Annotated in this window: 53 protein-coding genes and 6 pseudogenes (1 of these 59 only partly in view); 36 read left to right on the forward strand and 23 right to left on the reverse strand. The window is 68.9% G+C overall.

Going from position 1 to position 55,863, the window contains the following annotated elements; translation table 11 throughout:
- Window positions 1-915: the 3' portion of a helix-turn-helix transcriptional regulator gene (locus QQY66_RS28305; protein WP_301983092.1), read on the forward strand. 420 nt of this gene lie to the left of the window's left edge; 915 of the gene's 1,335 nt are visible here — the last part of the coding sequence; the start codon falls outside the window, past its left edge; the stop codon is at window positions 913-915.
- Window positions 916-925: 10 nt separating this feature from the next.
- Here the strand turns inward: QQY66_RS28305 and QQY66_RS28310 are convergent, their stop codons facing one another.
- Window positions 926-1,108: a hypothetical protein gene (locus tag QQY66_RS28310; protein WP_301983093.1), complete on the reverse strand. Its 183-nt coding sequence runs from the start codon at window positions 1,106-1,108 to the stop codon at window positions 926-928.
- A 197-nt stretch (window positions 1,109-1,305) separates the two neighbouring features.
- On the opposite strand from QQY66_RS28310, the pseudogene QQY66_RS28315 reads away from it, so the two are divergent.
- From QQY66_RS28315 to QQY66_RS28325, 3 genes and pseudogenes are all read left to right on the forward strand, one after another.
- Window positions 1,306-1,807: pseudogene (locus tag QQY66_RS28315) on the forward strand (aminotransferase class I/II-fold pyridoxal phosphate-dependent enzyme); the annotation flags it as partial.
- 66 nt (window positions 1,808-1,873) lie between these two features.
- Entirely contained in the window at window positions 1,874-2,704 is an 831-nt protein-coding gene (locus tag QQY66_RS28320) for an AraC family transcriptional regulator (RefSeq protein ID WP_301987523.1), read from the forward strand.
- Between the two features lie 149 nt (window positions 2,705-2,853).
- Complete coding sequence (locus QQY66_RS28325) at window positions 2,854-3,921, forward strand: methyltransferase (protein WP_301983094.1); 1,068 nt, start codon at window positions 2,854-2,856, stop codon at window positions 3,919-3,921.
- 45 nt (window positions 3,922-3,966) lie between these two features.
- Here the strand turns inward: QQY66_RS28325 and QQY66_RS28330 are convergent, their stop codons facing one another.
- Window positions 3,967-4,788 (reverse strand): DUF4253 domain-containing protein, encoded by an 822-nt coding sequence (locus tag QQY66_RS28330; protein ID WP_301983095.1) that lies wholly within the window; start codon window positions 4,786-4,788, stop codon window positions 3,967-3,969.
- Between the two features lie 278 nt (window positions 4,789-5,066).
- Between QQY66_RS28330 and QQY66_RS28335 the strand changes: the two genes are divergently transcribed.
- Window positions 5,067-5,423 carry a DUF805 domain-containing protein gene (locus QQY66_RS28335; protein ID WP_301983096.1) on the forward strand — a complete coding sequence of 119 codons (357 nt, stop codon included), beginning with the start codon at window positions 5,067-5,069 and terminating at the stop codon, window positions 5,421-5,423.
- Between the two features lie 9 nt (window positions 5,424-5,432).
- Here the strand turns inward: QQY66_RS28335 and QQY66_RS28340 are convergent, their stop codons facing one another.
- Window positions 5,433-5,621 (reverse strand): DUF397 domain-containing protein, encoded by a 189-nt coding sequence (locus QQY66_RS28340; RefSeq protein WP_301983097.1) that lies wholly within the window; start codon window positions 5,619-5,621, stop codon window positions 5,433-5,435.
- Complete coding sequence (locus tag QQY66_RS28345) at window positions 5,618-6,445, reverse strand: helix-turn-helix transcriptional regulator (RefSeq protein WP_301983098.1); 828 nt, start codon at window positions 6,443-6,445, stop codon at window positions 5,618-5,620. Before QQY66_RS28345 ends, QQY66_RS28340 begins: the two co-directional genes overlap by 4 nt.
- A 113-nt stretch (window positions 6,446-6,558) precedes the next feature.
- Between QQY66_RS28345 and QQY66_RS28350 the strand changes: the two genes are divergently transcribed.
- From QQY66_RS28350 to QQY66_RS28360, 3 genes are all read left to right on the forward strand, one after another.
- On the forward strand, window positions 6,559-7,080 hold the full coding sequence (locus tag QQY66_RS28350) for an ATP-binding protein (protein WP_301983099.1): 522 nt from the start codon (window positions 6,559-6,561) through the stop codon (window positions 7,078-7,080).
- Window positions 7,017-8,927: a hypothetical protein gene (locus tag QQY66_RS28355; protein ID WP_301983100.1), complete on the forward strand. Its 1,911-nt coding sequence runs from the start codon at window positions 7,017-7,019 to the stop codon at window positions 8,925-8,927. The genes QQY66_RS28350 and QQY66_RS28355 overlap by 64 nt, the downstream gene beginning before the upstream one ends.
- Window positions 8,928-9,004: 77 nt before the next feature.
- Window positions 9,005-10,297: a serine/threonine-protein kinase gene (locus QQY66_RS28360; protein WP_301983101.1), complete on the forward strand. Its 1,293-nt coding sequence runs from the start codon at window positions 9,005-9,007 to the stop codon at window positions 10,295-10,297.
- Window positions 10,298-10,344: 47 nt separating this feature from the next.
- Here the strand turns inward: QQY66_RS28360 and argS are convergent, their stop codons facing one another.
- Window positions 10,345-12,099 carry an arginine--tRNA ligase gene (gene argS / locus QQY66_RS28365; protein ID WP_301983102.1) on the reverse strand — a complete coding sequence of 585 codons (1,755 nt, stop codon included), beginning with the start codon at window positions 12,097-12,099 and terminating at the stop codon, window positions 10,345-10,347.
- 221 nt (window positions 12,100-12,320) lie between these two features.
- Here argS and lysS point away from each other — a divergent pair, with 221 nt between their 5' ends.
- A complete protein-coding gene (lysS, locus tag QQY66_RS28370) occupies window positions 12,321-14,066 on the forward strand; it encodes a lysine--tRNA ligase (protein WP_301983103.1) in 1,746 nt (581 codons plus the stop codon).
- A 48-nt stretch (window positions 14,067-14,114) separates the two neighbouring features.
- Here lysS and QQY66_RS28375 read toward each other — a convergent pair whose 3' ends face one another.
- From QQY66_RS28375 to QQY66_RS28385, 3 genes are all read right to left on the reverse strand, one after another.
- Window positions 14,115-15,413 (reverse strand): DUF2637 domain-containing protein, encoded by a 1,299-nt coding sequence (locus QQY66_RS28375; protein WP_301983104.1) that lies wholly within the window; start codon window positions 15,411-15,413, stop codon window positions 14,115-14,117.
- Window positions 15,414-15,566: 153 nt separating this feature from the next.
- Window positions 15,567-16,463, reverse strand: coding sequence for a DUF3558 domain-containing protein (locus QQY66_RS28380; protein ID WP_301983105.1), 897 nt, complete (start codon window positions 16,461-16,463; stop codon window positions 15,567-15,569).
- A 141-nt stretch (window positions 16,464-16,604) separates the two neighbouring features.
- A complete protein-coding gene (locus QQY66_RS28385) occupies window positions 16,605-17,501 on the reverse strand; it encodes a DUF3558 domain-containing protein (protein WP_301983106.1) in 897 nt (298 codons plus the stop codon).
- Between the two features lie 215 nt (window positions 17,502-17,716).
- On the opposite strand from QQY66_RS28385, the gene QQY66_RS28390 reads away from it, so the two are divergent.
- Window positions 17,717-18,910 carry an RtcB family protein gene (locus QQY66_RS28390; protein ID WP_301987524.1) on the forward strand — a complete coding sequence of 398 codons (1,194 nt, stop codon included), beginning with the start codon at window positions 17,717-17,719 and terminating at the stop codon, window positions 18,908-18,910.
- A 43-nt stretch (window positions 18,911-18,953) separates the two neighbouring features.
- Here QQY66_RS28390 and QQY66_RS50490 read toward each other — a convergent pair whose 3' ends face one another.
- From QQY66_RS50490 to QQY66_RS28405, 4 genes and pseudogenes are all read right to left on the reverse strand, one after another.
- Window positions 18,954-19,235 carry a hypothetical protein gene (locus QQY66_RS50490; RefSeq protein ID WP_367667000.1) on the reverse strand — a complete coding sequence of 94 codons (282 nt, stop codon included), beginning with the start codon at window positions 19,233-19,235 and terminating at the stop codon, window positions 18,954-18,956.
- A 93-nt stretch (window positions 19,236-19,328) separates the two neighbouring features.
- A pseudogene (locus QQY66_RS50495) lies at window positions 19,329-19,529 on the reverse strand (LAGLIDADG family homing endonuclease); the annotation flags it as partial.
- Window positions 19,530-19,938: 409 nt separating this feature from the next.
- Window positions 19,939-20,100, reverse strand: a complete 162-nt coding sequence (locus QQY66_RS28400; RefSeq protein WP_301983107.1) for a hypothetical protein — start codon at window positions 20,098-20,100, stop codon at window positions 19,939-19,941.
- A complete protein-coding gene (locus QQY66_RS28405) occupies window positions 20,100-20,867 on the reverse strand; it encodes an SDR family NAD(P)-dependent oxidoreductase (protein WP_301983108.1) in 768 nt (255 codons plus the stop codon). Before QQY66_RS28405 ends, QQY66_RS28400 begins: the two co-directional genes overlap by 1 nt.
- Window positions 20,868-21,032: 165 nt before the next feature.
- On the opposite strand from QQY66_RS28405, the gene QQY66_RS28410 reads away from it, so the two are divergent.
- A complete protein-coding gene (locus QQY66_RS28410; protein ID WP_301983109.1) occupies window positions 21,033-21,470 on the forward strand; it encodes an ester cyclase in 438 nt (145 codons plus the stop codon).
- Between the two features lie 51 nt (window positions 21,471-21,521).
- Here QQY66_RS28410 and QQY66_RS28415 read toward each other — a convergent pair whose 3' ends face one another.
- Window positions 21,522-21,857 (reverse strand): YnfA family protein, encoded by a 336-nt coding sequence (locus QQY66_RS28415; protein ID WP_301983110.1) that lies wholly within the window; start codon window positions 21,855-21,857, stop codon window positions 21,522-21,524.
- Window positions 21,858-21,972: 115 nt separating this feature from the next.
- Here QQY66_RS28415 and QQY66_RS28420 point away from each other — a divergent pair, with 115 nt between their 5' ends.
- Together QQY66_RS28420 and QQY66_RS28425 are read left to right on the forward strand one after the other, a co-directional pair.
- A complete protein-coding gene (locus tag QQY66_RS28420; protein WP_301983111.1) occupies window positions 21,973-22,449 on the forward strand; it encodes a hypothetical protein in 477 nt (158 codons plus the stop codon).
- Window positions 22,450-22,508: 59 nt separating this feature from the next.
- Window positions 22,509-22,982, forward strand: a complete 474-nt coding sequence (locus QQY66_RS28425; RefSeq protein WP_301983112.1) for a MarR family winged helix-turn-helix transcriptional regulator — start codon at window positions 22,509-22,511, stop codon at window positions 22,980-22,982.
- On the opposite strand, the pseudogene QQY66_RS28430 reads toward QQY66_RS28425, so the two are convergent.
- Window positions 22,979-23,235, reverse strand: a pseudogene (locus QQY66_RS28430) (winged helix-turn-helix transcriptional regulator). The gene QQY66_RS28425 and the pseudogene QQY66_RS28430 overlap by 4 nt on opposite strands.
- 55 nt (window positions 23,236-23,290) lie before the next feature.
- On the opposite strand from QQY66_RS28430, the pseudogene QQY66_RS28435 reads away from it, so the two are divergent.
- Window positions 23,291-24,110 (forward strand): annotated as a pseudogene (locus QQY66_RS28435) (NADP-dependent oxidoreductase).
- 133 nt (window positions 24,111-24,243) lie between these two features.
- On the opposite strand, the gene QQY66_RS28440 reads toward QQY66_RS28435, so the two are convergent.
- Entirely contained in the window at window positions 24,244-24,786 is a 543-nt protein-coding gene (locus tag QQY66_RS28440) for a GNAT family N-acetyltransferase (protein WP_301983113.1), read from the reverse strand.
- Between the two features lie 66 nt (window positions 24,787-24,852).
- Window positions 24,853-25,131 (reverse strand): hypothetical protein, encoded by a 279-nt coding sequence (locus QQY66_RS28445; RefSeq protein ID WP_301983114.1) that lies wholly within the window; start codon window positions 25,129-25,131, stop codon window positions 24,853-24,855.
- Between the two features lie 315 nt (window positions 25,132-25,446).
- Between QQY66_RS28445 and QQY66_RS28450 the strand changes: the two genes are divergently transcribed.
- From QQY66_RS28450 to QQY66_RS28495, 10 genes are all read left to right on the forward strand, one after another.
- Window positions 25,447-26,532, forward strand: a complete 1,086-nt coding sequence (locus tag QQY66_RS28450) for an LLM class flavin-dependent oxidoreductase (RefSeq protein WP_301983115.1) — start codon at window positions 25,447-25,449, stop codon at window positions 26,530-26,532.
- A gap of 193 nt (window positions 26,533-26,725) precedes the next feature.
- The gene (locus tag QQY66_RS28455) at window positions 26,726-27,442 is read left to right on the forward strand and encodes a response regulator transcription factor (RefSeq protein WP_301983116.1); all 717 of its coding nucleotides are present in this window, start codon (window positions 26,726-26,728) and stop codon (window positions 27,440-27,442) included.
- Window positions 27,443-28,840, forward strand: coding sequence for a HAMP domain-containing sensor histidine kinase (locus QQY66_RS28460; RefSeq protein WP_301983117.1), 1,398 nt, complete (start codon window positions 27,443-27,445; stop codon window positions 28,838-28,840).
- A gap of 131 nt (window positions 28,841-28,971) precedes the next feature.
- Window positions 28,972-30,240 carry an ArgE/DapE family deacylase gene (locus tag QQY66_RS28465; protein ID WP_301983118.1) on the forward strand — a complete coding sequence of 423 codons (1,269 nt, stop codon included), beginning with the start codon at window positions 28,972-28,974 and terminating at the stop codon, window positions 30,238-30,240.
- A 233-nt stretch (window positions 30,241-30,473) separates the two neighbouring features.
- On the forward strand, window positions 30,474-31,718 hold the full coding sequence (locus QQY66_RS28470) for a phytase (RefSeq protein ID WP_301987526.1): 1,245 nt from the start codon (window positions 30,474-30,476) through the stop codon (window positions 31,716-31,718).
- A gap of 138 nt (window positions 31,719-31,856) precedes the next feature.
- Complete coding sequence (locus QQY66_RS28475) at window positions 31,857-32,450, forward strand: DinB family protein (RefSeq protein WP_301983119.1); 594 nt, start codon at window positions 31,857-31,859, stop codon at window positions 32,448-32,450.
- Window positions 32,451-32,566: 116 nt separating this feature from the next.
- Window positions 32,567-33,283: a hypothetical protein gene (locus QQY66_RS28480; RefSeq protein WP_301983120.1), complete on the forward strand. Its 717-nt coding sequence runs from the start codon at window positions 32,567-32,569 to the stop codon at window positions 33,281-33,283.
- Window positions 33,284-34,168: 885 nt separating this feature from the next.
- Entirely contained in the window at window positions 34,169-34,726 is a 558-nt protein-coding gene (locus tag QQY66_RS28485; protein ID WP_301983121.1) for a hypothetical protein, read from the forward strand.
- A 34-nt stretch (window positions 34,727-34,760) separates the two neighbouring features.
- Complete coding sequence (locus QQY66_RS28490) at window positions 34,761-35,021, forward strand: hypothetical protein (RefSeq protein ID WP_301983122.1); 261 nt, start codon at window positions 34,761-34,763, stop codon at window positions 35,019-35,021.
- 54 nt (window positions 35,022-35,075) lie between these two features.
- Entirely contained in the window at window positions 35,076-35,378 is a 303-nt protein-coding gene (locus QQY66_RS28495; RefSeq protein WP_301987781.1) for a hypothetical protein, read from the forward strand.
- Here QQY66_RS28495 and QQY66_RS28500 read toward each other — a convergent pair.
- A pseudogene (locus QQY66_RS28500) lies at window positions 35,363-35,692 on the reverse strand (hypothetical protein); the annotation flags it as partial. The gene QQY66_RS28495 and the pseudogene QQY66_RS28500 sit on opposite strands and share 16 nt — an antisense overlap.
- Window positions 35,693-35,811: 119 nt before the next feature.
- Here QQY66_RS28500 and QQY66_RS28505 point away from each other — a divergent pair.
- The 3 genes from QQY66_RS28505 (at window position 35,812) to QQY66_RS28515 (ending at window position 37,200) form a co-directional block, all read left to right on the forward strand.
- Window positions 35,812-35,979, forward strand: a complete 168-nt coding sequence (locus QQY66_RS28505; protein ID WP_301983123.1) for a hypothetical protein — start codon at window positions 35,812-35,814, stop codon at window positions 35,977-35,979.
- Window positions 35,980-36,046: 67 nt separating this feature from the next.
- The gene (locus tag QQY66_RS28510; RefSeq protein ID WP_301983124.1) at window positions 36,047-36,676 is read left to right on the forward strand and encodes a maleylpyruvate isomerase family mycothiol-dependent enzyme; all 630 of its coding nucleotides are present in this window, start codon (window positions 36,047-36,049) and stop codon (window positions 36,674-36,676) included.
- Between the two features lie 38 nt (window positions 36,677-36,714).
- Window positions 36,715-37,200 carry a GNAT family N-acetyltransferase gene (locus tag QQY66_RS28515; protein ID WP_301983125.1) on the forward strand — a complete coding sequence of 162 codons (486 nt, stop codon included), beginning with the start codon at window positions 36,715-36,717 and terminating at the stop codon, window positions 37,198-37,200.
- A gap of 293 nt (window positions 37,201-37,493) precedes the next feature.
- Here the strand turns inward: QQY66_RS28515 and QQY66_RS28520 are convergent, their stop codons facing one another.
- The 4 genes from QQY66_RS28520 to QQY66_RS28535 all read right to left on the reverse strand — a co-directional run bounded on the left by QQY66_RS28520 (window position 37,494) and on the right by QQY66_RS28535 (window position 41,587).
- The gene (locus QQY66_RS28520) at window positions 37,494-38,516 is read right to left on the reverse strand and encodes a LacI family DNA-binding transcriptional regulator (protein ID WP_301983126.1); all 1,023 of its coding nucleotides are present in this window, start codon (window positions 38,514-38,516) and stop codon (window positions 37,494-37,496) included.
- Window positions 38,517-38,592: 76 nt separating this feature from the next.
- A complete protein-coding gene (locus QQY66_RS28525) occupies window positions 38,593-39,426 on the reverse strand; it encodes an ATP-binding cassette domain-containing protein (protein ID WP_301983127.1) in 834 nt (277 codons plus the stop codon).
- Complete coding sequence (locus QQY66_RS28530) at window positions 39,423-40,436, reverse strand: ABC transporter permease (protein ID WP_301983128.1); 1,014 nt, start codon at window positions 40,434-40,436, stop codon at window positions 39,423-39,425. Before QQY66_RS28530 ends, QQY66_RS28525 begins: the two co-directional genes overlap by 4 nt.
- A gap of 134 nt (window positions 40,437-40,570) precedes the next feature.
- The gene (locus QQY66_RS28535; RefSeq protein ID WP_301983129.1) at window positions 40,571-41,587 is read right to left on the reverse strand and encodes a sugar ABC transporter substrate-binding protein; all 1,017 of its coding nucleotides are present in this window, start codon (window positions 41,585-41,587) and stop codon (window positions 40,571-40,573) included.
- Between the two features lie 246 nt (window positions 41,588-41,833).
- Here QQY66_RS28535 and QQY66_RS28540 point away from each other — a divergent pair, with 246 nt between their 5' ends.
- The 3 genes from QQY66_RS28540 to QQY66_RS28550 are packed head-to-tail and all read left to right on the forward strand — an operon-like array spanning window position 41,834 to window position 43,893.
- Entirely contained in the window at window positions 41,834-43,036 is a 1,203-nt protein-coding gene (locus tag QQY66_RS28540; protein WP_301983130.1) for a carbohydrate kinase, read from the forward strand.
- 15 nt (window positions 43,037-43,051) lie between these two features.
- Window positions 43,052-43,378 (forward strand): putative quinol monooxygenase, encoded by a 327-nt coding sequence (locus tag QQY66_RS28545; RefSeq protein WP_301983131.1) that lies wholly within the window; start codon window positions 43,052-43,054, stop codon window positions 43,376-43,378.
- 23 nt (window positions 43,379-43,401) lie between these two features.
- Window positions 43,402-43,893: an amino acid transporter gene (locus QQY66_RS28550; protein WP_301987527.1), complete on the forward strand. Its 492-nt coding sequence runs from the start codon at window positions 43,402-43,404 to the stop codon at window positions 43,891-43,893.
- A gap of 110 nt (window positions 43,894-44,003) precedes the next feature.
- Here QQY66_RS28550 and QQY66_RS28555 read toward each other — a convergent pair whose 3' ends face one another.
- Both QQY66_RS28555 and QQY66_RS28560 read right to left on the reverse strand, forming a co-directional pair.
- Entirely contained in the window at window positions 44,004-46,562 is a 2,559-nt protein-coding gene (locus QQY66_RS28555) for a GH32 C-terminal domain-containing protein (protein ID WP_301983132.1), read from the reverse strand.
- A gap of 222 nt (window positions 46,563-46,784) precedes the next feature.
- A pseudogene (locus QQY66_RS28560) lies at window positions 46,785-46,916 on the reverse strand (carbohydrate kinase); the annotation flags it as partial.
- A 162-nt stretch (window positions 46,917-47,078) separates the two neighbouring features.
- On the opposite strand from QQY66_RS28560, the gene QQY66_RS28565 reads away from it, so the two are divergent.
- The 6 genes from QQY66_RS28565 (at window position 47,079) to QQY66_RS28590 (ending at window position 55,776) form a co-directional block, all read left to right on the forward strand.
- On the forward strand, window positions 47,079-48,110 hold the full coding sequence (locus QQY66_RS28565) for a LacI family DNA-binding transcriptional regulator (protein WP_301987528.1): 1,032 nt from the start codon (window positions 47,079-47,081) through the stop codon (window positions 48,108-48,110).
- A 393-nt stretch (window positions 48,111-48,503) separates the two neighbouring features.
- Window positions 48,504-49,802 carry an extracellular solute-binding protein gene (locus QQY66_RS28570; protein ID WP_301983133.1) on the forward strand — a complete coding sequence of 433 codons (1,299 nt, stop codon included), beginning with the start codon at window positions 48,504-48,506 and terminating at the stop codon, window positions 49,800-49,802.
- 42 nt (window positions 49,803-49,844) lie between these two features.
- Window positions 49,845-50,822, forward strand: a complete 978-nt coding sequence (locus QQY66_RS28575; RefSeq protein ID WP_301983134.1) for a carbohydrate ABC transporter permease — start codon at window positions 49,845-49,847, stop codon at window positions 50,820-50,822.
- A gap of 6 nt (window positions 50,823-50,828) precedes the next feature.
- Window positions 50,829-51,716 (forward strand): carbohydrate ABC transporter permease, encoded by an 888-nt coding sequence (locus QQY66_RS28580; RefSeq protein WP_301983135.1) that lies wholly within the window; start codon window positions 50,829-50,831, stop codon window positions 51,714-51,716.
- A 248-nt stretch (window positions 51,717-51,964) separates the two neighbouring features.
- A complete protein-coding gene (locus QQY66_RS28585) occupies window positions 51,965-54,181 on the forward strand; it encodes a glycoside hydrolase family 3 N-terminal domain-containing protein (RefSeq protein WP_301987529.1) in 2,217 nt (738 codons plus the stop codon).
- Between the two features lie 122 nt (window positions 54,182-54,303).
- The gene (locus QQY66_RS28590; protein ID WP_301983136.1) at window positions 54,304-55,776 is read left to right on the forward strand and encodes a glycoside hydrolase family 32 protein; all 1,473 of its coding nucleotides are present in this window, start codon (window positions 54,304-54,306) and stop codon (window positions 55,774-55,776) included.
- The last annotated feature ends 87 nt before the right edge of the window (window positions 55,777-55,863 follow it).

Genomic DNA, 55,863 nt, shown 5'->3' on the forward strand with positions numbered 1-55,863 from the left:
CAGAGCCGTCGTCTGCGTCGTCGTACCGCTCTCCTCGCCGGTGTCGCCGTGGCCGCCGTCCTCGGCGCCGTCGCGTTCGCCGTGCAGCCCTTCTCCGGTGACCAGGGCGATGTCGGGCGGCGCAGTCCGGTCGGTGCGGCGGCGTCCTCCGGAGGTGTGTCCGCGACCCCGACGAAGGCCTCGCCCGCGCCGACCGCGAAGGAGACCGAGTCCGGCGGGAAGAGCACGCCGTCCGTTTCGCCCTCGGTGAGCCGTACGAGCGGCGGGGCCGGCGGCGCACCGGTCGGTGAGGATCCCGGGAACGACGCCGGGCCGCTGCTGACGGTGACCACGCGGCCGTACACCTGGGAAGGGCCCTGTTCGCAGCACTATCTGATCGACCGGCCCGCGGCGGAGGTCCATCCACCGCCCTTCGAGCAGGGCGCGCCGGCGTGGGTGTCGGCGGAAGGGGCGGTGTCGGCGGGGCAGCAGTTGGTGACGCTGACCGTGCAGGGGACCGGGGAGCGGACGGTGGTCCTGGAGAGTCTGGCGGTCCATGTGGTCGGCAGGGGTATGCCGCTCGCCTGGAACGACTACGTGATGGGTGTCGGCTGCGGTGGCGATGTGCCGACGCACCCCTTCACCGTCGCCCTCGACGCGGCCCGCCCGGTCGTTCAGCCCGCGGCCGGGCAGCGGGACTTCCCGTTCTCGGTGAGCGAGTCGGACCCGGAGGTCTTCCGCGTCATGGCCGATGCCTCGGCGTACGACGTGCGCTGGTATCTGGAACTGAAGTGGTCCAGCGGCACACGGCAGGGCACGGTGGTCGTCGACGACGGCGGTGAGCCGTTCCGCACGAGCGGTAACAACGGCCGTCCCTCGTACGAGTTCCCGCTCGGCGGCGAGAAGTGGGTCGAGTCGGCGGGGGACGGGGCCTAGGGGACGGGGCCTAGCGGTTCTGGTCGGGCGTCGGTGAGGGGGAGGCCGTCGAGCTGATCGTGGCTGATGGGCCCTCGTCGCGCAGGCCTTCGCCGTCCTCGCACCCTGTGAGCGCACCCGCGAGCACGAGTGCGGCGAGTACGGCCGTCGTCGTGGCGAGCAGCCGGGTTCGGTCGGCGGGGCGTGCGGACATGGTGGCCCTTTCGGTGCTGGATTTCCAGGGAGGGCTTCAGCTTGCGTGGTGATCGGCCACGACCGCCAGGGCCGTCGGGGGATTCGGGACGTGGGATGGGTGGGATGGCGTCTGAGCTGGGCGGATGGTGTTTCCCTCGGAGGCGGGACGGGACGGGAATCGGGGGCTGATCCGCTGTCCCGGCCGGGCTGTATCCCGGGCTCGCCACGGACGCCGACGACGTGCTCGTCACGACGGGTTCGCAGCAGGCGCTGTCCCTGCTGTCGACGGCGCTGCTGGAACCCGGGGACACGGTTGTCGTCGAGAACCCCTGTTATCTGGCGGCGCTTCAGGCCTTCGGATTCGCGGGCGCGCGGGTGGTGGCGGTGGTGGTGCGGGAGCGGCCGAAGCTCTTCTGCACCGTGCCTACGTTCCAGAATCCCACCGGTTGCACCATGCCCGTTGAACGCCGGGCCGCCGAGGACGACCCGTACGGCGAGCTGCGCTTCGAGGGTGAGCGGGTGCCGTGGATCGCCGCGCGCGGGGCCGGCCGACGCCCTGCCGCCCGGCTCGACCTGGCACCGGCCCGGGGGCGGGATGTCCTCTGGGCCCGGCTGCCGGAGTCGTACGACACCACCGCACTGCTGGCGAAGGTGGTGCGGGACGCAGACGCCGGCGGAGATCGGGGAGGGGGTTGCAGGGCTAGGACGGGGCCTGCGGGAACGGGGCGGGGACTGCGGAATTTTCGTCCAAGACAGGGCCGCCGAAGTCGGCGATGTTAGAGGCATGCGCAGTTACGAGGTGAGGATCTACCCCATCGACCGCGATGTTGACGAGGACGGCTGGGAAGTCGCCCGTCCCCTCGGGGGGACGTCCGTCGACGGTGTCGGGATGGCCGGGTTCCGCGACCGTGTCGCTACCGGGCTGGACCTGCAGGTGCTTCCTCAGCCTGCTGTGATCGTCGTCATCGGACTCGGGCACGATCCGCTCACGGTCGAGGGCGGCAAGGGGCACCAGCCGTTGAGGAGCTTCGTCGCCGCGTTGGCGCCGGGGCCGGCCCGGGTGCGCGGTGAGCGTGTCGAGTGCATCGAGATGCGCTTGTCGCCTCGGGCCGCCTATGCGCTGCTGGGCGTCTCCCCGCGGGAACTGGACGGGGCCGTCACCAGTCTCGAAGACCTGTGGGGTCGGCACGAGCGACGCTTGCGCGAGCGGCTGAGCGAGGCCCCGACATGGCACGAACGCCTTGCGCTGATGGACGAGTTCCTCACGACGCGGGCTGCGCAGGCGCCGTCGATGACGCCCGAGGTCGCCGCCGTGTGGGATCACATCGTGGCCCAAAGAGGCCGGGTACGGGTCGATGACCTGGCCGCTTCCTGCGGCTGGAGCCGCAAGCGGCTGTGGTCCAGGTTCAGTGCCCAGATCGGCCTCACTCCCAAGCGGGCCGCCATGCTGGTCCGCTTCGACCAGGCCGCGCGAGCACTCTGCGCGGGTGAGAACGCCGCCGAGGTCGCCCTGGCGTGCGGATACGTCGACCAGCCCCATCTCCATCGCGACGTGCTGGCATTCGCCGGCTGCACGCCGGGTGCCCTGGCCGGCAGGACGACGTCCGCCGGCTAAGCGCTCTGCGCTCCGCGCTCCGCGGGAATTGCCGCGGTCGGCCGTCGATCGTCCGCGGGACCGTTGTGGCTGGTCACGCAGTTCCCCGCGCCCCTTCGGGGCGCTGCCGAACCGCAGACGAACAAACGAGGGAATGAAGGAGTACACCTGTGGCGAACACCGATGTCCAAGCACCGGACATGGCCGACGTCGACCGGATCGTTCGGCTCGCCTTCGGGACCATGGCCGCGCAAACCCTGCGCACGGCAGTCAGGTTGAGGGTGGTCGAGCTGATCGGAGACCAACAACGCCCGGCCGCCGAGGTGGCGGCCGACGCCGGAGCCGAACCCCAGCCCATGACCCGGCTGCTGCGCGCGCTCGCAAGCCTGGGCCTGCTGAACGAACACACACCCGACTCCTTCTCGGTGGCCCCCGCGGGCGCCCTCCTCGACTCCCGGCGCCCCGACTCGCTCACCTCTCTGGTGCGGTTGTTCACCGAGCCGGTGATCGCGCGCGCCTGGGAGCACCTGGACGACAGCGTCCGCACCGGTGACATCGCGTTCGACGCCGTCTACGGCACGGACTTCTTCAGTCACCTCGCCCAGCACCCCGAGCTGTCCGCCGAGTTCAACGCGGCGATGAGCCAAGCCGCCGGGGCGAGTGCCGCCGTGCTGCCGGGCGCCTACGACTTCGGACGGTTCACCAAGGTCACAGACGTCGGGGGCGGAGACGGAACCCTTCTGGCCGCCGTACTCGACGCGCATCCGCGTCTCACAGGCGTCCTCTACGACACGGCGGAAGGCCTGGGCCAGGCGCGGAAGACGCTGCAGCAGCACGGGCTCATGGAACGCTGCTCCCTGATCGCCGGGGACTTCTTCCGTTCGGTTCCCGAGGGCTCGGACCTCTACCTGATCAAGAGCGTCCTGCACGACTGGACGGACGAACAGGCGGTGACGATCCTGAGCCGCTGCCGCGAGGTGCTGCCGCCGGGCGGCCGTGTCCTGATCGTGGAGCCGGTGCTTCCCGAGGTCGTCGACACGGACGCCGAAGCCCATGCCGCCGACGGCGGGATCACCTATCTCAGCGACCTGAACATGCTGGTGAACCTGGGTGGCAGGGAGCGCACCCGCAAGGACTTCGAGGAGGTGTGCCGGCGTGCGGGCCTGTCCCTGACGTCGGTCACTCCGCTCACGGAGGCCGCACCGTTCTCCCTCCTGGAGGCCTCTGCGCTGACATGAATCAGTCCCTACTCAGTCCCTACTCAGTCCCCACCCAGTCCCCACTCAGTCCCACCAGAAGTGCCAGGCCGGCTGGTTGAGGAGGCGGCGCTCGGCGTAGGTCCGCAGGGTGGTGTCGCTGCTCTGCCAGAGGTTGTCCGGGCAGAACGCGAAGTGCTCGGCGGCGAGTGCCTCGGCGTCGGCCTGGGTCGAGGGCGGGGCCGCGACGGACACCAGCAGGTGGTCGAAGCCGAGCGCCACGACCCGTATGCCGAAGCGGTCCTCCCAGGAGCGGAGTACGGCGCACAGCCGGGCCACGTCGCTCTCATGGTTCGCCGGGCCCGACCAGCCGATCGCCGCCGGTATGTCCGCGCTGCGGCGCGCGGGGACGAGGGCGAGGTGTGGGTCCTTGAAGGGCCCGCCGCCCGCGAGGAGGAGCGAGTCCGCGATCTCGGCGGCGGCGGAGTCGGGAGCGGCGGGTTCGGTGGAGTCGGTGGAGTCGACTGAGGGCTCGGGGACTTCGGCGAGGCCGGGCCACTCCTCGCCGTCCTCGCCCTCGCAGTCCTCCCAGAGTTCCTCCAGCACCTCGTCCGCGTCGTGATCGCCCGGATACGACACCTCTCCCGGCATCAAGTCCCAGACCTCCGGGCCGCCTTGACTCCCACCGGTCTCCACCAGCACCGGCAGCAGCCCGGCCCGCCCGGCCGGCGCGCCCAGCTTCGTCCAGACGCCCACCGACGCGGGCGTCTCGGCTTGCCACAACAACGGCTCATGCCATGGGCCTTCGTCGGTCGCGTCGATCAGTCGCCCCGGCGGAAGCGTGAGCCCGAGCGCACGACCGCTCGGATCGGCCGCGAGCGTGGGCAGCGGGTTGGGAAGTGTCGCCATGTCACAGACTGTAAGGCCGACCACTGACAACGGTTCGAGATCGTTCCGGCTTCGAAGCGGCGTAGGACGGGACACGAATCGCACACGGTTCGCACGCGGGGGACGGAATCACCGGTGATCTTGGATGGATCTGTCCTGAATACGCCTATGGGCTTGCCCCGAACACCCCGCTGAGCAGGGACGTTTACCGCGTTGACGAGACCCCGTCAGCTCCGTACGTTCTGCCTTTGGCCGGATCCGATCGGTGAGGCTCACGCATCGATCCCTGGGGGGATTACATGAACTGGTTCGTCGAGGTTCTCAAGAAGTACGCGGTGTTCAGCGGGCGTGCGCGCCGCACGGAATACTGGATGTTCACGCTGATCTACACGGTCATCGCCATCGTGCTGACGGTCGTCGACATGGCCGTCATCGGTTCGAACGTCCTCGTCCCCATCCTCACCGTCGCGCTCTTCCTGCCGGGCCTGGGTGTCACGATCCGCCGGCTGCACGACACCGGCCGCACGGGCTGGTGGGTCCTCATCAGCATCGTCCCGCTCGTCGGCCTGATCGTGATGCTGATCTTCCTCTGCGCGGACGGTGAGGACACCAACAAGTACGGCCCGAACCCCAAGTTCGTGCCGGCCCACGCCTGACGCTTCGGCTCAGCGGGCGGCGTACGCCGTGAAAGCGGCCCAGGCCTCGGGGGAGGCGGTGAAGGTGGGGCCGCTTTCCTCGGGGTTCTTGGAGTCGCGGATGTGGATGGCGTGGGGGCGGATGGCGACTTCGAGGCATTCGCCGCCCTCATCACTGCTGTAGGTGGACTTGAACCACTGAAGTGCCTCGGCGTTCATTGCTCTCCTAGCAGACGGTCCAGCAGGCCCTTCGACTCCAAGGGGGACAGGGCCTGTGCTCGCAGCATCGCATATTTGCGCGCGAGGATGGACACCTCATCTGCGTCAGACACCCACTGGCTGCCGCGCTGACCTTCGATGTAGGCCAGGTGCTGGTGGTCCGCGGTTTCCAGGAGTACGAAGGGGCCTGCCAGCCCTGCATGGGAAGGGCTCGCCATCGGCAGGAACTGGAGCGACACACAGGGGAGTTCGGCGCATCTCTGCAGATGGCGGAGCTGTTCCGCTCGGACATCCGGACCCCCGATGCCGAGGTGCAGCACCGGCTCCCAGATGACGAAGCTGAGCGTCGGTGGGCTCTTCCGGTGCAGGATCTCCTGTCGATCCATCCGCGCCGTCGTCCTCGGCTCGATCTCGTCCTCGTCGTACGCCGGAACCCGCTCCCGCAGTACGGCTTCCGCGTATGCCCGCGTCTGAAGCAGGCCGGGCAGCACCTGGTTGGCATAGAGGGACAGCGCAATCGCCTCCCGCTCATGCTGCATATACAGCTCCGCCCACATCGGGAACTGGTCGATCTCCGGCAGGTTGGCCACGCCCACCGACAGCATCCCCTTCGTCTGGAGGATGTCGTCCAACAGCGCCGCCAGGTCCGGTTTCAGAGACCTCCGGCCCTGCTCGATCGACGCGATCGTCTCCTCGTCCAGCCTGACGCGGTCGCCCAGCGCACTCTGGGTGTAGCCCGCGACGCGGCGCGCCGCGCCCAGTTGCTTGCCGAGCATCTTCATCGACGTCAGGTTCTTCGGCCGCGGCGGCCTCTTCGCGCTCATGCTGGTCTCAATCCCCCAGGGCACACGTACGTCACCGGGTGCGAGCCCGTACAAAAAATCCGTACGGGTTCACCGGGTGATCAACGCTAGTCACTCTCCGCAACTCTCGTCCCGTGAATGAGACGATCCAACTCCCGCCGTTGCGCGAGAAGTTCTTCCCCCGCGATCGGCGATCCGCCCCTGCCGCACGGCGGTTCGCGGCCGAGACTCTCGCCGGGTGGGGGCTCGAAGGAAGCCCGCGCGCGGACGACGTACTGCTCTGTGTGAGCGAGCTGGTGACCAACGCGTTGATGCACGGCGTACCGGCCGGGCGGCAGTTGAGGCTGTTCCTGCGGTATGACGGGCGCGTGTTGGGGGCGGAGGTGCACGACAGCGGGGGCGGTGTACCGCGTGTCCTGGAGCCGCGGGACGAGGGCGGGCGCGGGTTGCTGCTCGTCGCCGCGCTGAGTGATGGATGGGGGGTGCGGGAACGGGAGTTGGGGAAAGTGGTGTGGTGTGAGTTCGTCTGTCCCGCGACGGTGTGCGGTGCCGATACCGTGTCGGCCGACGGGGCGACACATAGGGGGACGGGATGGCTGACGGGCCCGTACTCGCGCGGCTGCACTTCGGGCGTGAGGATGCCGAACGGGATGTGACCGAGGGGCTGTTGCTGCGCGGCGGGTTTCTGCCCAACGCGGCCTACCGTGCCGCGCTGTCCGGGCGGAAGATGCTGATCATCGGCCGCAAGGGGTCCGGCAAGAGCGCGATCTGCATGCAGTTGTCGGCGGACGGCGGGCAGCATGCCGGGACCGTGCTGGTGACGCCCGACGAGACCGCCGGGGAGGAGATCCGGCGGTTCGAGTTGCAGGGGCTGCCGGGGGACTCGGCGAAGTCGTTGATCTGGCGGTACGTGTTCGCCGTACATGCCGCTCGCCACCTGGTGATGCACGCCAAGGACGCACACCGGCGCAAGCCCGACTCGGTGAAGGCGCTGGCGCGGTTTCTGAAGCAGAACGGGGAGTCGGCGGGCGGGCGGCTCGGCGACCGGCTCGCACAGGGAGCACGGGGACTGCAGACCTCGCTGTCCCTGGAGGCGTTCGGGGTCAAGGCGGGGCTCGACCTCGCGCAGGCCCCGTCGGAGGGGGCGCAGGCCGCCCGGCAGTTGGAGGTCGTCGAGCAGGGCGTGGCCAAGGCCTTCGCCGACCTCGGCTGCGCTGGTGAGCACGGGCCGCTGCTGCTCATGGTCGACCAGCTGGAGCAGGTGTGGTCCGCCGAGTCGGACAGCAACTCGATGGTGATCGGGCTGCTGCTCGCCGCGAAGCATGCCGTGAGTCTGTACGGCGGTGCCGTGCGGTTCCTGCTGTTTCTGCGCGCGGACATCTACGACTCGCTGTCGTTCGGCGAGGGCGACAAGTTCCGCGGGGACGAGCTGCGGATCACGTGGACCGAGCAGGCGTTGCGGGATCTCGCGCTGGCTCGGGCGCGGGCCTCCGCGGGGGCCGAGATGACGGCCGAGCTGCTGTGGGGGGAGCTGTTTCCGGCGGTGGTTGAGGGGGAGGAGACCGCGAGCTATTTGTTCCGGCGGTGTCTGCCCCGGCCGCGGGACGCCATCCAGTTCCTCAACCTCTGCCAGGAGACGGCCTGGTTGATCCATGGGCGGGAGCGGATCACGGAGGGGGACGTGCTGCAGGCGGGGCGGCAGTTCTCGGACTGGAAGCTGAAGGATCTGGCGCTGGAGTATCTGGTCGCGCATCCGTTCCTGAAGCACCTCTTCCCGCTCTTCCAGAACACGGGGTACGTGGTGACGCGCGCCGCCCTCGGCAGCCGTTTCGACGCGGCGGCCGAGTCACTGCACCGGCTGTTCCCGGCGTACCCCGACGCGCTGACCCTCCCCGGCATCATCGACGTCCTCTACGCCGTCGGCTTCCTCGGCGTGCGCCGCGGCAACGACGTCGTGTTCGCCGGGGGTGACGATCTGCCCGTGCAGGCCCACGAGACGGAGTTCCACGTCCACCCCTGCTTCCGGGCGGCGCTCGGGGCGACCAGCGCGATCGATCTGCGGCACTTCGAGCCGCTCGTGGCGACCAACCGCCTGGCCCAGGGCAACTTCCAGGCTTTCGGCGAGCTGGGGGTCACGTACATCGCCCGCGACCACCGGCTCGTGATGGAACTGCGGCGCTCCTGCCACTCCATCCTGGCCCAGACCAGCAGGGCGGTGAGCCTGGCACCCGACGCCCGGGACGAGATCACCCAGCAGATCAACCGCGTGCTCGACGAGGTCAACACCATCCCGGCGCACGCCCGGTCGACCTTCGATCTGGAAGACCGGCTCCTGGTCACCACCCACTACTTCGACACCCTCGCCGCCCAGCTGCTGGCCGGCGGGCTCGACGACACCACGGGCGCGGGCGACGTCGTACGCCGTATCGAGGAGGAGTCACGGCGGTTGCGGCGCCTGGCGGGTGGGTCGTACGGGAGTTCGGGCAACTCGTCGGGTTCATGAAAGGGCCATACTCGTAGCGGAGTTGCGGGCCTGACCGTCGTGCGGCGGTGGCGATCCGCCGACGGGGGAGGGGACCGGTGCAGGGCGAACTGCTCGCCGAACGATTTCGGATCGGGGACCGGCTGGGCGCCGGCGGGATGGGGCAGGTGTGGGCCGCTCAGGACGAGCGGATGCGGCGGGATGTCGCCGTCAAGGTCGTGCATCCGCAGCACGGCATGGACGAGACGGAGACGCAGGCCCGGTTCCAGCGTGAGGTGCAGCTGGCGGGGCGGCTCTCCCACCAGAACATCGTGACCGTGCACGACTGGGGAGAGGTGTCGGTGGACGGGCGGCCGACGCTGTTCCTGGTGATGGAGCTCGTGCACGGGGTGCCCCTGCACCGGCGGCTCGAGGAGTCCACGCCGGCCTGGCCGCTCGCCGTGGGGTGGGCCGCGCAGATCGCGGAGGCGTTGCACGCGGCGCACCTCCAGGGTGTCGTCCACCGGGACATCAAGCCCGCGAACGTGCTCCTCACTCCCTCCGGGAGGGTCAAGGTCCTCGACTTCGGGGTCGCGAAGTTCATGGGGGAGACGATCGGGGCGCGTGAACTCACGGTCACGGGTGTGCTGTTGGGGTCTCCTCCGTACATGTCTCCGGAGCAGGCGGATGGGGACCGGGACATCGATCACCGCAGTGACCTGTATTCGCTGGGGTGCCTGATGTATCACGCGGTGACGGGGAGGCCGCCGTTCATGGCGTCCAGCCATTGGGCGGTACTGCGGAAGCAGATGGAGGCGACTCCGGAGCCGCCGGGGTCGTATGCGGAGGGGCTTCCGTCTGCTTTGAACGATCTCATCCTCAGCCTCCTCGCCAAGCGACCGGAGGACCGGCCGGCGGACGCGGCCGTGGTCTACGGGACCCTGAGCACTCTCCTGGCCGACCATGCTGTGACCGAGCCGGACGGGAACATCCTGGAAGTCACCCAACTGGGGCACAGCCACTCGGTGTCGGCGCTGATCCTGAAACGGGCCTGGGAACTCCGGGCGGAGGCCGAGAAGCTCAAGGCTGAGGCGATCCGCGAGGTCAAGCGCACGGTCGAGGTGGTCAGGAGTGAGCTGAAGGTCCTCGTCCGGCGCACCGAAGACATGGACGCCGAGATGGAGAGGTTCACTGCACGGGCGTCTGCGGGAGAGTTCCAGCGGGCCGAGGAGGACTACTACCAGGTCTTCAAGAAGTCGATAGGCGGCACTGGCTACCCGACGCCGCGCGAGTTCGGCGGCAGCGTGGAGGCGGAGTTCGGCACCGCGCTCCTGCCGGACGAGGCCAAGCGCATGGTCACCCGGTTCACGAACCTCTACAACGCGGAACTGGAAGAGAACCACATCGCGTAGGCCAACAGGCATCAGGGCTGGGGGAGCTCCCCCAGCCCTGATCGCGCTCAGAGCCGCTCAGGCGTCCTGATCCCCAGCAGCGCCATGCCCCGGTGGAGGGTGCGGGCCGTCAGGTCGCACAGGAACAGGCGGTTCTGCGTCTGCTCCGGGGTGTCGGCCTTCAGGACCGGGCACTGGTCGTAGAACGACGTGTACAGGGACGCCAGTTGGTACAGGTACGCCGCCAGCTTGTGCGGCGCGTACTCCGCCGCCGCCTCGAAGACCGTGTCGCCGAACGCGTCCAGGTGGAGGCCCAGCGCGCGTTCCGCCGGGGCGAGTTCGAGGTCCGGGTGGGCGGACGGTCGTACGTCTCCCGCCTTGCGGAGGATCGACTGGATGCGGGCGTACGCGTACTGCAAGTACACGCTCGTGTCGCCGTTCAGCGAGACCATCTGGTCCAGGTCGAACTTGTAGTCCCGGTTCGGGGACGTCGACAGGTCCGCGTACTTCACGGCGCCGATGCCGACCTGAGCGGCCCGCTCCTGGATCTCGTCCTCCGTGAGGTCCTGCGCCTTCTCGCGTACGACCTCGGCGGCCCGCTGGACCGCCTCGTCGAGGAGGTCCTCCAGCTTCACCGTCTCACCCGCACGCGTCTTGAACGGCTTGCCGTCCGCGCCGAGCACCGTGCCGTAGCCCATGTTGTGCGCGGTGACGTGTTCGGTGAGCCAGCCCGCCCGGCGGGCCGTCTCGAAGACCATCTTGAAGTGCAGGGACTGGCGTACGTCCACGACGTAGAGCAGCGTCGTCGCGTGCAGGTCGAAGACACGGTTCCGGATCGCGGAGAGGTCGCTCGCCGCGTAGCCGAAGCCGCCGTCCGCCTTCTGCACGATCAGCGGCACCGGCTGGTCGTCCTTGCCGCGGATCTCGTCGAAGAACACCACCAGCGCGCCCTCGGACCGCACGGCGACGCCGGACTCCTCCAGCAGCCTCGCCGTCTCCGGCATCAGGTCGTTGTACGCCGACTCGCCGACGATCTCGTCGTCCCGGACCTCCATGTCCAGCTTCTCGAAGACCGAGTAGAAGTAGACCTTCGACTCGTCCACGAACTGCTGCCACAGGTCGAGCGTCTCCTTGTCGCCGGACTGCAGGGCGACAACCCTCTTCCGCGCCCGCTCCTTGAAGTCGTCGTCCGAATCGAAGACCGCGCGCGACGCCTTGTAGACCCGGTTCAGGTTGCTCATCGCCTGCTCGCCGTCCACCTCGGACGGCGGGGCCAGCTCGCCCGGGTTCTCGATCAGGTACTGGATGAGCATGCCGAACTGGGTGCCCCAGTCGCCGATGTGATGCCGGCCGATCGTCTGCTCGCCGGTGAAGTCCAGCATGCCGCGGAGGGCGTCGCCGATCACCGCGGAGCGGAGGTGGCCTACGTGCATCTCCTTGGCCACGTTCGGCTGGGCGTAGTCGATGACGGTGACGCCCGCGTTCTCCTTCGGGGGCACGCCGAGGCGGGCGGGGTCTGTGTACCGTGCGGCGAGGTTGTCGGTGATCGCCTTGTCGGTGATCGTGATGTTGAGGAAGCCGGGGCCTGAGACCTCGACGTCCTTGATCACGTCGCCTGTGGTGATCTGGGAGACGACCTGCGTCGCCAGCTCCCGCGGGTTCGCCTTCGCCTTCTTCGCGAGGGCGAGGATGCCGTTCGCCTGGAAATCGGCCCGGTCGCTGCGTCGGAGCAGCGGGTCCGCGTCCGCCTCCGGCAAGGTGGCCGAGAGGGCGTTCGCGAGGCGCTGGTTGACGAGATCGGTGAGCGACGTGACCGGGGCCATAGGAGTGGGTGCCGTTCTCCTCGTGGGGATGGATAGACACAGTCAGTATCCCATGGGGGGTAAAGCGGGTTTTCGGCTGCGGGGCGGTGGGGGCTTGTCGCGCAGTTCCCCGCGCCCCTATCGGGGCGCTGTTGAAAAGGCGTTTTCGCTGTTGACGTTCTAGCTGGGAGAATGAACGACGTCAGTCGTTGACCGTACGGCTGCCCTGGAGAAAGAAGGACGTGCCGATCGTGGCTCAGAGCACCGAGACCACCGACTGGGTCTCCCGTTTCGCGGATGAGGTCATCGAGGAGTCGGAGCGTCGGGCCCCGGGCAAACCGGTCGTCGTCGCGTCCGGGCTCTCGCCGTCCGGGCCCATCCACCTCGGGAACCTGCGTGAGGTGATGACCCCGCATCTCGTCGCGGACGAGATCCGGCGGCGGGGCCGCCAGGTCCGGCACCTGATCTCCTGGGACGACTACGACCGGTACCGGAAGGTGCCGGCGGGCGTCGCCGGGGTCGACGAGTCGTGGGCCGAGCACATCGGCAAGCCGCTGACCTCCGTCCCCGCCCCCAAGGGCTCCGCCCACCCCAACTGGGCCGAGCACTTCAAGGCCGCGATGATCGAGTCGCTTGCCGAGCTGGGCGTGGAGTTCGACGGGATCAGCCAGACCGCGCAGTACACCTCCGGCGTGTACCGCGAGCAGATCCTGCACGCCATGCGGCACCGCGGCGACATCGACGCGATCCTCGACCAGTACCGGACCAAGAAGGCCCCCGCCAAGAAGCAGCAGTCGCAGAAGCCCGTCGACGAGGCCGAGCTGGAAGCCGCCGAAGGGTCGGGCGCCGCCGCCGAGGACGACGGCTCCTTCGGCTCCGCCGGCTACTTCCCGTACAAGCCCTACTGCGGCAACTGTGAGAAGGACCTCACCACCGTCACCTCCTTCGAGGACGACACCACCGAGCTGTCGTACACCTGCGACGCCTGCGGTTTCGCCGAGACCGTCCGGCTGAGCGAGTACAACCGCGGCAAGCTGGTCTGGAAGGTCGACTGGCCGATGCGCTGGGCGTACGAGGGTGTTGTGTTTGAGCCCTCCGGTGTCGACCACTCGTCGCCGGGTTCGAGCTTCCAGGTCGGCGGCCAGATCGTCGGGATCTTCGGCGGCAAGCAGCCGATCGGGCCCATGTACGCGTTCGTGGGCATCAGTGGCATGGCGAAGATGTCCTCGTCGCGAGGTGGGGTGCCCACCCCTGCTGACGCCCTGAAGATCATGGAGCCGCAGCTCCTGCGCTGGCTCTACGCCCGGCGTCGCCCCAACCAGTCCTTCAAGATCGCCTTCGACCAGGAGATCCAGCGGCTCTACGACGAGTGGGACAAGCTGGATACGAAGGTGGCGGACGGGTCCGCGCTGCCCGCCGACGTCGCCGCACACTCGCGAGCCGTGCGGACCGCCGGCGGTGAGCTGCCGCGTACGCCGCGGCCGATGCCGTACCGGACCCTCGCGTCCGTCGCCGACATCACCGCCGGGCACGAGGACCAGGCGCTGCGGATCCTCTCCGAGCTGGATCCGGAGCAGCCGCTCGGGTCGCTGGACGAGGTACGGCCGCGGTTCGACAAGGCCGAGGCCTGGATCAACACGCACGTCTCCGCCGACCAGCGCACCATCGTGCGCGACGAGCCCGACGTCGCCCTGCTGAAGTCCCTCGACGAGGCGTCCCAGCAGTCGCTGCGGCTGCTGCTCGACGGGCTCGCCGACCACTGGTCCCTCGACGGGCTCACCCACCTCGTGTACGGCGTGCCCAAGGTGCAGGCCGGGTTCCCCGCGGACGCCACGCCCAAGGAACTGCCGCCGGAGATCAAGGCCGCACAGAGGTCGTTCTTCGCGCTGCTGTACCACCTGCTGGTCGGACGGGACACCGGGCCGCGACTGCCCACGCTGCTGCTGGCGGTGGGGCAGGAGCGGGTACGGCGCCTGCTCGGCGAGTAAGCGGTACGGGAAAGGGGCCCTCCGGCGAGGGCCCCTTTCTGCTGCACGTCAGGCGATGTGGTTCTCTTCCAGTTCCGCGTTGTAGAGGTTCGTGAACCGGGTGACCATGCGCTTGGCCTCGTCCGGCAGGAGCGCGGTGCCGAACTCCGCCTCGACGTTCTCGCTGAACTCGCGCGGCGTCGGGTAGCCAGTGCCGCCTATCGACTTCTTGAAGACCTGGTAGTAGTCCTCTTCGGTCGGCTCGGGGGCGGACGTGCCGCCGCCCTCGCCGAGTTCGCGGGTACGGCCGGGGCTCACCGGGATGGGGAAACTGCCGGTTTCCTCCATCGGGCTTTCCAGGGGGGCCTGGGGAGCGGGCTCGTTGTACTGCTCGGCTTCTTGCTGTTCCGCGTACCACTGGGCGTAAGCGGTATCCGGGTCGTACGTCGGGTCGTAGTCGCCGTGGTACTCGATGGACTGGGGGTCCCGGGCTTGTAGCCAGGGGTTCTGGTCCAGTTCGGGTGCGTTGTGCTGGTGCTCGGCGTCCTGGATGCGGTCCAGCTCCAGGCGCTGCTCGCTGGGAGGTGCCGCTGCGCCCACCTGTGCCGCCCCAGCGGCACGACCGCCCGCAGCTGCGGCGTCGACTTCCTGCTTCGGCGCCGGGGGTATCAGGGCTGGTTCTATGCCAGCCGCCGCCAAGCCCGCCGGAGCCGTGTCCGCCAGGGGGACGCCGTACCTGGCCAGGCGTAGGGGCATCAGGGACTCGACCGGGGCCTTGCGGCGCCAGCCGCGGCCGAAGCGGGAGCGGAGGCGGGCCTGGTAGACGAGGCGTTCCTGTTCGAGCTTGATGACCTGGTCGTAGGAGCGGAGCTCCCAGAGCTTCATACGGCGCCAGAGGAGGAACGTGGGCACGGGGGAGAGGAGCCAGCGCGTCATGCGGACCCCCTCCATGTGCTTGTCCGCCGTGATGTCCGCTATGCGGCCGATCGCGTGGCGGGCGGCCTCGACCGAGACCACGAACAGGACCGGGATCACCGCGTGCATGCCCACACCCAGCGGATCCGGCCAGGCCGCAGCGCCGTTGAAGGCGATCGTCGCCACCGTCAGCACCCACGCCGTCTGGCGCAGGAGCGGGAAGGGTATGCGTATCCAAGTGAGGAGCAGATCCAGGGCGAGCAGGACGCAGATGCCCGCGTCGATGCCGATCGGGAAGACGTAACTGAAGTTCCCGAAGCCCTTCTGGAGGGCCAGTTCGCGGACGGCGGCATACGAACCCGCGAAGCCGATACCGGCGATGATGACGGCACCGAAGACGACCACGCCGATCAGAACCCGGTGCATCCGTGTCAGCTGCAGTGGCGCGGCCACCCGTACTCCCCTCCCCATGCAAGTCGTTGCGCGCAACAGGGTGGCACATGTGTCCGGCGCGCGGGTTGCCGGGACGTGAGAGCCCGGTCCCAGAGGGACACCGGGCTCCGTCAAATGGTCGTGTTCTGCTGCGAGTCGGGCTCGATGTGACGGTCAGTTCTGCTGCGCCGCGGACTTGGACGGAGAGGCACTCTTCGACGGGCTCTTCGACGCCGACGCCGACGCCAACGCCGACTTCGAGGGCGATGCGCTGCTCTCCGCAGAGCCGTTGGCGGACGACACCGCCGCCACCGCCTCCTTCGCCGCCTTCTGCGCGTCCTTCATCAGATCCGTCGCGCTCGGGGTCTTCTCGCCCGCCAGACCCGCGCCGTTGTAGTCGAGGGTGACGACGACGTTCTCGACCTGCACCACGACCGTCTGCTGCTTGAAGGAACCCTCCTTCTTCTTCAGGTCGTAGCGCACCGCCGTCGCCGCGTCGCCCATGCCGGTGACCGGCTCGGACTTGACGCCCTTCGCGCCCTCCGCCGACTGGGCGGCCTGGACCTGCTTGTCGTAGTACTCCTGAGCCAGTTCGTCGCCGGCACCGCGCGTCGTGTCCGAGTCGAAGCGGAGCAGGGAGACATTCAGCCAGCGGAACTGCGAGCCCTTCACGCCGTTGTCGTCCAGGCTGCTCCAGGAACAGTTGCCGCGCGACGAAGCGTCGTCCGAATTGCCCTCCTTGCCGGACGTCTTGGCCTTCGGCACCAGATCGCCCAGCGTCTTCTTCGCCAGCACGGAACACGGCTTCGGAAGCTTGGCGTACGCCGCCGCCTGAACCGTCGGCGACGGGCTCGCGGATGCCGACGCCGAAGCCCCGCCGCCCGCGCTCTTGCCCTCGTCGGCGCTGTCGGAACCGGAACCGGAACCGGAGTCGGAGGAGCAGCCGGCGGCGATCAGCATCACGGGAACCGCGGCCGCGCACACAAGGACGCGGCCAAGACGCTTCCCCCGCCGGTCACGCCGGTCACCCTGGTCTAGCTGTGCTCGTCGCTGCATGGTTCCTTCACTCATGACGCTCGTGCTCCTGCCGTCGGATCGGGTCCGGGGACGCTGAGGTTCCTGCGGTCGGATCGGGTCCGAGGGGCCACGGTACGCGGTGAAGGACTTGTGTGTTCCTGGTTCGGCCGCTTTACAAAGAGGACGCACGGCACGCTAGTCGGCCAGCGAGTCCGCCAGCTGAGAAGCCAGCTTCTGCGCCCTGTCCTGCATTTCCTTGCTGTCCGGCACGATGCCGACCATCGCCGGCTGCTCCTCGTACTGGATCGTCACGATCACGTTCGACGTGCGGAACGCCACAGTCACCGTGCGCTGCCGAGCCGTCGAACCGGCGCTGCTCAGCACATCGTCCAGGAACGCCTCGTCGCCGAGACCGTCGAGGAGGCGGGGCTGGAGGTCGGACGGGGTGGCGGAGGGGGAGGAGCTGGCGCCGGCGCTGGGATCGGCGGAGGAAGGGGATGTGGGGGATGCGGATGGGGACGTGGACTGGGGCGCGGAGTCGGACGGTGACACCGACTGTGCCTCCGCGTTCGCGTCCGCGTCTGCCTCCGACCCCGACTCCGATTCCGATTCCGACGCGGACTCCGTGGCCGATGCCGTCGGCTCGGGGAGGTCGGCCGCCTCCTCCTTCGTCGCGAACAGCGACTCCGCCTCGCTGTCGTCGCTGACGGCGTTGTCGTACGACACCACCCGCTCGAAGTCGACGAGCAGGTGGTCCGTGGCCTCCGTCGACTCGACCTTCCAGCGGCAGCCGACCTTGCGGTCCGTGTCGAACGTCTGCGTAGGGTCGCCCGCGTAGGCGTTCTCGCGCTGCTCGTCGTCCGTCAGCTGCCTGATGCCGGGGAGCAGCGAGTCGAGAGTCTCCTGACTCACGGCACCGCACGGCTCCGGGAGCGTGCGGTAGCGGCCCGGCTGAGCCTCCGCCGCGGCGGTGCCCGTGTCGCCGGGGTTGGAGTTGTCCGTCGGACCGCCGCCGTCCGAGCTGCCGGTGCAGCCGGCCAACAGCGCCGCGAGGAGCGCCGCGACGCCGGATACGTACGCCTTGCGCTGCACGGTGAGGATCCTCTCGACGGTGTCTCTTGCCGGGCACGCCCGGCCGCTCTGTCAGTGTCCCCGCTGGTTAATCGCTTGCCGCGCGGGGGTGCCCGCTGGAGACAATGTCTATCGCACGCGACGCCGTGGACGCCGGTCCGTTGTCCCTTTCGTTGACCTTGGCGCTGGTTTTGCGATTAAAGACTTCTGTTGCACTTACGGGGATTGAGGACGATATGTCGTACGTGGAAATGCCGGGCGCGAAGGTTCCCATTCGGATGTGGACCGACCCGGCGACGGTCGACGAGGGCGCACTCCAGCAACTGCGGAACGTGGCGACCCTGCCGTGGATCAAGGGGCTGGCCGTGATGCCGGACGTCCACTACGGGAAGGGCGCGACGGTCGGGTCCGTCATCGCGATGCGGGGGGCTGTCTGTCCTGCGGCGGTGGGGGTGGACATCGGGTGCGGGATGTCGGCGGTGAAGACGTCTCTGACGGCGAATGATCTGCCGGGGGATCTGTCTCGGCTGCGGTCGAAGATTGAGGCTGCGATTCCGGTGGGGCGGGGGATGCATGACAGTCCTGTTGAGCCGGGGCGGCTTCATGGGTTCGCTACTGGGGGGTGGGATGACTTCTGGGGGCGGTTCGATGGGGTTGCTGAGGCGGTGAAGTTCCGGCAGGGGCGTGCGGTTTTGCAGATGGGTACACTCGGAGCCGGCAACCACTTTTGCGAAGTTTGTGTAGATATGTCCGGTTCGGTGTGGCTCATGCTGCACTCCGGTTCCCGCAACATCGGCAAGGAACTGGCCGAGCACCACATCGGCGTGGCCCAAAAACTTCCGCACAATCAGGGCCTGGTCGACCGTGACCTCGCCGTCTTCGTCGCGGACACCCCGCAGATGGCGGCGTATCGGAACGACCTGTTCTGGGCGCAGGAGTACGCGAAGCACAACCGCTCGATCATGATGGCGCTCCTGAAGGAAGTGATCCGCAGGGAGTTCAAGAAGGCGAAGCCGACCTTCGAGCCGGAGATGAGCTGCCATCACAACTATGTGAATGTCGAGCGCTACGAGGGCATGGACCTGCTCGTCACACGCAAGGGTGCGATCAGCGCCAGGGCTGGCGAGTACGGCATCATTCCGGGCTCGATGGGCACGGGCTCGTACATCGTGAAGGGCCTGGGCAACGAGAAGTCGTTCAACTCGGCCTCGCACGGCGCCGGTCGGCGCATGAGCCGCAACGCGGCCAAGCGGCGCTTCTCGACCAAGGACCTGGAGGAGCAGACGCGGGGCGTGGAGTGCCGTAAGGACTCCGGCGTTGTGGATGAGATTCCGGGTGCGTACAAGCCGATCGAGCAAGTCATCGATCAGCAGCGGGACCTCGTCCAGGTCGTGGCGAAGCTGAAGCAGGTTGTGTGCGTCAAGGGCTGACGCGAGAGGCCCCCGGTCGCTTCCGGGGGCCTCGCTCACTTGGTCACTGGTCGCTGGGAATCGGCGCTTGGCCGGTGCGGAGGCGCCAGAGGCGGAGATTGCAGCTCTGAACCGTCCTGCCTAGTTCCTCGGCGGCCGCCGTTGGGCTGTTGAGCTCCAGCAGGATGCGGTCTTCCGCGTTGGTCCAGCTGCGCCGCGTGTACGCAGCTCGCATGTCGGCAGGACGTACCCAGATGGAGATGGTGTCGGCGGTGGCTCGCTTGCGCTCCAGGGAGAGGCAACCTGGGTAGTACAGGTTGATTGCCAAGCGCTGGGCCGCGTCCATCGTGTAGTAGAGGTTGTAGATGTCGTCCCGGGCGTTGCGCTTGATGACGCGTTCGGCTCCCGCTACATCCCGGGCGTAGTCACGCAGATGACACGCGATGGCAGTGCTGGCCGTGGTGAGGGAGACGAATGGAGCCCCCTTGCTGGTGAAACCGACTGATCCGTCTGCGTCGATGAGCCCTCGCAGATAGTCCCCAGTCGAGAACTCGACGTGGGGCGGAGCGATCGTTTTCGACTTGCGGCCGTAGGGAAGGCCGAGTTCGTTGAGTCTGGTCCTGGCCTCCAGAGAACACAGGCTCCAGACCGCCGAGTTGTGAGTCCGGCGAAGTTGGTGGACCGAGTGCGCTCGGTGATGCTGCTGTAGTACGGCGTCAGCTTCTGAAACTTCCGCAGGAGCTCGACGTCGCGGGCGTTGATTTCGACGGACAGCCTGCCCTTTTGTCCGACGCCCTTCTGTAGATGCCCATCCGCCTGCAAGAAGCCGAACATGTACGCGTACTCAGGCACCCTCAGGTCCATGAACCGTTGGGCGCTAGGCTCGCAGTCAGCCATGAGGAAGCTATTCCTTCCTTGCTGGTCAGGCCCTCGCTCGGGACCGGCATCCCGGACGAGGGCCGTCATTTGATGTTGTGCTGCGAGCCTAGATCGCCAGTTCGGCGGCCGTTTGGGTGATCGTCTGGATTCACTCCTGTGGGCTAATAGCCCTACTTCGCGTGCGTCACCGCGTAGATCATCACGAAGGCGACGATGTGGATTCCGAAGAGGAAGTACGCGAGGTAGTACCAGACGATGCGTTCGCGTTTCTTTTCCAGGGCGAGTTGTCGCTGTTCGCGGTCGTCCTGGTCGGCCTTTTCCTCCTCCGGCATCACAACTCCCTGTGCACCTTGGTGTTGGAGGCCTGGGCGCGGGGGCGGACGATGAGGAGGTCGATGTTTACGTGGGTGGGGCGGGTTACCGTCCAGGTGATCGTGTCGGCCACGTCGTCGGCCGTCAGGGGGTGTGCGACGCCCTCGTAGACCTTCTCTGCCTTTTCCTTGTCGCCGTCGAAGCGGGTCAGGGCGAATTCGTCGGTCTTGACCATGCCGGGGGCGATTTCGATGACGCGAACCGGGCGGCCCACGATTTCGAGGCGGAGGGTTTCGGCGAGGACGTGGGCGCCGTGCTTCGCGGCTACGTAGCCTGCGCCGCCTTCGTACGTTGCGTGGCCCGCCGTGGAAGAGACGACTACCACCGTGCCGTCGCCGCTGGCCTCCAGTTTCGGGAGGAGGGCCTGGGTGAGGTTGAGCGTGCCGATGACGTTCGTTTCGTACATCTGGCGCCAGTCGGCAGGGTCGCCGGTCGCTACCGGGTCGGCGCCCAGTGCGCCGCCGGCGTTGTTGATGAGGACGCCGATCGTGTGGAAGGCGCTCGCGAACTCGTCGACCGCCTCGCGGTCCGTGACGTCGAGGGCGTATGCCGTGGCCGAGTGGCCGGCCTGGTTGATCTCCTCGGCCAGTGCCTCGATGCGGTCCTTGCGGCGGGCGGTGAGGACGACGCGGTAGCCCGCGGCTGCCAGCTGCCGTGCCGTCGCGGCGCCGATTCCGCTGCTGGCACCGGTGATGACGGCGATACGGGATGCGGCGGGCGGGGTCATACGGCAGCTCCAGAGGGGCAAGAGGGGTGGTTCGTACTCGTGTGTGCCTCCGGCCAGGATAGGCGGGGCGCAGGCAGTGGCCGGGTGCCGGTTCGAGGGGCGGGACTGCGGGACTCGGGCGGACAATGGAGTGGGTGGTCCTCTCCCGAGTCAGGAGGTGGAGCCATGGGTGAGGCTCGTGACGTGATGGACCGGCTGACGGATGCGGTCACCGGTTCGCCGGACCTCAAGGCGCTCGCCGAGGTCTATGCGGAGGACGCGGTCGCGATCACGCCGGACGGCGGGGAGATCCACGGGCGTGACCACATCGTCGAGTACTGGCGTCAGATGACGGACGCGGTTCCTGAGGGGACGTTCGAGACGGTGTACGCGTATGAGATCGGGGACACCGCCATCGACGAAGGGTTCTTCAGCGGGAAGAACACGGGACCGATCCAGCTGCCCTCGGGGGAGTCCCTGCCCGCGACGCAGAAGGAGGTCAGGATCCGCGGGGTCGATTTCGCGACGGTGCGGGACGGCCGGATCGTCAGTTATCGGCTCTACTTCGATCAGCTGGAGTTCCTGGAGCAGCTCGGGCTGCTGCCCGACGAGCTGTCGGCCTGAGGTAGCTGGGTCACTAGGTCATTAGGTCGCTTACGTCACTTACGGCTTACGTCACTCTCCGCGCGGCGCGTACATGATCACTGCCATGCCCGCGAGGCAGATCAGTGCGCCCGTGATGTCCCAGCGGTCCGGGTGGTAGCCGTCGGCGGCCATGCCCCAGGCGATCGAACCGGCGACGAAGATGCCGCCGTATGCGGCGAGGATGCGGCCGAAGTGGGCGTCGGGCTGGAAGGTGGCGACGAAGCCGTAGGCGCCGAGGGCGAGGACGCCGCTACCGATCCAGAGCCAGCCGCGGTGCTCGCGCAGGCCCTGCCAGACCAGCCAGGCGCCGCCGATCTCGAAGAGCGCGGCGACGACGAAGAGGGCGGCGGAGCGGAGGATGAGCATGCCGGCAGCTTCGCACGGCCCGTTTCCGTGCCCGCGTCACCTGATGGACGGCGCCTGCGGCCCGCTCTGCGTGGGATACATCCGTACGACCACGGTGGAGTGAGGAGTCGGCTGGATGAGAACGACGCGGGTGCTGGCGGCGTGCGGTGCCGCCCTGGTGATGATCGGCGGCGCGGCCTCGCTCGCCGTCGCCGGCTCCGGTCCGGAGGTCGGCCTCGCCTATCACGGTGCCGCGTCCATGGCCGCGGGCCGGGTCGACGTACGGTTCACACCGCGCAATCACGGGGCGTCCGCCGTGCCCGACGCGTCGGTGCGGTTGCTCTGGTCGGAGCCGCTCGCGGACCGGCAGGCGCTGCCGGGCGGGTGTGCGCGCTCGGGGGAGCGGGCGGTGGTGTGCCGGGTCGGGGCGCTGGCCGCGAAGGGGGTGGGTGAGCCGATCGGTCTGCGGGTGCAGTTGCGGGAGGCGCCGTCGGAGGTGCTGCTGGAGATCGGCGCGGTGGCGGACGGCGGCCGGGGCGGCGGAAGCGGAAGCGGGGACAGTGACCCGCAGCGGGTGCTGGTCCTGGACACCGGGGACGAGTACTACTTCTAGACGTACGACGATTACTGCGTCGTACGATTTCTGCACGGCGCAGACGAAAGGCGGGTGGGATGACGGGTGACGCACGGGCGCGGCTGTTCGAGGAGCTGTCCGCGGTGTCCCGCCGCTATATGGCCTCGTACGCCCTGTTCAACCAGGCCGTCGCCGACCGCCTCGGCCTGCACCCCACCGATCTGCAGTGTCTGAATCTGCTCACGCTGGAGGGCGGTCCGGTGACGACGGGCCGGATCGCGGAGCTGACGGGGCTGACGACCGGGTCGGCGACTCGGCTGGTGGACCGGCTGGAGAGGGCGGGGTATGTCGTCCGGGAGCGGGACGCGGGGGACCGGCGGCGGGTGCTGGTGGCGACCGTGCCGGAGAAGAGCGCCGAGTTCGGGCGGGTGTGGGAGCGGTTGAGCGGCGGCTGGTCGGCTCTCTTCGACGATCTGGACGATGCCGAACTCGCCCTGATCATCGGGCATATGAGGCGGACGGTGGAGTTCAGCGGGGAGCAGATCGCGCGGTTGCGGGCCGACAAGGCCTAGGTCTGGGCACTCTCGTGGGTTTCCGCCCAGTCCTTCACCGCGGTGAGCATGTGGGACAGGCCGGCGCCGAGCGGGGTGAGTTCGTAGTCGACGCGGACGGGGCGGACGGGGTGACCGTGCGGGCGACGAGGGCCAGGCAGACCCACTTGTCGCTGATGCGGTCGAGGAGCTGGTGGGTGGGGCAGCCGCGGAGGGACGCGTCGTATTCCATGCGCGCTTCTTCGCGCCGCTGGGCCGCGGTCTTGGTCGCCATGGCTCACCTCGGGGGTATGTACGCACCTTCAGGTAACTACTAGGAGTTATCAGTCATGCGAGCTGCTGTGGCGACGACGTTCGGTGGGCCCGAGGCCGTGGAGGTCGTGGAGACCGAGGTGCCGGAGCGGGGCGCGCGGCAGGTGCGGATCAAGGTGGCGGCGGACGCGCTCAACCCCGTGGAATGGACGCGTGGGTGCGTTCGGGCGTCTTCGGCGGCGCGGGTGAGCGGCTCGGCTTCGGCTGGGACGTGGCCGGGACCGTCGACGCGATCGGCGAGGGGAGCGCGTGGAGCGTCGGCGACGAGGTGGTGGCCCTGCACCATGGCCCGGTGAAGCCGCTGGGCGCGCACGCCGAGTACGTCGTCGTCGACACGGACGCGGCGGCGAAGGCGCCGGCGAGCGTCGACGCCGTCCACGCCGCGACACTTCCGCTGAACGCCCTGGCCGCCGTACAGGCCCTGGAATTCCTGGAGTTGACGCCGGATCAGTCCCTCCTGGTGACCGGCGCCGCGGGCGCGCTCGGCGGGTATGCGATCCAACTCGCCGCGCACCGGGGGATATCGGTGACCGCGCTGGCCCGGGAGAAGGACGAGGAGCTTGTACGGTCCTGGGGGCGGCGCTTGAGCGGGTGCGGGACGGGGGCACGTACATCGGCGTCATCCCGCAGGCCGCACCGGCGTCCGTGCGGGGGGTGCGGGTCGGCGAGGTCGGGGTCGTGGCCGATGGGGCGCGGCTGGCTGAGCTGGTGCGGCTGGTGGAGGAGGGGGTGCTGACCCTCCGCGTCGCCGAGACGTACGCCCTGGACGAGGCGGCCAAGGCGCACGCCCGGCTGGCGGAGGGCGGGGTGCGGGGGCGGATCGTGCTGGTTCCCTGAGGGCCGTGGGCTCCTTGTCCATCGGCGTCCCCGGCTGCACGCAAGAGCGGAGTACGGCTGCCTTCCGCGGCGGGCAACCGCACGTGGAACGTCGAACTGCCCGACTGAGACGGGCCCCGGCCCGCGCGGCTGGCTAGTTCTTCGAGTCCGGCTTCCACTCCTGGACGAGGAGCCCGAGCAGCACCTCGTCCAGGAACTCGCCCATCACCCAGGCCGAGGAGCGCAGCACGCCCTCGCGGACGAAGCCGTTGCGTTCGGCGGAGCGCAGCATCGCGAAGTTGTCCGACAGCGTCTCGATCTGCAGCCGGTGCAGGCTGCGCACGACGAAGCCGTAGTGGCACAGCACCGCGACGACGTCGGTGCCGTAGCCCTTGCCGCGGGCGGACGGCAGCAGCCCGAGCCCGATGTGCGCGCACCGGTTGTGGGTGTCGATGCCCCACAGCGTCGCGGCGCCGATCAGAGTGTCGCCCTCCAGCTCCACCACGGAAAACGGGACGAGCCCCTCCGCCTTGTCGTCCACCACGAACGGCGCGTCCTTCGAGCCGGGCGTGATCGGCCGCCACGGCCCGCCTGCGGCCCGCGCGGAGTTGACCACGTCTTCGTAGAGCTCGGCCCGCAGGATCGGGATGTCGTCCTCGTGCCGGGCTCTGAGCCCCACCTTGCTGCCTCTAAGCATGCGAGCTTCCTATCCGACCGGGTCGGTCGGCGGCAAACCAATATGCCCATCCAATGCCCCTGCCCCTCAGGCGCCCTGCGCGGCAGCAGCCCCACAAGGGGCAGGCATACGGCGATGGCGGCGGCGACCACGACGAGGCTCAGCGTCGTGGCGTGGGCGTCGCCGTCGCCGACGGCCTTGAAATACACGGTCGTGCGTGGAGATGTCGCCGATCGTGCTGTCGTAGACCGTGCCGAAGCAGGTGCCCATGCCGAGGCCGATGACCAGCAGGGGCGGGACGAGGGGCCAGGGGCCGGTCTCGTCGGTCAGGAGGGCGAGCCGGCCGCAGCCCAGCAGGATGATCACCAGGCCGGTGAGGACCAGGCGGCGGCCGAGGGTGTGGATCAGCTGGTAGCAGGCGATGGACGCGATGACGATCCCGACGGACAGGGGGATCAGGCCCAGTGCGGTGCCTGCGGGTGAGCGGCCGAGGCCCTGCTGGAGGTGGAGGCCAGGACGACGGCGAGGATCGCCCAGCGGGTGCGGGCGGGGAGGGGGCGGTGGAGCCCTTTGGCGGCCGGGTCGTCGTCGTGGCCGTCAAGCTGGTTAAGGAATAAGGGGTGAGGAGGGGCCGTTCGGCGGTATAGTTGAACGGTGAACAACTTTGGAGGGTGAGCGACCATGCAGTTCGGGATCTTCAGCGTCGGCGATGTCACGCCGGACCCGACGAACGGCCGTACGCCGACCGAGCGTGAGCGCATCAAGGCCATGGTCGCCATCGCGCTGAAGGCCGAGGAGGTCGGCCTCGACGTCTTCGCGACCGGCGAGCACCACAACCCGCCGTTCGTGCCGTCCTCGCCGACGACGATGCTCGGCTATATCGCGGCGCGGACCGAGAGGCTGATCCTCTCCACCGCCACCACTCTCATCACCACCAACGACCCGGTGAAGATCGCCGAGGACTTCGCGATGCTCCAGCATCTGGCGGACGGCCGTGTGGACCTGATGACGGGCCGCGGCAACACCGGGCCGGTCTACCCCTGGTTCGGGCAGGACATCCGGCAGGGCATCAACCTCGCCATCGAGAACTACGCGCTGCTGCACCGGCTGTGGCGCGAGGACGTCGTGAACTGGGAGGGGAAGTTCCGTACACCGCTGCAGGGCTTCACCGCCACGCCCCGGCCGCTGGACGGCGTACCGCCCTTCGTCTGGCACGGCTCCATCCGCTCGCCCGAGATCGCCGAGCAGGCCGCGTACTACGGCGACGGCTTCTTCCACAACAACATCTTCTGGCCGGCCGATCACACCAAGCAGATGGTCGAGCTGTACCGGACCCGGTACGCCCACTACGGGCACGGCACGCCCGAGCAGGCGATCGTGGGGCTCGGCGGGCAGGTGTTCATGCGGCGTAATTCGCAGGACGCGGTGCGGGAGTTCCGGCCGTACTTCGACAACGCGCCGGTGTACGGGCACGGGCCCTCCCTCGAGGACTTCACCGACCAGACCCCGCTGACCGTCGGCTCGCCGCAGCAGGTGATCGAGAAGACGCTGGGCTTCCGCGAGTACGCCGGGGACTATCAGCGCCAGCTGTTCCTGATGGACCACGCCGGGCTGCCGCTGAAGACCGTGCTGGAGCAGATCGACATGCTGGGCGAGGAGGTCGTGCCGGTGCTGCGCAAGGAGTTCGCGGCGGGGCGCTCCGCGGTTGTGCCCCAGGCGCCGACCCACGCTTCCCTCAAGGCGTCTCAGGAGGTGAGCGCGGTATGAGCTATGTGCCGTCGATTGTCTGCGGCGCCATCGTGGCTGGTCGCGCCCACGCGGCGGAGCCGCATATTGACACAGCCCCGCGCCCCTTCGGGGCGCTGCGCGTTGCGTCCGGCAGGGTGAGACGTTCGTAAGAACGATGGCCGGGGGCCGCTCAGCAGGTCGTACGATCCCCGCCCTTTGCGACTATGGACGGGTGCCCCAGACTGTTCTGCTCGCCGAAGACGACCGCGCCATCCGTCACGCCCTGGAACGGGCCCTGACTCTGGAGGGCTACCAGGTCACCGCGGTCGCCGACGGGGTGGAGGCGCTGGCGCAGGCGCATCGCATGCCGCCGGACGTGCTGGTGCTGGATGTGATGATGCCGGGGATCGACGGCCTCCAGGTGTGCCGGGTGCTGCGGGCGGAGGGCGACCGGACGCCGATCCTGATGCTGACGGCGCTGGTGGAGACGCAGGACCGGATCGCGGGACTGGACGCGGGCGCCGACGACTATGTCGTCAAGCCGTTCGACGTCGAGGAGGTCTTCGCACGGCTGCGGGCGCTGCTGCGCAGGACCGGCACGGCTCCCGTCGAGGTACCGGCGAAAGCCGCGGAACCGCAGCTTCCACCCCGGCTCCTCGAAGCCGCCGGGCTGCGGATGGACGTACAGGCGCGGCGGGCGTGGCGCGGGCCGCGGGAGCTGGAGCTGACGCGCACCGAGTTCGAGCTGCTGGAGCTGCTGGTGCGCAACGCGGGCATCGTGCTCGACCACTCCACGATCTACGACCGTATCTGGGGCTACGACTTCGGGCCCGGCTCCAAGAATCTCGCCGTGTACGTCGGCTACCTGCGTCGCAAGCTCGACGAGCCGGGTGCGCCGCAGCTGATCCACACGGTGCGGGGCGTGGGTTACGTGCTGCGGGAGGACTGAGTGGTCCGGCCCCGGCGGCTGAGGCTGCTGTCGCTGCGGACGACGTTCGCGGTGTCGTTCGCGGCCGTGACCGCCGCGGTCACCGTCCTGGTCGGCATCCTGTCGTACGGCGCCGCCGCCCGGCTCGTGCGCGTGGACCAGCAGTCCGTGTTCGACGAGGTCGTGCAGGATCTGCGGAGCACGCTGCGGCAGGAGCGGATGACGACGGAGGACTTCTCCTCCTCGGAGCCGGGACACGATCTCGTACGGCCCGCCCGGACCGATGTGCAGGTGCTGGGGCCGGACGGTGCCGTGGTCGACCCCGGCCGTCCGGGGCTGCCCGTCACCGACGCGGACCGGCGCATCGCCGCCCGCTCCACCGCCGGAGCGCTGACCGAGCACGCGGACGTCGACGTCGGGGACGACGTGTACCGGATCGCGACCGTCGCGCTCGGCGGCGGGCGGGGGGCGGTGCAGGTGGCGCAGGAGTTCAGCAACACGGAGGATCTGCTGCGGGCGTTGCAGCAGCGGACGTTGATCCTGATGGCGGCTGTCGTCGTCGGCGCGGGGCTGTTCGGCTGGTGGCTGGCCCGTCGTATCACCCGCCGGCTCGTCATCCTCACCTCCGCCGCGGAGGACGTCGCCCGCACGCGCCGTCTCGGCATCCAGGTTCCCGTCACCGGCTACGACGAGGTGGGCCGCCTCGGCCGCGCCTTCGACCGCATGCTGGGCCGGCTCGCCCAGTCCGAGGAGGACCAGCGGCGGTTGGTGCAGGACGCGGGGCATGAGCTGCGGACGCCGCTGACTTCGCTGCGTACCAACATTTCCCTGTTGCGGCGGATCGATGAGCTGCCTGCCGGGACGCGGGAGGAGCTGGTCGCGGATCTGGGTCAGGAGGCGCGTGAACTGACCGATCTGGTCAATGAGCTGGTGGATCTGGCGGCCGGGCAGTCGGACACGGAGCCGCCGCAGCGGGTCGATCTCGCCGATATCGCCGAGGATGTCGCCGGGCTGGCGCGACGGCGTACGGGGCGGGAGATCGTGGTGCGGGCGAGTGGGGATACGACGACGGACGGGCGGCCGGGGATGTTGCAACGGGCGCTGTCCAACCTTGTTGAGAACGCGGCGAAGTTCGATCGGGAGGGGGCGGCGCCGATCGAGATCGCGGTTTCCGGGTCCGCGCGGCCCGGCACGATCCGGGTCGAGGTTCTTGATCGTGGGGCCGGTATCGCGGATGAGGATCTGATGCGGATCTTCGATCGGTTCTATCGGGCTGCGGATGCGCGGTCCCTGCCGGGTTCTGGGCTGGGGCTTTCGATTGTGCGGGAGGTGGCGTTGGCGCATGGGGGTGCGCCGTTCGCCTTCCGGCGGGACGGGGGTGGGTCGGTTATTGGGTTCACGGTGGGTGGGGGCGCGTAAGGGCTGGGCGGGGGTGCCTAGTAGCTCGGGGCTTTCTGTGTTGTGGCGGGTGCGGGTTTGATGTGGTTGATCGCGCAGTTCCCCGCGCCCCTGAAGGGGCGCTGTTCCGCCCCTTGGAAAGGATCCGCCGCGTGTTGAGTCACGAAGAAGCTCTGGTGCTCTCGGAGATCGATGAGGCTGCCGTTGCACGAACGTTGCTTGAGCTGATCGCTGTTCCGAGTGTGACAGGGAGTGCGGCTGAGGCGGAGCTTCAGCATCAGCTCGCCGGGCGGCTGGGGCGGCTCGGGCTGGACGTCGATCTGTGGCCCATGGATCTGACCGCGCTCCGTGCGCATCCCGACTTCCCGGGCTCGGAGGCGCCGCGTGAGGAGGCGTGGGGGCTGGTCGGGCGGACCGCGGACGGGGGTGACGGGCCGGTCTTCGTGTTGCAGGGGCATGTTGATGTCGTGCCGGCGGGGGATCTGGCCGCGTGGGAGGGGGATCCCTTCGTGCCGCGGGTCACCGGTGATCTCGTGCACGGGCGCGGGGCCTGTGACATGAAGGCCGGGCTGGCGGCGCATCTTGCTGTGCTGGGGGCGATACGGGCCAGCGGGGTGCGGTTGTGCGGGCAGGTCGCCGCGCACTTCGTGGTGGGGGAGGAGGACGGTGGGCTCGGTGCCTTCGGGACGTTGCAGCGGGGATATCGCGGGGACGTCTGCGTCATCGGTGAGCCGACCGCCGGGACCCTGGTCACCGCGAACGCGGGTGCGCTGACCTTCCGGATCGCGGTGCCCGGCAAGGCGGCGCATGCGAGTTCGCGGGAGCGGGGCGTCAGCGCGATCGACGCGTATGTGACATTGCACAGAGTGCTGGCCGACCTGGAGGCCGCCCGCAACACCGACCCGGACCCACTGATGGCCGAGTACCCCATCCCGTACGCCCTCTCCGTCGGCACCCTCCACGCCGGCGACTGGGCGAGCAGCGTGCCCGATCTGCTCGTCGCCGAGGGGCGGTTGGGGGTGCGGCTGGGTGAGGACCCCGCCTACGCGAGGGCCTCCCTGGAACGCCGCGTCGCCGAGGCGTGTGCCGCCGATCCGTGGCTGCGGGACCATCCGGCGACGGTGACGTGGCCGGGCGGGCAGTTCGCGAGCGGGCGGCTGGCGCCGGGGCATTTCCTTCCGGAGGGGATCCGGGCCGCCTACGCCGACTCGGTCGGCGGTGACTCGGGGCTGCGGGAGCGCGGGGCGCCGTACGGCAGCGATCTGCGGCTGTATGCCGGGGCCGGTGTGCCGACCTTGCAGTACGGGCCGGGGGACATAGCGGTGGCGCACAGTGCGGGGGAGCACGTGTCCGTGCGCGAAGTGGTGGAGGTGGCGCGGACGTTGGCGGTGACGGTGTTGCGGACGGTCGGGGTGAAGTGACGGGACGGGCATCGTCCGGGCGGAGTGCGGGGCGGGAGTGTGGGGCTGCTCGACACCGGCTCGTCCTCTCCGTAGATCACTCGTGACGTCTTGCGGACAGCCGACGTCCCCCTGGGCGCCAACTTCCCCGCCCACCATCGGCATGTCCTTGACACCCCTGACGTAAGGAAGCGCCCGTGAGAACGACGCACCGCGCCGCACGCAGAGCCGCCGCCCTCGCCGCCGGTACCGCACTGGCCACCCTCCTCGCGGCGTCCCCCGCGGGGGCGGACGCCGAGTTGCCGGTGGTGACCGCGCGCAGCGAGTCCGCGCCGCTCTTCGACGACGAGGCCGGCCAGAACGCCGACGCGGACGACCCGGCGATCTGGCGGAACCCCGCCGACCCCGGGCGCAGTCTCGTCATGGCGACCGCCAAGGAGGGCGGGCTGCGGGTCTACGACCTGGACGCGCGCCTGGTGCAGTCGATCGCCGCGCCGAAGCCGCCGTCGGCGGACGACGCGCCCGGCCGGTACAACAACGTCGACCTCGTCACCGGCCTGCGCACCTCGTCCGGCCGGGCCGATGTCGCGGTGGTCAGCGACCGCGGGAACGACCGGCTGCGGATCTACCGCATCGACGCCTCCCGCCCGGACGCCCCGCTGACCGACATCACCGACCCGGCCGCAGCCCCGGTGTTCTCCGCCGGCCAGAGCGAGATCAACGACCAGCGCACCGCGTACGGGCTGGGCACCTGGAAGGACAAGGCCAGCGGCCGTACGTACGCCCTGGTCAGCCAGCGTGAGCGCACTCGCCTCGCCCTCCTCGAACTCGTGCCGGCCGCGAACGGCAAGGTCGGCTACCGCAAGGTCCGCACCCTCGACCTCCCCTCCTCCTTCCGCCTGCCGAACGCCACCACCTGGACCCCCTGCCTGGAGCCCGGCGAACTCCCGCAGATCGAGGGCATGGTCGTCGACCCGGCCACCGGCACGCTGTACGCCGGGCAGGAGGACATCGGCATCTGGCGGCTGCGCGCCGACCTCACCGGCACGCCCGTCCTGATCGACAGGACCAAGGAGTACGGCGTCCCGGGCACTTACGACGAGGAGACCGAGGAGTGCACGCCGGGCGCCGACCCCGGCTTCGGCGGGAAGCATCTGTCGGCCGACGTCGAGGGCCTGACGCTGTTCGAGGAGCGGGACGGCGACGGCTACCTCCTCGCCTCCAGCCAGGGTGACAACTCCTTCGCCCTGTACGACCGTGAGGTCGGCGACGCCAACGAGTACGAGGGCGGGTTCAAGGTCGGCGCCGCGTCCTCGACGCTCGACAGCGTGGAGGAGTGCGACGGCGCCGCCATCCTCAACGCCCCGCTGGGCAGCCGCTATCCGCGCGGCCTGCTCGTCGTCCAGGACGGCGAGGAGACCCCGGCCGTGGACGACCGCACGGCCACCGGCTTCAAGTTCGTCGACCTGGGCGCGGTGGTGGACGCCGCCGACATGTGAGGTCGTGAGTCGTGAGGTCGCGTACGGCCGCCGGTACCGTCCGGCGGCCGTACGGTCGTAGGTCTCGGTTGGGGCTCTCGGTTGTGGGTCGTACGGAAAGCCGGTGGACAGAGATCGTGCGGGCAGCAGACTGGCCCCATGACCGCATCCGACGCCAAAGCCGACCTTCACTTCTATCTGCAGTCCGCCCGTGATGCCCTGCTGTGGAAACTCGAAGGGCTCTCGGAGTACGACATCCGCCGCCCGCACACGCCGACCGGCACGAACCTCCTGGGCCTGGTGAAACACGTGGCCACAGTGGAACTCGGTTATCTGGGCGACACGTTCGGACGGCCCTCCGGTGAGGCGCTGCCGTGGGTCGAGGAGGGCGCCGAGGCGACCGCGGACATGTGGGCCACCGCCGAGGAGTCACGCGAGCAGATCGTGGGCCTCTATCGCCGGGCGTGGGCGCACGCGGACGCGACGATCGACGCGCTGCCGCTGGACACGGTCGGCAAGGTGCCGTGGTGGCCCAGCGGCAGGGATGAGGTGACGCTGCACCATGCCGTGGTGCGCGTCATCGCCGACACCCACCGGCATGCCGGGCACGCCGACATCATCCGGGAACTCACGGACGGTGCCGTCGGGATGAACAAGGGCAACGACAGCATGCCGCCGGGTGACTCGGCGTGGTGGGAGAAGCACCGGAGCCGACTGGAGCAGGCGGCGCGGGATGCCGAGCGGGGCGCGTGACCGGGATCGGAGATGTCCCAGTCGGAGATGTCTGCCGGCGGCGGCAGGCGGTACGTCGAACCGGCGCTGACACCCGGCCCGGGAGGGGTCCCGGGCGCTTCCGGTAGACATCTGTCGTGAGCAGCCTCCCGACCGTCCGCCGGACCCCCGGAGTCGTGATGCGGAAGCAAGCCCCCTTGTTCGTCGTCGGTATCCTCGCCGTCACCGTGCTGACCGCGTGCGGCACCGGGAGCGGCACAGAGAGTCGTACCGATACCGTCACCGATGCCGGCACCGAGACCGGGCCGGACGTGGCGAGCAGCGCGCCCTCCACCCCCACCCCGTCGGCTCGCTCCTCGTCCCCGGCTGACTCGCAGGCAGACGTCCGCCCGACCACCACCCCACGCGAGGGCGACTGCGTCGGTGCCGACGGTCCCGGTCGCGGCGGCGAGGTCTGGAGGGTCGACTGCGCCCACCGCAACGCGGTCGCCCGGGTGACCCGGCTGGTACCGAACGGCAAGTCGGACCTCTGCATCAAGGACGACTACACCGGCTTCGACTTCCGCAACGACAAGCCCAGCCTGTGCCTGATGATCCACGGCAAGGAGGGCGACTGCTACAGCGCCTTCGACGTCCGTACGCCCATCGGACCGCGGGTGGCGTGCACCGACCCGAAAGCCGTGCTGCGTCTCCAGCGGATCGTCAAGGGCGACGGCCGTGACACCTGCCGCCAGATCACCCCGTACGGCGATCCGAACGCGGCCGCCCTCTTCTACAGCGACGCACCTGACTTCGACGCGGGGCCCGGCACGTTCCGCGATCTCACGTACTGCCTGACGTCGCCGGAGGCCTAGAGACGGGGGTCGGCGCGGCCGGCATCACCAATGTTCCGCGGGTTTGGTGGCCTCCGTGAGTGCCGTGCCGTCTGCGTTCCGGGTCATGCATTCCAGGCTGGTGAGCGGCCCGGGCCCGCGGTATCCGGCAGGTGTCCGGTCCTGCCCCGCCATCCGGTCGCTGTCTCTCCCCCCAAGGGGCGTTCAGCATTTCTGGCACGTTTGTCACGTCGTTCCGTGCTGAGCGGGCGACACTGGCGCAGGACCGCACGGCGTGGGTGATAGTTGGGGCGGACGACTACGTCCTCCACGACGAAGGCTCGCTCTTCCTCGCAGCGCCGGCAAGGCGTACAACACCGAGCGCACGTACGCGGGTCGGGCGGGCTGCCGTCGAGGAGCCACGAACTCGGGCGAATTCGCGACCACTTCTGCCTGTGCTGTACATGACGTAAGGCTGGCCCGTCCTCGTCTCCGCCCGGCGCCGGTGACGCAACGGGCGCTGAAGTGGACAAGGCAGGGCATCTCGCCCGAGGCGTGGCTCATAAATGACGAACCATCATATCGCCTGGCTTGGGCTGAATTTGGGAATGATTTTGTTGTCTGTCGTGAAAATGTAGATCTACGGTTCTCGCTGATCGCGCACCTTTCCAAACACCCTTGGGGCGCGCGTGTTTGGGGGGGCATGGAGTTGGCCGGGGACACACGGGCGCGTTCGCGTCGCGCACTGATCGTGACAGTTGTGTCGGCCCTTGCGGCTGCGGGCCAGGCCGCCGCGGCGACGCCGGTCGAGACCGCGAAAACGACGAAGGACGCCGGCGCGAACACGCACCGCACGGCGCTCACCCAGAGCGCGGCGATGCGGGAGGCGGCCGGCGCGGGCATGAGACCTGGTCGGCCTCGTGCAGCGTGCGGCCGGTCGAGCTGTGGCGGACGAAGGGCTTCACCTCGGGCACGACGTGGGACTCCTCGTCGGACAACTGGCTGGATCACCTGGACACGCAGAACGAGGCGCACGGCTCCTCCGGCTGCTCGGCCTCCGACGTCGAGTTCAACGCCACCACCGGCGTGCGCTACGCGGCGGCACACAACTTCTCGACCACCTCCTTCGGGTTGCGGGCCTCCGACGAATCGGATCCGTACGGCTGGAAGCGGTTCACCAACGACGCGTACCTGCGGGTGCACCACAACATGCCGCCCCAGCAGATCCGCATGTCCCAGTTGTCGATGTGTCCTGGCGGCTCGTGCCACAGCCCGTCGGCCGCCGTGCGGATCCGCACCCTGCCGTCGATCACCGCGAGCGACGTCACCGACCCGGACGGCGATCAGGTGAGTGTGCAGTTCTCCCTGGCGTGGGAACAGATGAGAGGCGATGAGAGGCATGGCAAAGGTCTGGTTGCCCTCCGCTGCCTGGGTCGTCGCCGCTGCGGCGATTCCCTGGGCGGCAAGGACACTCGCGACCGGTGACCTCACGGCGGCCCCGCTACTGGTCAGCTTCGTCGTGATCGGCGTCCTGGGCTTCCCCCTGGGCTTCGGCCTCGGCCGCCTGGGCGCCCTGCGGGAAGCCGCGGCCGCGTCCGCGCTGGCGGCCGTTGCCACGACGGCGACGTGCGCTGTCCAAAGTTACGGAGCCGGCTTCCGGTGGACTCCGGGTGGACTGGCGTTCCTCTTCCTGGTGGCCGTGATCGTCGTGGTGACGGTCCTGCCCTTGCTGGGACTCGGATTCGGCATCGGCTGGGCGGTGAGAAAACAGAGGCGGTGAGGCTCCACGCCGGGCTCTGCTCCAGGGTGTCCGCTCTGCGAGTCAGGGCCCGGCGTGTCGTTCCAGCAGGAGGTTCGTGATGCGGTGGAGGTCCTCGGTGTCCCGGGCGACAACGCGCGCGAGCAGGTCGCCGTCGCCGGTGGTGATCAAGGCCACTGCATCGGCATCGACGAAGGGCACCGGCGCGTCCAAGAGCGGTGCGCCGCAGGACTCCTCGACATCGACGACGACAGCATCGTGGCCGCCCTGACCGCCCCACTCCCGCACTTCGTCGACGAGCTGGACGGCCTCGAAGTGCCGACCTGGCACGAGTTGCTGCGCCTGTGCTCAGCCCCGGGAGCCGCGGCCAACTCCTGACAGGTCATCGGACCCTGCCCAAGCCGGACCCGGTCCGCCAGTGCCTTGAGGATGCGCTGGTAGTCCACCGACAGCACCGACCAAGCAAGCCCCTGGCGCCACACCGGCACCTGCGACTTCGGCTTCGCCGCATCCCCGGGCGCCGACCGAGCGTCCGTATCCTGCCAATCTTCAGTGGCCTCCGCCTCGGCGGTGCTGCTGTTGCCCGGGATCAGCACCATGCCGACCCGCCTGCGGGCAATCACCCACTCCTGCCACTCCAGTTCGGCCGCAGCGAGCTCGTGCTGTTCCAGCAGTCCGACGACCGACGGCATCCGTAACCTCCCCAAGGGCAACGACACGACATGCCACCACTCCCACGGAACCGCCACCCCTATGCCCGACCAGGCAAAGGCCGTCCTCAAGGCTTCGTGCCCTTGACCAGTGCTCATGCTTGACAGCTGCAGACAAGGCCCGCGTGATCCGGGTAGTGGTGGTCGACGACGAGGCCCTGGTGCGATCCGGCTTCCAGCTCATCCTGGGCGGCACCTTCGAATCGGGCCCTGCGCCGGGCGGCGGCTACGAGGTGACGCTGCGGCTCCCGGCGCATGGGGATGCCTGAGCGATGAGTTCCTGTGGTGCAGGGAGTCCCAGGGGGCGAATGCCGTGGTTGAGCGAGGGAGAAGCCAATGAACAACGATGTCTGGCCGATGGTGCATGCGGAGCGTGCGGCGCTGATCGATGACCTCGCGCACCTTGATGACGAGCGGTGGGGGCAGCCGTCGCTCTGTGCAGGGTGGACCGTGCATGACGTGGCCGCCCATCTGGTCGGCACGGCTCGGACGACACGCATCGGTTTCGTGGTCGGCCTTGTCCGGGAGCGGTTCGACTTCGACCGTCAGAACGCACGCGGTGTGGAACGCGAGCGTGGTCCCTCACCGCAGGAGACGTTGCAGCGGCTTCGTCAGGTGGCGTCGCGGAGGTCGACCCCTCCGGCGCCCCTGGACAGCCGGCTCGTCGAGGAGGTCGTCCACGGTGAGGACATCCGCAGGCCGTTGGGACTCACCCGCTCCTACCCGCCGGAGGCTGTCGCCCGATCGCTGCGCCTGCAGGCTCGTACTCCCGCGTCTTTCGGCGGAGCCAAGGAGCTGACAGCCCGTGTCCGGCTCACGGCAGTGGACGCCGACCTGTCCATCGGAGACGGTCCGGACGTCAGGGGACCCGTGCTTTCCTTGCTGCTTGCCGTCTCCGGGCGACGGGTGGCGCTGGAGGATCTTGACGGGCCGGGAATCGCCGCGCTCGGGAAACCGTCCCGGTGACGCTGGAGTGCGGGCATGCTGCGCATAAACTGCCCGCGATGAGCGCGCAGCCACATGAAGCCGTTGTGAGGCGAGCCGAGGAACGAGACGTGCCTGGGCTTGTGGAGTGCAGCGCAGGACTGTTCGCGGAAGACGGCGGAACCCGTGATCCCGGTGGCGTCAACATCAACTGGCCCCGGGAACATGGTCCAGAGCGCTTCCGTCAGAATCTGGAGGTCCCCGAGCGGCTCACGCTCGTCGCGGAAGTCGGAAACCAGATCGCGGGGCACCTGACGGCCGTGCTGTCTGGCACGTCTCCGATGAAGCCGATAACGACCGCCACCCTGGTCAGCATGTACGTCAAGCCGGAGTGGCGGCGCGGGCAGATCGGCTCATGTCTTGTGGCCGGTTTCATGGCCTGGGCCAAGGAGCAGCAGGCTGACCGCGTTGACGTCACGGCCTACGCGAGCAACCCCGACGCCATCAAGTTCTACGAGCGCCATGGGTTCGCCACGAAGTCAGTGATCCTGGAAGCTCAGCTGTAGGCCGATTCGGCTGGCGCCGCGCCTGGGAGGGAGGACGTGACGCTCCCATGGCCGCAAGAGGAGAACCGGCACCTGGATGCTGCCGCTCGTGTCGGGGCGCCATTCCCTGCTGTGAGCGTTGGCCCGAGACGCTTGCAGCCCAAGGTTCTCGACAAACTCCTCTCCGTAGTTCTCACGGGTCACGGCGTTTCCCAGGCTCATGTGCCCTGGATGTGCCCTGATGTGCCCTCGCAGATGCCTCCCTCTCCCAAGGCGGGAGGAAGCCTGTGCCGCTCGGCTCGATCACACGCCGCCTACGGCTTGGGCGCGGGTTGCTCCCCCGAGCCTCGGACGATCAGCCGGGTGGGAACGGTGATGGTGCGAGCCCGGGAGTGGTCGCCGTCGAGGCGGGACAGGGCGGTGGACGCGGCGCTGCGGCCGAGTTCTTCGGGGTCCTGGGCGACGACGGTGAGGGCCGGTTCCAGTGCCTCGGCGAGGGGGACGTCGTCGAAGGCGACGACGGCTACGTCCTTGCGCTTGCTGCGGGCGAGTTCGGCGACGATACCGAGGGCCATGATGTTGTTTCCGGCGAACAGGGCCGTGGGGGGATCGGCCAGTTCGAGGAGTTGGGAGGTCGCGGCCTCGGCGCCCTGCTGGTCGTGTGCGTTGGCGACGAGCGAGCGGTCGTAGGGGATGTCGGCTTCTTTCAGGGCCGCGCGGTATCCGGCGAGGCGTTCGCGGCGGGTGTACAGCTTGACGGGCAGGTCGCCGACGAAGCCGATGCGGCGGTGGCCGTGGGCGATCAGGTGGGCGACGCCCTCTTGGGCCCCCGCACTGTTGGAGCTGACGATGCTGTCCGTGGACAGGCCGACTCCGGGTCGGTCGAGGAAGACGACGGGCAGGCCCGCCGTACGGTGCGACTTGAGGTCGGAGTGGTCGGCGCCGACGGACGGCACGACGATCAGGATGCTGACGCGCCGGGCGAGGAACTTGGCCGTCAGGGCGCGTTCGCGGTCGGGGTCGTCCGCCGAGGAGCCCATGAGCAGGGTCAGTCCGCGGTCTCGGACCGTGTCCTCGATGCCGCGGGCCACGGCTCCGAAGAAGGGGTTGGCGAGGTCCGGGATGACCAGTCCGATGGTGGTGTCCGGACCGCCGACGCGGATGTTGCGTGCCATGAGGTTCGGCTGGAAGCCGAGCTTGGCCACTGCGGCGAGTACCTGTTCCCGCGTCTGCGCGGAGGCGGGTCCGTCCTCGTTGAGGACGCGGGAGACCGTCTTGGCGCTGACCCCTACTTCTCGGGCGACGTCGGCCAGGGTGGGGCGGCGGTTCGCTGCCATGGAGGAAACCGTCTCCTGGGTGCTCTCGGGTTCCGGCCGCGGCCTCGGCCGGAACGTGCGAGTGCTGGTTGTGCTGTCAGGTGGCCTGTACTCCGGCGGCCTTCGCGGCCTCCGAGTCCGCTACGACAGTATCTCCGGCCTCGTCGATGCTGAGCGCGCCGGTCATGATGGCGACGACCTCGGCCATGGAGTAGTCCGAGGGCTTGATCACGGCAGCGCGCCGGCCCAGCCGGTGGACGTGGACGCGGTCGGCGATCTCGAAGACGTGAGGCATGTTGTGGCTGATCAGGACGACCGGCATGCCCTTGTCGCGGACGCGGCGGATGAGGTCGAGGACCTGTCCGGACTCCTTGACGCCGAGGGCGGCGGTGGGTTCGTCCATGACGACAACGGAGCGGGCCCAGGCGACCGCGCGGGCGACCGCGACGGCCTGGCGCTGTCCGCCGGAGAGGGTCTCGACCGACTGGGTCAGCGAGCGCAGGCCGATCTTCAGGTCGGCCATGTGCTCGGCGGCCTCCTGGCGCATGCGCTTCTTGTCGAGCATGCGGAAGGCGCTGCCGAGAACGCCGGGGCGGCGCAGTTCGCGGCCGAGGAACATGTTGGAGGCGATGTCCATGGAGGCGGCCACCGCGAGGTCCTGATAGACCGTCTCGATGCCGTGGGCGCGTGCGCTCTGCGGCCCGGAGAACTGAATCGGCTTGCCGTTGAGGCGTATCTCGCCCTCGTCCGGCACCACCGCGCCGGTGAGGGCCTTGATGAGGCTGGTCTTGCCGGCTCCGTTGTCGCCGATGACGGCGAGGACCTCGCCGGGCAGCAGGTCGAAGTCGGCGCCGTCGATGGCGGTGACGTGGCCGTAGCGCTTGACCAGACCGCGGGCCTGAAGGACGGGGGTCGAAGTGATCGTGGTCATCGGGCCTTCTTCCGGGAGAGCTGGTCGACGGTCACCGCGAGGATCACCAGGACGCCGGTGATCAGGGTCTGGTAGATGGAGGCCACGCCCATCAACTGCAGGCCGTTGCGGAAGACACCGACGATGAGGACGCCGATGAACGTGCCCAGGACCGAGCCTCGTCCGCCGAAGAGGCTCGTGCCGCCGAGCACCACGGCGGTGATGCTGTCGAGGTTGTCGGTCTGCCCGGCCTGGGGGTCGCCGACTCCGGTGCGGGAGATGAGCAGCAGGGCGGCGATGCCGTAGAGGATGCCGGCCACGGTGTAGACGCCGATGGTCAGTCGGGAGGTTCGGATGCCGTTCAGCCGTGCCGCTTCCGGGCTGTTGCCCAGGGCGTAGACGTGCCGGCCCCAGCTGGTGTTGCTCAGTGCGTAGGCGAAGGCCAGGAACAGGGCGATGGTGACCAGCGAACCGTAGGTGATGTCGGTCTTGCCGAGCGGGAAGGTCTGCCCGAGGGCCGTCAGCGGGCCGGGCAGGCTGCTGACCGTCTGCTCCTCGGAGTAGATGTGGGTCAGCGCGAACGCCACGTTGAGCATGCCGAGGGTGACGATGAACGGCGGCAGTGGGATCTTCTGCACCAGCGCCCCGTTGAGCAGACCGAAGCCGCCGCAGACGACCAGGCCCAGCGCGATGGCGGCCAGCGGCGGCAGGGAGCCCTCGGCCGCCATTTTGGCGATCACGATGCTGCCGAACGCCATCACGGCACCGCACGACAGGTCGATGCCCGCGGTGAGGATGATCAGCGTCTGGCCGATGGCCAGAGTGCCCACGACCATGACCTGCTGCACGATCAGCGAGAAGTTCCCGCCGGTGAGGAACTGGTCGGTCGAGACGGAGAAGAAGACACAGGCCAGGAGGAGGGCGACCAGCGGGCCGGTGGTCGGTTGCGTGAGCAGTCTGCGGGCCGTGGTCGGTGCCTTGAGTTCCGAATACGGCGAGGACGTGCTCGGGGGCGTGGACGTGGCTGTCATGCGAAGTCCTTGTCGGAAGACAGAAATCCTTGTCGCCAGGACAAGGGGGGCGGCCGTCCCGCTGGTCGGGGAGGTGCTGGGGCGGCCGCCCCGCTGAGGGGAGTGGCAGTCTCGTACGGTCCTCGGGGGCGGCCTCAGCCCCAGCAGTTCTCCAGGCCGTAGGCGGTGTCCTTGGACGTGACCCCGTCCTGCGCCTTGTCGGTGATCAGGGTGACGCCGGTGTCGGTGTAACCCGACGCCTTCTTGCCGCCCTTGGCGAACGTCGCGACGGCCTTGACGCCCTCGGCGGCCATCTTCAGCGGGTACTGCTGCGAGGTCGCGGCGATCTTGCCGGCCTTGACGGCCTGGGTGCCGGTGCAGCCGCCGTCGACGGAGACGATCAGGACGTCCTTCTCCCGGCCCTTGGCCTTCAGCGCGGTGTACGCGCCCAGCGCGGCCGGTTCGTTGATGGTGTAGACGACGTTGATGTCGGGCGACTTCTGCAGGCAGTTCTCCATCGCGGTCTGGCCCTTGGCCTGGTCGCCGCCGGTGTCCTGGGCACAGAGGACGTCCTTGTCGGTGGCGCCGAAGCCCTTCAGGAAGCCGTTGTGCCGCTGGATGCCGACGGAGACGCCCGGCGCGAGGTCGAGGGTGGCTATCTTGGCCGACTTGCCCTTCATGGCGGCCTTGGCGTATTCGCCGATCAGCTCACCGGCCTTGAGGTTGTCGGTGGCGAAGAGGGCGTCGACCGCGCTCTCCGGGTCGGTCGGGGTGTCCAGGGCGATGACCAGAACACCCTTGGCCTTGGCCTTCTCGAGCGCCGGCACGATCGCCTTGGAGTCGCTCGGCGTGATCAGGATGCCCTTCACCCCGGCGGCGACCATGTTCTCGATGGCGGTGACCTGACCGGCGTTGTCCCCGTCGAACTTGCCCGCCGCGGTGGACAGTTCGACGCCGTTCTCCTTGGCGGCCTTCTCCGCGCCTTCCTTCATCTTCACGAAGAACGGGTTGGTGTCGGTCTTGGTGATCAGACCGACCTTGACGCTGCCCGAGCCGGTGCTCGCGGTGCCCGATCCGGATCCGGATCCACAGGCGGTCAGGGCGAGGGCTGCGACACCCGTGCACGCGGCGGCTCTGATCAAGGAGGAGGGCAGACGAGAGATGCGTGACATGAACGACTCCTGCGGGATTGCGGGCGAGCGGCCGGCATCGGGGCATGCCGTCCCGAGATGTCATCGTTGACTTATGTCATCGTTGACACTTCTTGGCCAGGATGATGGACTCCGGCTCCAGGCAACGTCAATGCCTTGTACCCGTCACAAATCGGCAACGCCCGTGGCCGTCGCCCGCCCGAAGCCGCTGTGCGACTGCCCGCGACGTGCCCGTCTCGCCAGCGCGTTCCAAGAGAAGAGCAGCCCATGACCCCGCCTCAGGTCACCGTCCTGGGAGAGTGCGCCGCCGACGTGTTCACCGAACCCGCGGGTACCCGGCACGAACTCGCCCTGCGTGTGCTGCCGGGCGGCGGATCCGCCAGCACGGCGGTGGCCCTGGCCCGGGTGGGGGTCGTGTCCCGCCTCGTGGTGCAAGCGACCTTGCTCGCCGCATTCCGGTCAGTTGCGCGTCGGCCGCTCCACGGGGCACGACTCCCCGGGTCGCGTGCGGCCGGCCTGCTGCCGGTGCCACCGGCGGTCCCGAACCGCGTGGATGCGGCGATGACCTGCGCATTCCACGTACTTGGCCGCGGCTACACCACCCGGCGGGACGCTATGCGGCTGGGCACCCCGGCCCGCTTCCTCGCACGGCTGTCCGGCGACGTGTTCGGCCGCCTCTTCCGGGCCCACCTGGAGGCATCCGGCGTGGACCTGTCGTACTCCGTGGCCGCTGCCGAGCCCAGCACGCCGGCCGTGGCGGAGCTGGACGCCCAGGGGCAGGCCGCGTTCTCCTTCCATGCGCAGGCCACCGCCGACCGGCAATGGACGAGCGCGGAACTGGCCGGGGTGGATCTGGCCGAGACCGTCTGCGTACACACCGGGGCACTGGCCCTGGTCAAGGAACCCGGGGCGGCGGCGGTGGAGGACTTCCTGGCAGCGGCCGCACCCCGGGCCACCATCAGCATCGACCCCAACGTCCGCCCGCTCCTGGTGCGTCCCGAGGTCTACCGCGCCCGGCTGGCGCACTGGTGCGGCCTCGCGGATGTGCTGCGGCTGAGCGAGGACGACCTGGATCTCCTCCTGCCCGGAACGCCGCCCGAGCAGGCGTGCGACACCTGGCATGCCGCGGGGGCACGGCTCGTCGTGATCACGCGTGGTGCCGAGGGCGCCCTGGCCTCGCTCGACGGGGAACGGGTGCAGGTGCCCGCGGTGGCGACGCAGGTCGTCGACACAGTCGGTGCGGGGGACTCTTTCACCGCCGGACTGCTGCACCACCTCGGCACCCGCGGACTCCTCGGCGGCAGGCTGACCGACCTGCGTATCGGCGATGTCGAGGCCGCCTGCCTGTTCGCTACGCAGGTCGCGGCCCTGACCTGCTCGGTCGCCGGCCCCAACCCGCCATGGGAGAGCCAGTTGGCAAGGTTCGCGACGGAAAAGACCGTCGCCCAGCACCTCGACTCCACCCACTGACAAGGACACGAAACCATGACGAAAACCCTGCTCGCCGAGTTCACCGCCCGAGAGGGAGCGGAGGACGAGGTCGCCCGCCTGATCCGGGACTACGCCCTGAAGGTGCGCGCAGAGGAAGGCAACCTGGCCTTCGACGTCTACACCAAGGCGGCCGCCCCGCGCGCCTACTGGATCTTCGAGGTCTACCGGGACGAGGACGCCTTCGAGGCACACCTGGACGCCCCGTACGGCGGTCCGTTCAACGCCGCCCTCACTCCGCTGATCGAGGAGGACGCCTCCGTCCTGACGTTCCTCGATCCGCTGGCCCCGCATCCGGGACGATCCACTCGCACGCCCACGTGATCACCGCTAGCGTGCGTGAGGTGATGACGGCCGACGATGTGTTGTCCATCCTCGCCGTGCTGCGGAACGCGGACGTCGACATCTGGATCGGCGGTGGCTGGGGCATCGACGCCCTGGTCGGCGAGCAAACCCGCCAGCACCGTGACCTGGACCTGATGCACCGCAAGGACCAGGAAGCGGCCGTCGTGGCGGCTCTCGCGGACGCCGGGTTCGTCGAGACCCTCGACTGGCGCCCCGTGCGGTTCGTCGTCACCGACCCTCACGACCGGGAGATCGATCTTCACCCTCTGATCTTTGCCGAGGACGGATCCGCCGTGCAGGCGTCACACGACCCCGAGCACCCGTTCACCTATCCCGGTTCGTGCTTCGTCACTGGCACGATCCTCGGGGCGACCGTCCCGTGCCTGTCGCCCGAGCAGCAGGTCTACTTTCACCAGGGCTATGAACCTGCTGATCACGACCGTCGCGACATGGCCCAGCTCCGGCAGACCTTCGGGATCGCCACCCACTTCTGAGCAGTTCTCCAAGGGCACTCTCCCATCGAGTCACACCAGTGTCAGCCGCGCGCCGAGAGCCGCGCGCCGGCAGCCGCTCCTGGCCGACCGGCGCGCGGACCTGCGGCTCGTCACCGCCAGATGGACTTCAGCTGCCACGCCTGCATGTGGTCGAGGGTGGCGGTGCCGCCTTCGGCGAAGACCTCGACGCCGGTGCTGGAGGGGTCGGGGAAGATCTGGTTGGTGATCACCGCTTCGCCGTTGCCGCCGAAGACCTCGACGGACGACCAGTCGACCAGGATCCGCAGCTTGACCTTGCCGTTCTTGGCCTTCAGGGGTGCGGTCTGAACGCCGGGGAAGGTGCTGTTGAAGTCGACGGCGCCGGAGCGGGTGCGGTCGACGTACAGCTCCTGGGTCGTGGTGTCGTAGCCGATGACGGTCTCCTGGCCGCCCGCGCCGGTGCGCACCTTCAGGCCGAACCGGTCGGCGTCCTTGAGGGAGAAGGTGGCCTCGATGTCGAGCGCCTTGCCCTTGGCCGTGGGGCCGATCAGGGGCTTCGAGGTGTTCTTGACCGTGACACCGGTCGCGGTCGCCGGGCGCTTCTGGCGGAGGGATTCCAGGCTGCCCACCGGCTTGCTGGTCAGCCGGACTTGGCCGTCGACGGTGTGCAGGGCCATTTCCCTCGGAACGCTCTGCGCGCCGCGCCAGGGGGAGGTGGGGATGGACTGGCCGTAGTCCCAGTTGTTCATCCAGCCGATCATGTAGCGCTTGCCGCCCGGTGCGTTCTCCCAGGACACCGCCGCGTAGTAGTCCTTGCCGTAGTCGGCCCAGTCGGCGCGCTGTACGACGGACTTGGCGGGCTTGTCAGCCTCGGTGAACTGGTCGGCCATGACGTGGCCCCAGCCGGCGGTGTTCATGTCGACGACCTGGATCTGCGCCTTCTTGCCGGCGTACGGACGCAGGTCGAAGGACGCCCAGTCCAGGGTCTCGCTGTCGGCGCCGGTCGCGCTGCGGACGACCTCGCCGTCGACGAGCAGGTTGACGGACGTCTCCTGGGAGACGCGCTGGGCCTGGGTGTCGGACAGCACGATGTGGTCGACGTTGAGGTGGCCCCAGCCGCCGGTGTTGTTGTCGACGATCCTGATCTGCGCTTTCTTGCCGGCGAGGTCGCCGACGTCCCAGGAGGCCCAGTTGAGCGCTTCGGCGTCCTTTCCGGTGGCGCTGCGGACGACTTGGCCGTCCACGAGGAGCTCGACGGCGGTCGGGTTGTCGGAGCCGGCCGGATGATTGCCGCCGCCGATGAGGAAGTTGACGTACTTCTTGTCGATGGTGAACTCGGGCGAGGTGAGGGTGCCGGTACTGGCGTCGCCGTTCAGGAAGGTGTTGGCCAGCCCGTCTCCCAGGAAGCCGGAGACACCCTGCTGGCCGGGGAGGGTGCCGGTGGCTGGTTCGGTGCCGAAGGCATCCCCGGTCGCCGTCCAGTCGCCGTACGTTCCGCCTTCGAAGTCGGCGAGGACCGTGCCTTCGGGCGGAGTCCTGTTCATGACGGTTCCGGTCTCGTGCGGATGCCGCCCGCCACCGATCTTGAAGTTCAAGTAGGGGCTGTCGACGGTGAATTCGGGTGAGCTGAGGGTGCCGGTGGTCCCGTCACCGCCGTGGAAGCTGTTGGCGAGGCCCTTGCCGTCGAAGCCGGTGACGGTCCCCTGCCCGTCCACCGCCCCGGCTGCCGGTCCCTGGCCGAACGCGGTTCCGGTCGTCGTCCACTCACCGAAGCCGGTGCCCTCGAAGTCCTGCACCACCGTGCCGGTGGGCGGGGTGTAGCTGCCCTTGTCGTCTGCGGTGAACTTCTTGCCGTCGAAGTCGCCGATGAAGTACTGGGCGGCCGAACCGCCCGCGATACCACCGGGGTTGATGTTGACGACCAGGACCCACTTGATGTTGTTCTTGTCGCCGTCGACGGCCAGGGGGAACAGGTCGGGGCATTCCCACACGCCGCCCGTCGCGCCGGCCGGTCCGAAATCGCTGAGCAGGTCCCAGTCCTTGAGGTTCTTGGACGAGTAGAACCGCACCTTGTGCTCGGCGGACAGCGACACGGTCATCAGCCAGCTCTTGGTGGGTGCGTGCCACTGGACCTTGGGGTCGCGGAAGTTGTCGGAGCCGATGTCGATGACGGGATTGCCCTGGTACTTGGTCCAGGTGCGGCCACGGTCGGTGCTGTAGGCGAGAGACTGGGCCTGCTTGCCGCCGTTCTTGTAGGCGCTGGTGTAGATCGCCACCATGGGCGGGTTCTTCTTCGTGCCGAACCCGGTGGTGTTGTTCCAGTCGACGACCGCGCTGCCGGAGAACACCATCTCCTCGTCGTCGTGCGACAGGGCGAGCGGCAACTCCTCCCAGTGCACGAGGTCCCGGCTCACCGCGTGCCCCCAGGACATGTCGCCCCAGGAGTAGCCGTTCGGGTTGTACTGGTAGAAGAGGTGGTACTCGCCCTTGTAGTAGACGAGGCCGTTGGGGTCGTTCATCCAGTTCTTCTCCGGAGTGAAGTGGAACTGGGGTCTGTAGGTCTCGGTGTACGACGGGGTGTCGGCCGCGACGGCCTGGGGGGCCAGTGGCGCGGCGGACAGGGCGCAGACCGTCGCCACCGCCGCCATCAACCGCATGCGGGCATGCCGGGATACGCGTGCAGAGCTCATGGTGTCTCCTTGCCTGCGGCCGTCCGCGCAGCGGTGACTGCGGCCCCGGCACGGACGGACCGAAAAGTGACGCCCTGTCGGCGCCGACGTCCACGGCGCCGACCAGAGGTGTCATCGTTGACTTATGTCAGCGATGACATCGGTGCCCCGACAATGAAGCGCAATCCGGCCAGTGCCGTCAACGGTGCGGGCGTGATTGTTTCGGTACGGATCGACAGGCCGTCAGGCATCACCGCTGGTCGCGAACTGCGCCAACCGGTTCGGGCCGTGGGGGTTGGGGCCGGTGAACGAGCAGGTCAGGGCGGCGACCTGGGTGGCAAACCGGCAGGCTTCCGCCGCATCGTCGAGACCGAGAACGGCCAGTGGACGAATTGTTTCCGGGGTGTTGACCGGTCAGGTCTCTCGGTGCTTCACTTCCGGAACCGGTACCGAAACCGGTTCCGGGACTGCTTCCGGTACCGGTTCCAATGGGTCTCTGTACGATCGGCCCTTCGGTGCGGAGGACGTCTTCCGCCTCTGCGGGAAGGGAGGGGAGGTGACATGGGAGTCACTATCGCCGACGTGGCCACGCGGGCCGGGGTCAGCAAGACGACGGTCTCGCGGGTGCTGAACGGCAAGGGCGAGATCCACGAGAACACCGTCTTGAAGGTCCGCAAGGCGATCTCGGAACTCGGCTATGTGCCGAGCGCCGGGGCAGTGGGGCTCGCACGCGGCACGACACAGATGATCGGCATGCTGGTCCCTGATCTGGCCTGGGTCTGGTCCGGCATCGTGCAGGCGGTCGTCGACACGCTGGAGAGCGAGGGCTTCGGACTGCGCATGCTGACCTGGAACCGCGGCGAGGAGTCACTGCGCAGGCTGGGCCTGCAGGTCGCTGCCAAGTCGTTCGACGGTCTGCTGGTGCTCGAGCCCGAGGGGGCCCTGGGATACATCACGGAACTGCACGAATCGGGGCTGCCGGTGGTGCTGATCGACGACCGCTTCCAGCGGCCGGGATTCCCCTACGTGGCCACCACCAACCGGGAGGGCGGTGAGCAGGCGGCGCGCCACCTGCTGGACCTCGGCCGCCGTCGCCCTCTGGTGGTGACCGGTCCCGACGAGTACGGCTGCACTCAGGAACGGCTGGGCGGCTTCGTCGACGTCTATGCGCAGGCCGGGATCGAACTCGACCAACGCAGCATCATCTGCGGCGACTTCCTGTTCGACAGCAGCCGGAGCGCGGTCGCGCAAGCTCTCGCGGACGGCGTGGAGTTCGACGCGGTCTTCGGGCACAACGACCCCTCGGCGGCCGGCGTGCTCGCGGCCTTGCACGAGGCCGGCCTCAAGATTCCGCGGGATGTCGCCGTGGTGGGGTTCGATGACGTCGAGCTGGCGTCGTACACCTATCCGGCCCTGACCACCGTCCGCCAACCGATGCGGGAAATGGGTGAGGCAGCGGCGCGTCTGCTGCTCGACCACGTGCGCAGATCGCCCGAGGCCGCCCCCTCGCGCATCATTCCCACCAGCCTCGTGATCCGCGGCTCGACGTTAGAGCCGAGCTCGAACTGACGCGACGTCATCGCGGTGCGCAAGTGATGGCGCCTCGCGGTCGGGCGGTGCGTTGCCGGTGACGCACCGCCCCCCGTCTCCTTGAAACCTCGGCGAACCTCTTCGGCTTCGCCTTGCTCACCCGGGCGGCTGCGCCTGCGTTCACGCGGCACCGCCCACATGCACTTTCCGCCCGCGCGTTCCCGATCCGGGACACCGAAGGGGCGCCTGGCACACCCCGCCCGGCCGCTACCCACTCCGCGTCGGACGCTTCAACCGGGACCTGCGGCTGACCGCCGACGCCGCTGTCACCGCAGACGTTCTCCACTCGTGTGCTGACCCATCCGGGCGCCCGCCCGCTCCCACCCTTCGCCCCACCTGCGCCTGTATCGCTCAACGGCAAGGAGCCGCATCATGCGTATCACTACCCGTCACGCTGTCAGAACCGTCCAGACCTTGTGCGTCACCCTCACGGCTGCCCTCGTGGCCACCGGCTGCGGCCGGAGCGAGGATTCCGGCCCCGGCAACGATGCCCCCGCCGAGATCGGCGCGGGCAAGGCCAAGGGGACGGTGGTCATGTGGTCCCTGGGTGACCCCGACGAAGACCTGAAGGAGCTGGCCAAGAAGTTCAAGCAGGAAAACCCGGACGCAGACGTCAAGATCACCGCGGTCCCGTGGGACGGCGCCCACGACAAGCTGACCACCGCGATAGCCGGCGGCAACACACCGGACATGTCCATGGTGGGCAGCACTTGGATGGCCGAGATGGCCGCCTTGAACGGCTTCCAGGCCACCCCGACGTCGATCAAGTCCTCGGACTTCTACCCCGGCCAGTGGGACACCACCAAGTACAAGAACACCTCCTACGGCGTCCCGTTCATCGCCGACACCCAAGCGGTCTACTACCGGACCGATCTCACGGCGAAGGCCGGCATCAAGGGCGCCCTGGCCGGCGACTGGGACGGATACCTGAAGGACCTCAAGGCCATCCAGGCCACCGCCGGCAAGGAGAACCCCAAGCTGCGCCACGCCAGCGGGCTGGTGATGGGCTTCAACTCCTGGATCTTCTGGCTGCCGATGGTCTGGCAGCAGGGCAGTGACATCTACGACGCCAAGACCGGAAAGTTCACCTTCGACACGCCCGAGGTCGCCAAGGCGCTGGAGAACTACGCAAGCGTTCCGAAGCAGGGCCTCGCGCCGACCGACAGGGCGGACAACGTGCAGGCCTTCCAGGACGGGCTGACCGCCGTCTACCAGGAAGGCGCGTGGGCCGGCGGCACCTTCCACAAGGACTCCCCGCAGCTGGACGGCAAGTGGAAGACCATGCCGATGCCGTACACCAAGCAGCCCGCAGGGTTCGCCGGCGGCACCGACCTGGCGGTGTTCAAGGAGGCCAAGAACCCCGACGCGGCATGGAAGTTCGCCCAGTTCCTGACCGAGCCCGCCAATCTGGCGACCTATTCCAAGGCCACCGGCAGCCTGCCTCCTTCGCCCCAGGCGTGGACGGAGGGGAAGCTGACCGAGGACGAGAACTTGAAGGCGTTCGCCGAGCAGCTCGAGGTCAGTAAAGCGCCGCCCGCCATCACGACCTGGCAGCAGATCGCCGACACCATCGACTCCGAACTGGAGAAGCTGACCCTCGGCAAGGCCACCGTCGCCGAGGTGCAGAAGACGCTGCAGTCCAAGGCCACCAGCATCGGCACGGGCCGCTGAGCGCCGCCGCGTGAGTATCCCTCGTACGGACGGATGACATCCATGTCCACGAAAACGCTCCCCGAGCGGGGCGACACCCACGAGCAGGGCACCGCACGGCCGGAACAGAACCCCGGTCACCGGCGCTTCGCGGTCCGGGGCACGGCGCGCGGCAGGCAGGCCCGGGCCGCCTGGATGCTCGCCGCCCCGTTCCTCGCGCTGTTCGCGGCCTTCATGCTGCTGCCGGTGGTGTGGTCGCTGCTGATGGGCCTGACCGACACCAAGAGCGCGGACCTGCGCACACCGCTGAACGTGTCGTTCGTCGGCTTCGACAACTACGTACGCCTCTTTGAGGACCCGCAGTTTTTCACGGCCCTGCGCAACACGGCCGTGTTCGTCCTGGTGGCCCTGCCCCTGACCCTGGCCGCCGGGCTCGCGGCGGCGGTTGCCCTCGACCGGGGTATCCGCCGCTTCCGGGCCGTCTTCCGGGTCGGCTTCTACCTGCCGGTGATCACCAGCATCGTGGCTGTCGCCGTGGTGTGGAAGACGCTCCTCGAACCTCGCGCGGGACTGGTGAACCTCGTCCTGGGCTGGTTCGGGATCGACGGCCCGTCCTGGCTGGCGGACACCCGCTTCGCCCTGCCCGTCATGATCGTGATGGCGGTGTGGCGCAACCTCGGCACCGTCATGATCATCATGCTGGCCGGGCTGCAGTCCGTACCCCAGTCCCTGATAGAAGCGGCCGAACTCGACGGCGCCGGGCCCTGGCAGCGGTTCTGGAGCGTCACCTTCCCACTCCTGCGCCCCGCCCTGCTGCTGACCGCCGTGACCACCGGCATCGGCTATCTGCAGTTCTTCGACGAGCCGTTCGTCATGACCGACGGCGGACCGCTGGACTCCACCCTGTCGGCCACGTTGTACGCCTACAAACAGTTCGGCAACGGCAACTACGAGATGGCCTCGGCCGCCGGCTACGTCATCTTCGTCCTCATCGTTGCGCTGACCGTGCTCCAGTTCCGCGTGCTGCGAGACAAGGACTGATGCCTCATGAGCACCCTCTCCACTCTCCGAACCCCACAACCGGGCACGGCCCGCGCTCTGAGGCGCCGCCGCATCCGGCAGAACTGGGGCCGGCCCTGGCTGTACCTACCGCTCGCCGGCGCCCTGCTGCTGATGATCGCGCCGTTCCTGTGGATGCTGTCCGGGTCGTTCAAGCCCGAGGCCGACATCCGCAGAGTCCCGCCCGTCCTGATACCCACGGCGCCAACGACCGCCAACTACGGTGAGCTGTTCAGCACGCTCGACTTCACGAGCATGTTCGCCAACTCCGTGATCGTGGCCGTCGCCGTCACCGCCGGGAACCTGATCTTCTGCTCGATGCTCGGATACGCCCTGGCCAAGCTGGAGTTCTGCGGACAGCGCGCCGTTTTCCTGCTGGTCATGGGGACGCTCATGATCCCCGGCCTGGTCACCTTCGTACCGCTGTACGTGCTGGTGTCCAACATGCAGCTGACCGGCTCCCTGCTCGGGCTGATCCTGCCGTTTCTGGCCACCCCCTTCGGGGTGTTCCTGATGCGACAGTTCATCTCCACCCTGCCCGACGAACTCATCGACGCTGCCCGCGTCGACGGCTGCCGCGAACTGGTCATCTTCGGGAGGATCATCCTGCCGCTGACGAAGCCGGCCCTCGCCACGCTCGGGATCATCACCTTCCTCGGCTCCTGGAACAACTTCCTGTGGCCCCTGGTCGTGGCCCAGAACGAGAGCCAGTACACCCTCCCCGTCGGCCTCGCCCTGGCCAGCAGCGGACAGTCCTTCACGCGCTTCGGCATCCTGCTCGCCGGCGCCATGGTCGTCCTGCTGCCGGTGATGATCGTGTTCCTCATCTTCCAGCGCCAGTTCGTGGCCGGTATCGCCACCACCGGCCTGAAGTGACACCCCGGTTCCCGCCCCACCGTCCCATGCCGTACCGGTCCCGCCCAGGGCGGCGGACGGACGGCACGCGAGCCCCGCCGCGACGGGCGGCAAGGTTCGCGCGACGAAGCACTCACCGTCGCCCATCAACTCTCTGATCTGTGACGACTCATCTCTTGGAGAACACCGTGGGACAGCCGGTCCACTCTGCCGCGTACCTGGATCCGGAAGCGTCCGTGGAAGCGAGAACCGACGACTTGCTCTCCCGGATGACCCTGCCGGAGAAGGTCGGGCAGCTGCTGATGCTCGACGCGCAACACGGGGACCTGGCGGACATCGTGTCGGCCAAGCTGGCCGGATCGGTCCTGCACGTGTCTCCCGGCCTCATGCCGCAGGCCATGGAACTGGCCCGGCAGACACGGCTCGGCATACCGCTGCTGACAGCCGACGACGGCATCCACGGCCACTCGTTCTGGCCGGGCGCGACCATCTTCCCGACCCAGCTGGCCATGGCCTGTACCTGGGATCCCGCCTTGCTCCACCGGGTGGCCCGCGTGGCCGCGACCGAGATCGCGGCGACCGGTATCCACGGGACATTCTCTCCGGTGCTGTGCATCACCCGGGACCTGCGCTGGGGCCGGATCAACGAGACGTTCGGCGAGGACCCGTTCCTGATCGGTGAACTCGGGGCGGCGATGGTACGCGGCTACCAGGGCGAGGGCCTCAGCGACCCGACAGCCGTGCTGGCATACGCCAAGCACTTCGCTGGCTACTCCGAAACCCTGGGCGGGCGCGACGCGAGCGAAGCCGAGCTCAGCCCACGCAAGCTGCGCTCATGGTTCCTGCCCCCCTTCGAGCAGGCGGTACGGGCCGGCTGCCGCGGCTTCATGCTCGGATATCAGTCGATCGACGGTGTGCCCATCACCGCGAATCAGTGGCTGATCAACGATGTGCTCAAGGGTGAGTGGGGTTTCACCGGCACGCTGGTGACCGACTGGGACAACGTCGGCCGGATGGTCTACGACCAGCGGATCTGCGCCGACTACGCCGAGGCGGCGGCGGTAGCCGTCAACTCCGGGAACGACCTCATCATGGCCACGCCGCAGTTCTTCGAGGGCGCCCAGGAGGCGGTCGCCCGCGGCCTGATGGAAGAGAAGCAGATCGATGACGCGGTACGGCGGGTTCTGCGGCTGAAGTTCGAGCTCGGGCTGTTCGAGGACCCCCGCGCCCCCGACCCCGAGCGGCAGGCGCGGGTGATCGGCTGCCGTGCCCACGCCGACCTCAACCTGGAGACCGCCCGCCGCTCCCTGGTGTTGCTGCGCAACGAGGGGATCCTGCCCCTCGAGGGCGGGCTGACCTCGGACGGAACGGGGCGCGCCGTGAGCCGGGACAGGCCGCGAACGATCGCGGTCATCGGCCCCAACGCCGACAGCACGGAAGCCATGCTCGGCGACTGGGCGGGCGCCACCGGCCAGGTCCCGTGGATGCCCGGAGGACATCCACGCGAGTCGGTGGAGACGGTGCTCGACGGCCTTCGCGCCGTCGCACCGGCCGACTGGACCATCACGTACGCCCGCGGAGCCGACATCGAAAGCCCCGCATCCAACTCCGAGTGGTCCCTCGGGCCCGACGGCCAACCGCAGCCGGCTGTTTTCACCCCCGCCCCGGTCGACCAGGCACAGCTTCGGGAAGCCACCGCCGCCGCGGAGGCCGCCGACTACGCCGTCGTGGTCGTGGGGGACACCATCGCCCTCACCGGCGAGGTGCGTTCCACGGCGACGCTCGACCTCCAAGGCGGCCAGATCGCGCTCCTGGACGCGGTCGCCGCCACCGGCACACCGATGATCGTCGTACTCGCCCAGTCCAAGCCGAGCACCCTCCCGGACTCCGCCCTGAACGCGGCAGCCCTCATCGAGGCGTTCAACCCGGGCATGCGCGGTGGCCGCGCCGCCGCCGAACTCCTTCTCGGACTCATCGAACCCAGCGGCCGGCTCCCGGTCTCCTTCGCACGCCACGTCGGACAGCAACCGGTCTTCTACAACCAGGTGCGAGGCCAGCACGGGGAACGCTACGCGGATCTCACCCAGGCCCCCCTGTTCGCGTTCGGCGAGGGCCTCACCTACACCACGGTCACCTACTCCGACCTGGTCGTGCACGACCCGGAGGTCCCCGCCGACGGCACCGTCGACGCCACGGTGCGGCTCACCAACAGCGGCAGCCGCCCGGCCCTGGAAACGATCCAGGCGTACATCAGCGACCTGACCACCAGCGTCACCTGGGCCGAGCAGGAGCTGAAGGCTTTCACCCAGGTTGAAATACCTCCCGGCGAAAGCCTGCACGTCCGCATCAGCATCCCTGCCTCCCAGTGCTCTCTCGTCACAGCTGACAACCGCCGAGTGGTCGAACCAGGCGAGTTCGCACTCCGTGTCGGCCCCAGCTCACGGCGGGAGCAGCAGCTGAGCGCGGAATTCCGCATCCGGACCTGAAGGCCGTGTCCGGACCTGTAGCCCGCATGCGGGCTTGAAGACCCCCGCCCCGTCGGCCCGCCGCCCCGCTAACCCGAAGGCCGGCGGGGCGGGTCCACACTGAAACACCGAAAGGCACGCGTGTGTCCACCACACCCCGCGATCCGCACCGCCCCGTGGCGCACCTGCGCCCGCCCCGCAACTGGATCAACGACCCCAACGGGCTGGTCTTCCACGACGGCCACTACCACGCGTGCTACCAGTACAACCCGTACGGAGCGACCCACGCGAACGTGCACTGGGGCCACTTCCGCAGCCCCGACCTGCTGACCTGGGAGCCGCTGCCGATCGCCCTGTCCCCGACCCCCGGTGGTGTGGACGCCAACGGCTGCTTCTCCGGCAACGCCGTCTCCGATGGCGACCGGCTCGTCGCCTTCTACTCCGCGCACCGCGAGGACCGCTCGTTCCAGCACCAGCCCGTCACCTGCGCCGTTTCCCACGACGGCGGCAACAGCTTCAGCCCGCGGGGCGAACTGCTCATCCCCGAGTGGCCCGACGGCTGCACCATGTACCGCGACCCGTACGTCTGGCGGGACGGCGACGGCTGGCGGATGCTGGTCGGCGCCGCCCTCGCGGACGGCCGCGCCGCCGCCCTCCTGTACGACTCACCCGACCTGGAGAACTGGACCTACCGGGGGCCCTTCGCGGCCCGCGAGAAGGAGCCGATCAGCGGGACCGACCTGGACACCGGCGAGGGCTGGGAATGCCCCCAGTACCTCCCGGCGGCCGACGGACGCGGCGCCCTCATCCTCAGCGCATGGACCGAACCCACCGGCCCGATGAGCGTCGCAGCCCTGATCGGCGAAGAGTACGACGGCCACTTCAGGGCCGGCCCACCGCTACCCGCCGACCACGGCCCCGACTGCTACGCACCCGCCCTGCTGCGCGCACCGGGCGACCGGTGGCTGCTGTGGGGCTGGTCATGGGAAGCCCGCGACGAAGACTGGGCCGTCGCGGACGGATGGGCCGGCGTCCTCACCCTGCCCCGCGAGATCCATGTCGACGACGACGGCACCCTGCGCCAGCAGCCCGCCACCGAACTGCTCGCCCTGCGCGGCGAACACACCATCCACGCCACAGGAGCGATGTACGGCCCGCAGCCTGTGGACCTCGGCAGCGTGGGCCACGCCTTCGACCTGACGGCCCGCATGGAGCCGACCGGCAACGCCGGTCTGCGGCTGCTCACCACCCCGGACGGCTCCGAGTACCTCGACATCCGCCTCGATACCGACACGGGCGAACTGGTCGTCGACCGCGACCACGCCTCACGGGACCCCCGGGCCCGCGGCGGCTCCTACCGGATGCCCTGCCGGGCAGACCGGCCCGTCGACCTGCGCGTGGTCGTCGACCACTCCATCGCCGAAATCTTCCTGACCACCACCGGCCAGGTTCTCACCCTGCGCTTCTACCCCACAGGGGAGGGCCCGTGGCGACTTGAGGCCCGCAGCGCACCTGGTACGCGTCTCGGCTTCGCGGTCGACGCGTGGGAGCTGCACCCGCTCGTGATCAAGGAGCCGAGCACCGGCACCGCAGAGCCGGCGAAGACGTCGCCGTAGAGCCGACCCCAACCGTTGGTCCCCCACCTCGGCATTCTGCCCCGCCCTCTTCCGAAAGTACTGAACAAGCAGGTCCGAAGGAGGATC

The organism is Streptomyces sp. DG2A-72 (assembly GCF_030499575.1).
Taxonomy (GTDB): domain Bacteria; phylum Actinomycetota; class Actinomycetes; order Streptomycetales; family Streptomycetaceae; genus Streptomyces.

Excerpts from the sequence above, each read along its gene's own strand:
- QQY66_RS28310 (WP_301983093.1), bottom strand. The coding sequence starts at position 1,108 with ATGTCCGCACGCCCCGCCGACCGAACCCGGCTGCTCGCCACGACGACG.
- QQY66_RS28320 (WP_301987523.1), top strand. The coding sequence starts at position 1,874 with ATGCGCAGTTACGAGGTGAGGATCTACCCCATCGACCGCGATGTTGAC.
- QQY66_RS28330 (WP_301983095.1), bottom strand. The coding sequence starts at position 4,788 with ATGGCGACACTTCCCAACCCGCTGCCCACGCTCGCGGCCGATCCGAGC.
- QQY66_RS28335 (WP_301983096.1), top strand. The coding sequence starts at position 5,067 with ATGAACTGGTTCGTCGAGGTTCTCAAGAAGTACGCGGTGTTCAGCGGG.
- QQY66_RS28340 (WP_301983097.1), bottom strand. The coding sequence starts at position 5,621 with ATGAACGCCGAGGCACTTCAGTGGTTCAAGTCCACCTACAGCAGTGAT.
- QQY66_RS28345 (WP_301983098.1), bottom strand. The coding sequence starts at position 6,445 with ATGAGCGCGAAGAGGCCGCCGCGGCCGAAGAACCTGACGTCGATGAAG.
- QQY66_RS28355 (WP_301983100.1), top strand. The coding sequence starts at position 7,017 with ATGGCTGACGGGCCCGTACTCGCGCGGCTGCACTTCGGGCGTGAGGAT.
- argS (WP_301983102.1), bottom strand. The coding sequence starts at position 12,099 with ATGGCCCCGGTCACGTCGCTCACCGATCTCGTCAACCAGCGCCTCGCG.
- QQY66_RS28380 (WP_301983105.1), bottom strand. The coding sequence starts at position 16,463 with ATGAGTGAAGGAACCATGCAGCGACGAGCACAGCTAGACCAGGGTGAC.
- QQY66_RS28390 (WP_301987524.1), top strand. The coding sequence starts at position 17,717 with ATGTCGTACGTGGAAATGCCGGGCGCGAAGGTTCCCATTCGGATGTGG.
- QQY66_RS50490 (WP_367667000.1), bottom strand. The coding sequence starts at position 19,235 with ATGGACGCGGCCCAGCGCTTGGCAATCAACCTGTACTACCCAGGTTGC.
- QQY66_RS28400 (WP_301983107.1), bottom strand. The coding sequence starts at position 20,100 with ATGCCGGAGGAGGAAAAGGCCGACCAGGACGACCGCGAACAGCGACAA.
- QQY66_RS28405 (WP_301983108.1), bottom strand. The coding sequence starts at position 20,867 with ATGACCCCGCCCGCCGCATCCCGTATCGCCGTCATCACCGGTGCCAGC.
- QQY66_RS28410 (WP_301983109.1), top strand. The coding sequence starts at position 21,033 with ATGGGTGAGGCTCGTGACGTGATGGACCGGCTGACGGATGCGGTCACC.
- QQY66_RS28415 (WP_301983110.1), bottom strand. The coding sequence starts at position 21,857 with ATGCTCATCCTCCGCTCCGCCGCCCTCTTCGTCGTCGCCGCGCTCTTC.
- QQY66_RS28420 (WP_301983111.1), top strand. The coding sequence starts at position 21,973 with ATGAGAACGACGCGGGTGCTGGCGGCGTGCGGTGCCGCCCTGGTGATG.
- QQY66_RS28425 (WP_301983112.1), top strand. The coding sequence starts at position 22,509 with ATGACGGGTGACGCACGGGCGCGGCTGTTCGAGGAGCTGTCCGCGGTG.
- QQY66_RS28440 (WP_301983113.1), bottom strand. The coding sequence starts at position 24,786 with ATGCTTAGAGGCAGCAAGGTGGGGCTCAGAGCCCGGCACGAGGACGAC.
- QQY66_RS28450 (WP_301983115.1), top strand. The coding sequence starts at position 25,447 with ATGCAGTTCGGGATCTTCAGCGTCGGCGATGTCACGCCGGACCCGACG.
- QQY66_RS28475 (WP_301983119.1), top strand. The coding sequence starts at position 31,857 with ATGACCGCATCCGACGCCAAAGCCGACCTTCACTTCTATCTGCAGTCC.
- QQY66_RS28510 (WP_301983124.1), top strand. The coding sequence starts at position 36,047 with ATGAACAACGATGTCTGGCCGATGGTGCATGCGGAGCGTGCGGCGCTG.
- QQY66_RS28515 (WP_301983125.1), top strand. The coding sequence starts at position 36,715 with ATGAGCGCGCAGCCACATGAAGCCGTTGTGAGGCGAGCCGAGGAACGA.
- QQY66_RS28520 (WP_301983126.1), bottom strand. The coding sequence starts at position 38,516 with ATGGCAGCGAACCGCCGCCCCACCCTGGCCGACGTCGCCCGAGAAGTA.
- QQY66_RS28525 (WP_301983127.1), bottom strand. The coding sequence starts at position 39,426 with ATGACCACGATCACTTCGACCCCCGTCCTTCAGGCCCGCGGTCTGGTC.
- QQY66_RS28530 (WP_301983128.1), bottom strand. The coding sequence starts at position 40,436 with ATGACAGCCACGTCCACGCCCCCGAGCACGTCCTCGCCGTATTCGGAA.
- QQY66_RS28535 (WP_301983129.1), bottom strand. The coding sequence starts at position 41,587 with ATGTCACGCATCTCTCGTCTGCCCTCCTCCTTGATCAGAGCCGCCGCG.
- QQY66_RS28540 (WP_301983130.1), top strand. The coding sequence starts at position 41,834 with ATGACCCCGCCTCAGGTCACCGTCCTGGGAGAGTGCGCCGCCGACGTG.
- QQY66_RS28545 (WP_301983131.1), top strand. The coding sequence starts at position 43,052 with ATGACGAAAACCCTGCTCGCCGAGTTCACCGCCCGAGAGGGAGCGGAG.
- QQY66_RS28550 (WP_301987527.1), top strand. The coding sequence starts at position 43,402 with ATGACGGCCGACGATGTGTTGTCCATCCTCGCCGTGCTGCGGAACGCG.
- QQY66_RS28555 (WP_301983132.1), bottom strand. The coding sequence starts at position 46,562 with ATGAGCTCTGCACGCGTATCCCGGCATGCCCGCATGCGGTTGATGGCG.
- QQY66_RS28570 (WP_301983133.1), top strand. The coding sequence starts at position 48,504 with ATGCGTATCACTACCCGTCACGCTGTCAGAACCGTCCAGACCTTGTGC.
- QQY66_RS28575 (WP_301983134.1), top strand. The coding sequence starts at position 49,845 with ATGTCCACGAAAACGCTCCCCGAGCGGGGCGACACCCACGAGCAGGGC.
- QQY66_RS28580 (WP_301983135.1), top strand. The coding sequence starts at position 50,829 with ATGAGCACCCTCTCCACTCTCCGAACCCCACAACCGGGCACGGCCCGC.
- QQY66_RS28585 (WP_301987529.1), top strand. The coding sequence starts at position 51,965 with ATGACCCTGCCGGAGAAGGTCGGGCAGCTGCTGATGCTCGACGCGCAA.